A 55,743-nucleotide genomic window follows, 5' to 3' on the forward strand; every position below is an offset into this window, starting at 1 on the left:
ATCTACCTGCCCGTGGACGAACTCGGGATCCCCACCGGAACCAAGCCGGTGGACGGGACGCATTATGACTTGCGCAGCGAGCAGGTCATGGGAGACCGGGAGATCGACGTTGCATACACGGATCTGCATCGCGGCGAAGATGGCCGTGCACGGGTGCGCATGCTGGCGCCGGATCGCGCTGCGGGAGTGGAAATGTGGGTGGACGAGGCGTATCCATATCTGGAAATCTTCACCGGAGACACCCTGCCCCAGCCGGCCCGCCGCCGCACCGGCCTGGGCGTTGAACCGATGACGTGTGCCCCCAACGCCTTCAATTCAGGGGATGGACTCATCACTCTTGAACCGGGCGAGAGCCACACCGCGACATGGGGGATTAACCCGTACCCGGACCTCCAATAACGCGAACGTGCAAACGCCGCTATGGCTGCGGTTTGCTGCCGGCGATGTTCACCAGCCAGCTGACACCGAACCTGTCGGCGCACATACCGAAGATGTCGCCCCAGGGAGAGCTCTCGAGCGGCATCGTGATGTTACCCCCGGCGGAAATTCCCTCCCAATAGCGACGCAGCTCGGCCTCATCCTCGCCGCTGAGCGACACGGAGTAGTTGTCTCCCGGGGTGTAGCTCATGTTTCTGGGAGTATCGGCTCCCATCAGGGTGAGGCCGCTGTCGGTCACGAGCACTGCGTGCATGATCTTGTCCTTTTCGGAGGGCTCTTGGCTCATTTGGAACTCGCCGAATGTGCTCAGCGTGAGTTCCCCGCCGAAGACCGACCGGTAAAATTCCATGGCTTCTTTCGCCGTATCGCGGAAGCTAAGGTATGGGTTCAGTTTGGTGCTCATAGGACGTCTCCTCAGGACATGTGTGTGGCGCTGCAGCAATATATAGGTAAGAATTCCCATTGAACCAGCACAGTCCCGCTATGGCTATGGCCAGTTTCGTTCGCCTGCGACCTCGACCGGGCTAATCTGAGGCAGAGCGGCAGGGCCAGGATCCCGCTCTGCCGTCGACTTCAGGGACTGGGATAGGGTGGTTGTGGCCATGGAAACGGAACGCTTGGCTACGTTCACCACAGGTTCTCGCGCGAGATCCCCGCCCTGAAAGTTACCCTGGCAATGGCCAAACAACCGACAAGCACGCAGCTGTCCCCGGCAGTTCCAACCGTTTTGGCAGCTCTTCGAACACCTAAGCTCCTGAGCAGGGAGGTCTTAGCCGGCATCGTCACCACGTTGGCGCTGGTGCCGGAGGTCATCTCCTTCTCCGTGATTGCCGGAGTGGATCCGATCGTCAGCCTCGTCGCGTCCATCGTTTTGGCCATCACCATGTCATTCCTCGGCGGGAGACCAGGGGTGATCACCGCCGCGGCTGGTTCCGTCGCGCTCGTCGTGGCACCACTGGTCAAGGTTCACGGCGTCGAATACATTCTGCCTGCCGTAATACTGGCGGGAATCGTGCAGGTCCTTTTTGGCCTCTGCGGACTGGCGCGTCTGATGCGCTTCATTCCGAGGTCGGTCATGATCGGCTTCGTCAATGCGTTAGGGATTCTCATCTTCCTCGCCCAGGTACGCCATCTGATCGGTGTTCCGTGGCTCGTCTATCCGTTGTTCGCGCTGACGGTGGGCATCATCTTATTCCTGCCAAAAGTCACGACGGCGGTGCCGGCACCTTTGGTCGCGATCGTCGCGGTAACGGCGATCGTCATCATCGCAGGTCTGAACGTCCCGAACGTTGCCGGCGAAGGCCCGTTGACCGGAGGACTCCCGGGCATCACACTTTTCCTCGTACCATTGAATCTGGAAACCCTGCAGATCGTCTTGCCCACTGCATTGAGCGTCGCCTTTGTCGGTCTGATGGAATCGCTGCTCACCGCCAAACTTGTCGATGACCTGACGGACACTCGCTCGCACAAGGGCCGGGAGTCCTGGGCTCTGGGAGTGTCGAATATCGCTGCCGGTTTCTACGGTGGCATCGCCGGATGCGCGATGATCGGCCAGACTATCGTGAATGTGAAGATCGGCGGGGCCAGGACCCGCATCTCCACCTTCATAGCAGGTGTTTTCCTGCTGGCCCTCGTGACCGGGTTGAGCTCGCTGATGGGACAGATTCCCATGGTGGCACTCGCTGCCGTCATGATGATCGTCGCGATCAGCACCGTCGACTGGCACAGCGTTAAAGCGTCAACGCTTAAGCGCATGCCGCTCCCGGAGACCCTCGTCATGAGCCTGACTGTGATCGTCGTCGTCGTAACCGGAAACCTTGCCATCGGCGTCCTCGTCGGCGTTGTCCTGGCCATGGTGTTGTTCGCACGCCGGATTGCGCATGTAGTCCGGGTTGAACGCGTCCCGGCCGACGACGGCACCTCGGTGAGGTACGACGTCCGTGGACCGCTGTTCTTCGGGAGCAGCAACGATCTCGTAGACCAATTCTGCTATGCGCTCGATCCCGCGGACGTGAGCATCGATTTCACTCACGGACAGATCTGGGATGCGTCCACCGTAGCGGCTCTGGATTCCATCGAGACGAAGTACCGTGGGCACGGGATTGCCGTCACGTTCGCGGGCCTGGATGCGAACAGTCTGAAGTTCCATCGGCGGCTTACGGGGCACTTCGGGACATAGGAACGCCTTGTTTGTATTCGCGATTATCGGAAACTTGTTTTGGGGACGGGAGTGTTTCCGGCCTGAACGCCGCCGGCGCTGCCCCATGGCGCCATTTCCCGACGTAGCCTTCGGCTGGCATCCATCGTCCCAGTATGGCCTCTGTCGTCCTATCCGCGGGGAGCAGCCGCACCCGGTTGCCGGCGCGTAGGCAGATCAGCCCTTTTCTTCTTGGACCCTGCCGTGGGATCATGCTGGCATGAGCAAGGAACAGCATGCGCGGCGGACGGGTAACGGGGTGCGGACGGACACGGAGCAGCATTCGCTGTCCACGGCGGAGATTCGTGCGGTGGCGCGGCGGCGCGAAGCTGCGGAAGAAAAGCTTGAGCGGCACCTGCGGGGGAGCGAGCACAAGGACAAAGAGTCTGACGACGGCGGCGGTACCTAGCGTGAAGGTTAATCCCCGTCTTTCAGCGGGTTAAGGGGACAGCACAGCGGGTGCGAGCACGCTGGGAATTACTTCTGACCCGGAACTGAGCGAGCTTCGGGGGAGCTGGCCTCAACCGCGGGACCAAGAGGCGGCAGGTATTTAAGGACGTACCGGCGGCCTCCAGCCCCAAGGCTGGCCCATCCGAGCACCTCCTCAGCGACGAATAGCCTATATCCGCAGGTTGGATGCGTTCCCCTTGGATACCGGCACCTCATTGACCGCACGAGCCATGCCTCCTGAGCATTCTTCCTTAACCTCTCCGCGACCGATTGGCGGGGACATCAGGCCGTTTGCGGCCGAAACTTAGGGGCTCCTGCGCAGGCCTCGTGCCCCCGCCGGGGCCGCAAGAGAGGATTGAGATGGGACAGGCGAGCGAGAAGGATCGGCCGGAGCCGACGACGGTCGTGGGAAAGCGGGGGCTGCTCTTCAGCGCTGACGGGTCAGTGATCGGCTTCGCCGATCGGCAGTTGTTGGGCGCAGAGGGTCCGGAGCCGCACGGCGAACATGCCCTCTGGCCGGAGACCATAGCGGACCAGGAACGGGATGACCCGGCTGGGCGATCCGCAACACAACTGGTGGCGGGACAACCGGTCACGGCAAAAACCAGCCAGTTCCGGTTTCCAGCCATCCGTGACATGGATCACGACGAACTCCATACTGAGAGCAACAAGTCCTCAACACTGGGTCCTAGGCCACAAAAGGGAAAGTCATGAACATTAACAAGACAAAGTTTGTCATCGTCCCGTCGGCCGCATTGCTGCTGGCCCTGAGCGGCTGCTCGTCCGCGGGGACGGGGACTAGCACTAATGCCACCAGCCCGGCAAGTTCCACGTCCACCGTGTCCATGGCTCCGTCTTCCGGGGCCGCCTCCACGACGGGATCGGCCAGTTCCATGTCCGCGCCGGCCGCGGCGGCGCAGACCATCCACATTCAAAATTTTGCCTACAGCGGTCCCGCCAGCGTGGCTCCGGGATCAACCGTGACCGTGATGAACATGGACAGTACAGCCCACACAGTGACATCCGACGAGGGCTCAGCCTTCGATGTCCCTGTGAAACCCGGGGAAAGCATGACGTTCAAGGCGCCAACAACCCCAGGCACCTATAAGTACCACTGCACCTACCACGGCAATATGCACGGGACGCTGGTCGTGAAGTGAGTTCCGCGAACAGAACCAGACGGGCACGGGCTGCCACGCCGGCAAACCGAAGCGCCCTCGGGATGATCCTGCGGATCCTGGTGGCCGCGGCGCTGGCCGTTGACGCCCTCGTACATATCCGGCTGGCACCCGGTTACCAGCTGGCCGCCCCGGACGGAATAGGGGAGGGCAACCTGTTTTACCTGGAATCCGCGGCCGCCATCGTGGCCGCGCTCTACGTCCTGATCCGCGGAAGCCGACCGGCATTTGGGCTGGCTCTTCTCGTCCTGGCAGCCGGATTGGCCGCTGTGCTCCTGTATCACTACGTCGATGTGCCGGCGATCGGCCCGATACCGGCCATGTACGATCCGCTGTGGTTCCCGGAAAAATCCATCAGCGCCATTGCCCAGGGCTTTGGTGTGGCCTTCGCAGTCGCGGGTTTGGCACGCCTGCGCCGTTAGTCACAGAGCGGGCGACCAGATGGGGTGGCCGTTGGAGCGGTCCTGGAGGGTAGGGAACCGAGCCGTTCGGTGACGACCGGGGCCGGTCTGGGCTAAGTTGGGCCCCATGGCTGAAAAACCCACCGCACACGCCAGACAAAATGTTCGTCTTACCGCCCGCATCACCGGAGCGGTGCAGGGCGTCGGTTTCAGATACCAGACGGCTCACCGGGCAGTGGAACTGGATCTGACGGGGACCGCCACCAACCAGTTTGACGGGTCCGTGGAGGTGATAGCCGAAGGGCCGGCGGAAGCTGTGGCCGACCTCCTGGCCTGGCTGAGGTCCGCCGGCCCCCCGGGAAAAGTGGCGGATGTGGTATCTGCATCCTCCCCTGCAACGGGAGCGTTCGGGAACTTTCGCGCGGTTTAGCGAGCACAGGAAGGGCGACGGCGCGCACCGGCTGCATCTTGACCCCGTCCATCCGGCTCGCATCATGTCCCCCGGCGGTCCCGGAGTTCTGCAGACCAATGGGTTGAGCGGAGGGGGGTGCCCTGAGCACGAGCGGAACCATGCAGGCCCAGATTACAGGCGACGATGAACCTGCCGCAGATGACGAGAACGACGACGGTCCGGCTGGTCTGGGCGCGGTCGGCGCGGCGCGCACCGGCTAAGGGCTACTGTCGCTGACCGCGGAGCTACTGGGTCGGACCGCAACAGCGGCACCGACGTTGCCGTCCAATAACAGGGCGGTGCCCCAGTGGCCCTCATGGGGCAGAGCGTTCCAGCGGGGGGCAGCGCCCATATGCTGGACGAGTGAATACCACACAGCATTCGGCCGGCACCAGTGAACTCGGTGGACGCCGGATCCTTCTGGTGGAGGATGAGGAGATGATCGCCAATGTGGTCCGCGGCTACCTGGTTCAGGCCGGCTTTCTGGTGGACATAGCGGCGGACGGCTTCACAGCGCTGAATCTTGCCACGACGCATTCTCCCGACCTGATCATTCTCGACCGTATGCTGCCAGGTTTGGACGGGGCGGAAGTCTGCCGTCGGATCCGGGAAACCATGGACATGCCGATCATTCTGCTCACCGCGCTGGCGACGGAGGATGACCGCATTCTGGGCCTCGAAATGGGGGCCGATGATTACGTCACCAAGCCGTTCTCGCCTCGGGAGCTAGTCCTGAGGGTCAAGTCCGTCATGCGGCGAAGCATCAAGGAATTCAGCCCGGAGCCGCCGGTGGAACTGGCCGGATTCGCCCTGAATCCAGCGGCGCGGATCATCACCGCCGCCGGCCGGCCGTTGGGGCTGACGGTGCGGGAATTCGATCTGCTGGCATTTTTCCTCCGCCGTCCGAACCAGGTTTTCAGCAGGGAAGAGCTCATCCGCGGGGTCTGGGGCTGGGATTTCGGGGACCTGTCCACGGTGACAGTACACGTCCGCAGGGTCCGCGAGAAGATCGAAAGTGATCCGACAAATCCGAAGCTACTCAAAACAGTATGGGGAGTCGGGTATCGGTTCGACGCCGTCGTGGCTTACTCCTCCACTGCGGCAGCGGGGGCGCCTGATGTCAGCTGACGATCTAGTTATTATTGTGCGTCTGGTTCTCCTGTGGGCCGTCACGATCGGTGCCGTCACGGTGTTCCTCCAGTGGTTATTGCGCCGTGCCTCCATCGTCGTCCAGATTTGTCTGGTGGTGGTGTCCGCTGTAGGCGTCATGGTGGCCGGAATGGTCGGGGCGTTCAATGCAATGTTCATTTCCGCCCAGGACCTTGAGGTGATGTGGTACATCGTGGGTATCGCGTCGGTCGCGGCCGTCGCGGTCGCCGTCGTTCTGGGATTGGGGGTGGCCCGCAATACCCGATCACTGGTCAGCGCAGCGCGGAGCATCGGGCGCGGCGAACCCGTCGCACCGACGCGAAATGTCAGCTCCGAACTGACGGAACTCGCTTCGGAGATGAAATCCACCAGCGAAAAGCTGGAGGAATCCCGGAGCCGGGTCAGGGCCGCCGAGTCCGCGCGCCGGGAACTGGTCGCTTGGGTCTCGCATGACCTCCGCACACCGCTGGCCAGTATGCGGGCCATGACGGAGGCCCTGGAGGACGGAATGGCGCCCGATGTTTCCGCTTACCACCGCAAAATCCTCGCCCAGGTGGACAAAATGACGGAGCTGGTCAACGATCTGTTGGAGCTCTCCAAATTCCAGGCCGGAACAATGGTGGTTACGAGGGAGACCATGGATCTATACGACCTGGTCAGTGACGCCATCGCGGACCTGGCACCGCTGGCCGAACGGCGGCATATCAAGATCAACGGGGACGGTGTCCAGTCCACGCTCGCCGCCGTTGATGGTGCTTCGCTCGGCAGGGCAGTGCGGAACGTGATGATGAATGCCTTGATGTACACCAGGCTTGGCAGCACCGTGCGTATTGCGGTGAACACCGAGCCCGGCTGGGCCACTGTGGTGGTGGAGGACGCCTGCGGCGGGATCCCCGCCGAGGACCTGCCGAAACTTTTCACCACGGGATGGCGAAGGTACAGCGGCCGCAGCAAGAGTGCCTTCAGCGGGGCCGGCGTGGGACTCAGCCTGGTGGCCGGGATAATTCATGCTCATCATGGGACCGTTGAGGTAGCAAACGCTGGCGACGGATGCCGCTTCAGCTTGCGCCTCCCTACCTCTTCCGAATCCGGTGTGGCGACGGCCCAGCAGCTCTATGAAGGGCCGGAGGCTGGAGAAGCCAATCGGTCATAGCTCCAATCCGGGGTGCGAAGGTACGCCGCATATAAGAGGCGAAGACGGCGCTGAACCGGATCAGCGACGAACACAGGCCGCCGCTGAATTTGCCCCGTTTCCGCCCCAAGCCACCAAGAGCTCCCGAACCGCAGGGATCCGAGGCCCTATTCGTCGTGTCCCTGGTCCGTGCTCATTTGGCCCGCAGCCGGCGGTGTTTCGCCGGGAGGAACGCCGCCTCCCGGCTCCAGTCCGGTGATATTGCCGTTGCGCGGGTCCGGATTTGCGGGAGCGGCCTTGTCATTCTTGCTCTTTCCGATCGGCTTTTCGGTGCCCGGTTGGTCCGGATTGGCCGGGTCGTTTTCCGGGTGGTAGCTGCTCATAACGTTCTCCCTCTGATGGCGCTTATCGTTCGGGTATCGTCGGGCTCAGCCCTCGACCGGAGCGAAGCCGGCTTTGTCGACTTGCCGGTGGAAGTGCATCCCCGCCAGCCCGCCCAGCAGAGCTCCGCCCAAACTGACGGCTGCAACAACCACCAACGCGAGGATGCCTGCGCCGGTGAGTTGGCCCTCATCGACGGGGATTCGCGGAAAGCTGTTCAAGTTGGCCAAAATATTGAACTTGCTCCCCGCTACAAGACCAAGGATGGCCACCACGACGGCGATAATGATGGCCCAGATCCAGACCATGAGCCCCTGCTTGGCGCCGTTGAATCTTGCCATCCGCCCGGCCACATATCCGCCGCAGTAGTAGGCCACGAAGAGGATGACAAGCAGAACAATGATGCCCACGACGCCGACCGTTTGCGAGTTCCTCGACGCCTGATCCAATGCCTGCGCGGCGTCGGTGTTATTCGCCACACCGACTGCGGTACCGGCCGCGGCGGCCAAGGCAGTCAGCAGAACCGCCGTGCCCGTGGCCGTCAGCCAACCGAAGAATGCCGAGCCCACCTTGATCCCGCCGTAGCGTTCCTTTTCGCGGGCCACTGTTTCTTCTCGGCTGACCCGGTCTGATCTAATGGCTCGGTCCTGCCGACCGGGCTGCGCTTCCCAATTGGCCGCCTCGGCTCGATCCTCCCGATGGCCCGGTTCCGGTGTGGGCCGATGCGAATCGGTGCTCCCGGGATCGATACTGCTGCTCATGATAGGTGCCGCCCACCGGCGGCGTCCGTACCCGAGTCGTCCGTACCTGAGGCGGTGTCGTAGGCCGGAGTGTCATCGACACCGTCAGCGCTGATCTTCTCCTTGCGGACTTCCTCGTTGACCGTTTCCTCACCCGGAACGCTTTCGGTTGCCAAGCGAACCCGCTCGACGGGGACCGTTTCCTTCTCCACCATGGGCCGCTCCGAGTGCAGCGTCACTTCGAACTCTTCCTCGGTCAAAGCCGTTCCGCTCATGGCGGCGCCGCTATGATCTTCCACGATCGGTTCCCGCTCGATCCTTATTTCTTCGTGGCTGACGGGTATGGTCTTGGTGACATTTTCCGTGACGACGTATTTGCGGAGTCTGACCCTCCCTGTTTCCTGCGATTGTGTATCGACGCGCAGCCGCTCTTCCGAACGAATCATGGCATTGTCGGTAGTCGGCCCCGACATGTCCGCTGGCCGGTCGTCGTCCTTGCCGTCGGTGCCTGTCCCTGTTACGCCAGCATTCCGGCGGCCTGCCTCGGGCGTATCACGCGTTCCTCCGGCCTGCTCGTAGTATCGGTAGAGGTCGTCTTGTTCCTCCTCGGAAAGGTGGCCGTCGGCATCGATCCGCGGCGCGTCCTTGACCTTGTCCTTGCTGAATGGGACCACAATGTCATTGCCTCGGATCGTGGCGTCGTCGAGAGGTACAAAGGATTCTCCCGTGCCGAACAATCCGGTTTTGGCCGTGACCCAATTCGGGCGCCCCGTCTCATCATCAACATATAGCTGTCCGATCGAGCCGATCCTGTCTCCGTTATGAGTCAGGACGTTGCCTCCGCCATCCGCGACGTCAGTCAGATTTTCCGCGCTGATCATGATGTTCCCGCTTTCACTGCTTGAGAAGGATTATCGGCCTGCACCTGGGGAGCACCACTGAGGTACCCCTGGTTCAACCATAGGCCGCAATCACCACCAACTGGCAAGGGTGCTTGCTATTTTTCTTGATGTCTTTTCCTCGCATTAAGGGCCGTGGGGTCGTTCCACTTTCAGTGCTGCGCGTGCCAAAAGGCGCGTATCATATTCCTATCTATTATGCAACAGGGGAGGCGTTGCGGGTATGAAAAGGATCTCGTCATGGTTGGCTGCGGTCATGCTGGCGGTGGGTCTGGGGCTCTTGGTGCCTGGACCCGCGTCGGCAGCCCCTTACTGTGGAATTGTCTGGGGCTCGGTCGCCAAGTCCAGTCCGCTGACGACGGCGGCGCCGGTCGCCAGTGTTCGTGCAGGCCGGCATGATTGCTACGACCGTCTGGTCATTGATATCAGCGGCAAGGGAGCCGGCTTTGACGTAGCCTACGTCGATTCGGTGTATGCACAGGGTTCCGGAAAGAGCGTTCCGCTGAAGAGCGGCGCATTCCTCCGCGTGACGGTAGCGGCGCCGGGCGCAGGCGGTCATGATGTGGCGAATGTTGCCGGATTTCCTACCTTTCGCGAGGTGGCATTTGCCGGCAGCTTTGAGAATCGCACGACTTTCGGACTGGGTGTCCGAACGCGGCTGCCGTTTCAGGTCTTCACCCTGGACGGCCCTGGTGCTGGTTCAAGGCTCGTGATCGATGTGGCACATTTTTGGTAAGGGTTTCGCCCACGGATAGCGATGAATGGCAGACGCCCAGGTCGGGCGCTTGGAGTCCTTGAGCCTACCGTCTGTCGGGGTTTGGCCGATCCGTTCCAGCGTCGGAATCCTCATCCAGGTCTGCAATATCCGGATCGAGGATCTTGGAGAAGTCACCGGCCAGCGAGTCCCGGGCTTCTTCGTCTTCACTTGCAGGTTCCCGATCCTCTGGAGTTTCGCTCATGTTGGCAGCTTAGTCCTGCGGTGCGCAGGGGGGAAGGCGCGCTGGCGCGGGGTTGCGGTGGCCGGGTAAAGTCGAAAGCCGGTGATGGATCCCGCCGGAACCGGGTGCCCGGTTCAAACCGCCAGATGGCTGATGGTTCCTGCCTTGATGAATGTAAGGTGGGTGAGTCGCAGGCATGAATGGCCCCGAACAGCAGCGTCACAGTGGTCATCAGGAAGGTGATCACGAAGGCTGTGTCCACGACGGCAGCGTTCACGAAGCCGGTGTCCACGAAGCCGGTGTCCACGAAGGCAGCGTTCACAAAGACAGAGCACAAGCGCCGGCCGTAATTCCGCTGGGAACCGGCCCCGTGCTGGTTGGGACGATGCCAGGCCAGCCGGCCGTCGTCGTACTCAGCGCCGCGGCCCTGGCCCGGCGCCTTGGAACCGACCTGTTGTGTGCGTACGTGGATGTGGCCGCTTACCCTGTCGCCGCCCGCAGCGGAGCGCCCGGAAGCTCGCGGCCCATCGACCCCGATGCTGTTGACGATGGTGAGGAACTAAAGGCGGCCCTCACCGCCCGGCTGGAGCATCTGCTCACGCCTAGCCCCGTGGCTTGGGCGCTCCGATCGCTTGCTGGCGATCCGGCGCGTGCACTCGGTGCCCTGGCGTCGAGCGTTGGGGCAACCATGATCGTGGTCGGAACGCGGGAACGGGGGATTGGCGCCCGTCTGGAGGACATCCTGACAGGTTCGGTAGCGGTGCATCTGACGCACCGGCAGGAATGTCCTGTGCTAGTGATCCCGTTGCCGCCCGGCCGGGCCGGGTCCAACGGCGGGCAGCAGCGATGACATGGGTGGGTGGATCCCGTTCTCGCGCTGCTGGTGCCTTGCCGGATGATCCGGATCCCGGGCTGGAGCGCCGGAGGCCGCGAAAAGTCCACCTGCATCCCGGCTTCATTGTCCTGGTGATCACCGGCGGTGCCGTCGGGACTCTGGCGCGCTACGCCCTGACCACGCTCATTCCAGCTCCGCTCGGCTGGCCGCTGCCGACGCTACTGGTCAATGTCGCCGGAGCTTTCCTGCTGGGCCTGCTCCTGGAGTCATTGGTCCGCCATGGCGCCGACGCGGGGAAACTGCGGATCGTGCGATTGCTCGTCGGAACGGGCTTCATGGGAGCTTTTACCACCTATAGTTCGCTGGCCCTGGATGCGCATGTGCTGCTGGCGCACGGCAGGATCTTTGGGGCAGCAGGCTACCTCGGAGCGAGTTTGGTGGGCGGTTTCGGAGCAACCATCGCTGGCATCGGAGCCGGTGCGTGGCGGCACCGACAGCGGTCCGCGGCAGGGGTGCCATGACGGTGTTGCTGCTCGCATTGGCTGGCGGGGTTGGTGCAGGCACCCGGTTTTTGCTTGACGGTCTGATCCGCTCGTGGTTCCGCACGTCGCTGCCTTTGGGGACGATTGCCATTAACCTCACGGGTTCGCTGGCCTTGGGCTTCGTTGCCGGCCTGGTCCTGACGCAGCACGTCGGATCGGATTTTCAGCTCGTGACCGGCACCGGCTTTCTGGGCGGCTATACGACGTTCAGCACCGCCAGCTTCGAAACTGTCCGGCTGATTCAGGCGGGCAGGACGTGGTACGCCGTCATTAATGGATTGGGCACCATGGTGCTGGCCGTTGCCGCGGCAGGTGCAGGGGTCGCGCTGGCGGATCTGCTCTAGTGGACAGGTGATCGTGCTGTGCTCCCGGTGTTTTCGCACTGCCGGTGGCAAGGAATGAAGGAAAGGAGCACCTTGCTTAAACTCAACAACCTGCGGGTACCTCTGCTGGCGGCACCGATGGCCGGCGGACCATCCACACCGGCTCTGGTAGCCGCCGCTGCTCGGGCCGGGGGACTCGGAATGCTGGCCGCCGGCTATAAGACTGCTGCGGCGATGGCGAACGAAATTGAGGTCGGCCGTGAACTGACAGGTAATCGACTGGGGGTTAACGTTTTTGTACCGGCGGCCATGGCTGGATCATCCCCTCCGCCCGGCGGTTCCGGCGCGGCGGGCGATGCCGGCGAGGCCGACCGCGCCGACGAGGCCGCCCGCGCCGCCCGCGTGGCCGACTACGCGCACGTCCTCGAAGCGGAGGCGCAAAGGTATACGGTGACGTTTCCGGCACCAAACCCGGCTGACACCGACGGCTACGCCGAGAAGATCGACTACCTTCTCCGGCATCCGCTGCCGCTGGTCAGCTTCACCTTCGGGCTCCCGGAGCCGGAGATCGTCGAACGACTGCACGACGCCGGAACGCACCTGACGCTGACTGTGACCAACGCTGCCGAGGCGCGCGCCGCCGTCGCCCGCGGAGCGGACAGTCTGTGTGTGCAGGGGCCGGACGCCGGCGGTCACCGTGGAACCCACGAGGAGGGAAGCCCACCCGGCAGTCGGTCCCTGACCGCGCTTCTGGCGGAATTGGCGCACGTCACCGGGCTGCCGCTGATCGCCGCCGGCGGGGTCGGGACCGGTGCCGATGTCAGGATGCTCGTGGCTGCCGGCGCGAGCGCTGTGCAACTGGGGACCCTGCTGCTGCGCTCTCCCGAGTCCGGGGCGCAGCAAGCGCACAAGGACGCCCTGGCCTCGGGCCGGTACACCGGCACGAGCGTGACCCGGGCGTTCTCCGGCCGCCTTGCGCGCGGTCTGACCAACCGGTTCATCCGTGAGCACGATGGTCAGGCTCCCGCGGCATACCCGGAGGTCAATCAACTCACCCGGCCGCTTCGTGCTGCCGCGGCACTGGCCGGCGATCCCGATGGCCTGGCACTGTGGGCAGGAACGGGATTTATGCATAGCCGCGCAGAGCCGGCGGAAAAAATCATGGCCGACCTGTGGCGGGCTGCCTGCCGTCAGCAGACCGCCGATTAGCGCAGTAACTCCCGCTGGGGCTCATTGTGGCGGCCCGGGCTCTCAGCGCCGCGGGCCTCCGGAAAGCTCCTCCTCCAGCACCCTGCTCTGTGCCGGTACATCGAGGCGGTTGTTGGTCATGCCGTCAATTTCCAGTGATTCCGGCAGGATATCGCGTTCGATCGTAGTGGCCAATGGGATTTCCCTGACGAAGCAGAGCAGGACGACGGCGACAAGGACCAGCGGGACCATGTACAGGAACACCGGTGTCAGGGCATCGTTGTAAGCACCGATGATGACATTGCGGGCCGCGGACGGCAGCTCCCGGACGATGGCAGGGGTGAAGGAGTTGCTGGCATCTGCTGCGCCGGCGCCGGGAGCGGGCATGCGTTCGGTCAGCAAAGTGGTCAATCTGGCAACAAACAGGCTTCCCACGATGGCGGAGCCCAAGGACGCACCGATCTGCCGGAAGTAATTGTTAGACGCGGTTGCCGTCCCGACCTGGGAGATCGGGAACGAGTTCTGCACGATCAAAATGAGAATCTGCATGCTCATCCCGAGCCCGACGCCCATGACTGCCAGATAGCTGCACAGTACCCAAATAGCGAGTGCGGGAGTCATCGTGGAGAGCAGGACCAACGCGACGGCAACGATGACAGTTCCCACCAGTGGCAGCCATTTGTAGCGCCCGGTCTTGCTCACCAGCTGGCCGGAGATGATCGAGGTGGCCAGCAGGCCCACCATCATTGGAATCATCAGGAACCCCGCCTCTGTGGCATTGGCCCCCGTGACCATCTGCAGGTAGGTCGGCAGGTACGCGAGGGCGCCGAACATCGCGATCCCGATGATCAGACCCGCCCCAGTAGTGAGGTTGAAGTTTCGGTCCTTGAACAGATGCAGCGGCATGATCGGTTCGGCGGCGCGTTGCTCCACGAGCACAAAGGCTGTCCCTGCAATGACAGTGCCGACGATCAGGGCGATGATGGTCGCGGAGTTCCAGTCGTAGGTGGTCCCGCCCCACGTGGTGACCAGGACGAGGCAGGTCGAAGCGATCGCCAGCAGGCCGATGCCGGCGGCATCCAGGCGCGGCTTCCTTTTGGCAACCTCGGGCAGGCGGAGGAAGAACATCGCCGAGGCGATGGCCAGGATCCCCAGCGGGATGTTCATCCAGAATGCCCAGCGCCAGCCGATGCCTTCGGTGAACCAGCCGCCCAGCAGGGGGCCGGCAACTGAGGACAGAGCGAACACGCCGCCCATGATGCCCATGTACTTACCGCGCTCCCGCGCCGGAACAACGTCGGCAATGATGGCTTGAGAGAGGATCATCAGACCGCCGCCACCAAGGCCCTGGACCGCGCGCCCGATAATGAGCCAGGTCATGTTTTGGGCAAGACCGCCGACTACGGAACCGACGATGAACAGTGCAATGGCACCGATGAACAGGCCCTTGCGTCCGACCAGGTCGCCAAGCTTGCCGTAGACGGGCAGCATGATGGTGGATGCCAGGATGTAGGCCGTGGTGACCCAGAGCATGTGGTTCACGCCGTGCAATTCGCCGACGATGGTCGGCAGGGCGGTGCTGAAAATTGTCTGGTCTAACGATGCCAACAGCATCGTGACCATCAGCCCGGCGAAAACGAGCAGAATGTTGCGCTTATTCGCTGCCGCCACGGATCGCGGAACTGTCGGTAACTCGGTCATCGGGTTCTTTCTTCTCCTGTGAGTTGCTGGCATTGCGGTGGGGCTAGAATTGTGTCGGCCTTACCGCTCGGTTAGTATCGTACTTACCGACCGGTCAGTTAGCAAGTTGGTCTACCAACCTAAAAAACAAGGGAGGGTCACAATGGGCGCTGCGGCAGCACGCAAAATGGGCGGCACCCGGGCACAGATCCAAACGGTGGCGCTGCGGCTATTTGCCGACCACGGCTACGAAGCGACCTCCATGCGGGCGATCGCGGAGCAGCTTAGTATCACCAAAGCTGCTTTGTATTATCACTTCGCCAGCAAGGAAGACATTGTCCGCGCCCTGATCGCGGCGATGCTGGTCCGCACCGCAGAACTCGTCCAGTGGGCCGAGGAGCAGGAACCGGGCCCGGCGCTGCGCCGGGAAGTGCTCTCCAGATGGGCCGACATTATGCAGGACCAGGGATTGCGGATGTTTCGTTTTCTCAGTGCCAATCAGGTGGCGATGCGGGAAATTACCCCGGACAAATCGGGCATGGCAGCGCAGCTGAAACGGCTCTTTGCCATTCTTACTCCACCCAATGCCAGTGTGGCAGACCAGCTGCGGGCCCGGCTGTCCTTGGCCGTCATCAATATGGTGGGGATGACTGCCTCAGACCTGGATGCCAGCGAGGACGAAATCCTCGCCGCTGCCCGACTGATCTCCGCCGAACTCCTTCCCAAGCAGTCCTAGCGGCACATCGCGTAGAGTCACGAGATCCGCTACCGGAAGGATTTTTCATGACGAAGGCCCAGGACAAGACGGTCGCCGTGCTGCTGGAACGCCATGGACGAACCTACGCGCAGGAAGCCGGGATCACCGTCAAGGACACTCCGGCCCCGTTGTACCAGCTGCTGGTGTTGTGCACGCTGTTGTCGGCAAGAATTAGTGCATCCGTGGCGGTCGCTGCGGCGCACGAGCTGTTCGCCGCCGGGTACCGCACGCCGCGGGCGATGAGCGCGGCCAGCAGGCAGCAGCGTGTTGACGCGTTGGGACGGGGTCACTACCGCCGCTACGACGAGCGGACAGCGACCATGCTGGGCGAGGGGGCTGAGCTCTTGACGGCGAAATACCGCGGCGACCTGCGCCGGCTCCACGATGCAACGGACAGTACGCCGGAGCTGATCAGGGGTCTGCAGGAATTTCCCGGCATTGGACCCGTGGGTGCGGCTATTTTTTGCCGCGAGGTCCAAGCCGTCTGGATGGATGTGGCGCCGTTTCTGGATCAAAAGGTGGCCGACGGTGCCTCCCGGCTTGGGCTGCCAGCCGCTGAACGGGCGCTGGCCGGGCTGGTCAGCCCCGCGGACCTTCCGAGGCTGGCAGCTGCCTGCGTCCGGGCGGCCTTGGAGAAGGGTGTTGCCGACGAGGTTATGGCCCATGTCGTTGACCACTCCACGAGCGCCGGGCAAGGCTGAGTGCAGCACTCATCCCGGCACGGCTGGGCACCGCTGAACGTGCAGGTTTCAGCCTGCCTGCGCCGCGCCGCACGCGCAGGCCAGTGTGCGGAACCAGCTGGATAATTGAGTCTTCACAAATTTGTGAAACAAGCGTAGCTTGAGCTTATGAGCGGCATGAGCGGCGTAAATGAGGCAGGCACTACGTCCGGCGATTTGATCATCGACGTACGCGGACTCGGCAAACGGTTTGGGCGGGTGCGGGCGCTGGACGGGCTGGACCTGAGTGTATCCGCCGGCGAAGTGCATGGTTTCCTGGGGCCCAATGGGGCGGGTAAATCCACCACCCTCCGGGTGCTGCTTGGGCTGGCCCGTGCCAGTTTCGGCTCCGTGACGGTCTTCGGCCAAGACCCATGGAAGGATGCCGCGAAACTTCATCGGCGCCTTGCCTATGTCCCCGGAGATGTCAGCCTGTGGCCAAACCTTTCCGGCGGAGAGGCCATTGATCTGATCAGCCGGCTGCGCGGCGGAACAGCAGACCGCGCTGCCTACGCCCGCGCCAAGGACAGGCTAACGCGGACCTTCGCTTTGGATCCGGGCAAAAAGGGCCGGACCTATTCAAAGGGAAACCGGCAAAAGGTCGCCCTCGTTGCTGCTTTCGCTACGCCGGCGGAACTCTATATCTTAGACGAACCCTCCAGCGGTCTAGACCCGCTGATGGAGGCAGTTTTCGGTCAAGAAATCCAGCGCGTGTCGGCGGCGGGAGCTACCGTGCTTCTGTCCAGTCATATCCTTTCGGAAGTGGAACATCTGTGCAGCCGGGTGAGCATTATCCGCGCAGGCAAAACCGTGGAGACCGGCACACTTGCCCAAATGCGACACCTGACGCGGACCGGGATTTCTTTCGCCGCCGAAGGCCTTGGCCAGGAACAACTCGGCCGCATTCCAGGGGCCCACGAGCTTACCGTTAGCGGCGGGCGGGTCAGCTTCACGACCGACACGGATGAAGTCAGCGCCGTTCTGCCGATGCTGGCTGCGCTAAAGGTCCAGGGACTGACCGTGCAGCCCCCGTCTCTGGAAGAGCTTTTCCTGCGGCACTATGGCGATGAAGCCGAAGGCCCCAAAGGCCGCCGGGCAGCAGAGGCCGCGGCGCGATGAGCACGCTATCAGCACTCCTGCGCCAGCGTGCACGCCGCGACCGGTGGCAGTTAATCATCTGGATTGCCGGTACCGGGCTTCTGGCCCTGGTTTCGGCCTCGGCGGTCGCGCAGACGTACGGCGATTATGCGGGGCGGGTCAGCATCCTGCGCCTCGCCATCGCCAATCCCGCCATTTTGATGTTGCGGGGGACCCCGCGGGGGGCCGGGCTCGATGCCTTTGTCTTCTTCGAAATTTTCACGTTCCTGGCGCTACTGGCCGGCTTGATGAGCACTTTCCTGGCCGTCCGGCACTCCCGGGCCGAGGAAGAATCGGGGCGTGCCGAAATGGTTTCCGCGACACCGGCGGCCAGGCTGACGCCGACCGTGGCGACGCTCATTCACGGTGTCCTGGCAAATGTGCTGCTCGGGATCGTCGTGGCCCTTGCCTTTATCGTCGGGAATCTCGAACCCTATGGATCGTTCGTCACCGGGGCCGCCGTCGCAGCGACCGGTGTGGCCTTCCTCGCTGTCGGCCTGCTCGCTGCCCAGTTTATGCGCACCTCACGTGGTGCAAACGGGACCGCGGCAGCCGTCGTTGGCATTGCCTACGTACTGCGCGGTCTCGGCGACGCGCTGGGTACTGCGGGCGCGGACGGGATACAGATGAGCCCGGCGTGGCCAAGCTGGCTCTCCCCGATTGGCTGGGGGCAGCAGTCGGCTGCGTACACAGCGAACAACGCCGCGCCGATGCTGCTGAACATTGTCCTCGCTGCCGTGTGCCTGCTGGCCGTGTTCGGTTTGCAGGCTCATCGGGACAGCGGCGCAAGCCTGCTGGCAGGCACGACCGGGCGGATCAACGCCCGTTCCGTGCTGTCGGGCCCGTTGGCGCTGGGCTGGCGGCTGCAGCTGCCGTCGATCATCGGCTGGTGTCTGGGAGGAGCGTTCACCGGCCTGTTCGCCGGCACGTTGTCCAAGCTTGTCGAGCAGGCGGCCAGCGCAAATCCTACCGTCAGCGCGGTGCTGCATGACATGGTGCAGGGGGGTGGCTCAATGGACCAAATCCTGATCTCGGTCATGTTCTCCCTGATTGGCATCCTCGCCGCCGCCTGCGCGGCCCAGACCATTATCCGGATGCGCCAGGAGGAAACAGCAGGTACAGCCGAGCTTATTCTGGCGTCGCCGGTTTCCCGGACGCGTTGGTTTCGGGACTATTTGCTGCTGGGACTGTCAGCGATTGTCTTGGTGCTGCTCTCGGGGGCGGTCGTGTCGGGATTAAGTGCCCTTGCCGTGGGCAGCGATCCTGCGGGGATCGGCGATTCGTTCACCGCCGCGGCCGCCCAGCTGCCGGCAGCGCTGGTCTATCTCGGGGTACTCGCCCTGCTCTTCGTCGTCCTGCCCCGTTTAACCATTAGCCTGGCGTGGAGCAGCATTGGAATCGGCGTCTTCCTCGGCTTTTTCGGCGGACTGATCGGCGTGCCGCAATGGGCGCGGGACATCTCCCCCTTTACGCACACTCCTGTTCCTTCCAGCGGCGCGGACTACAGCGGGGCAGTGTGGATGCTGGTCGTCGCGGTGGCCGTTACTGCTTGTGCAGTGGTGGCCATGCGCCGCCGCGAGTTTCAAACCACCTGATGAAGAAACCGCAACCCGAGGACTAGGACACCAGTACAGATGGCACGAGATGAACAAGCGTTGCGGACCGCAGTCGAGCAATCGGCGGCGGTACTCACCTCGGCAGGGTTGCCCAAAATGCCGGCCCGGGTACTAATGGCACTCATGGTGTCCGACGACGGCGCCCTGACTGCGGCGGAGCTTGCCGGGCAGTTGGGTGCCAGCCCCGCGGCCGTTTCCGGTGCCGTCAGATATCTGCAGACCATAGGAATACTGCGGCGCGTTGCGCAGTCCGGGAGCCGCCGGGACCGCTACGAACTTCCGGATGACCCCTGGTATACCGCGGCGGCCAGTGAGAGTCCTGTCTATGGCGCTTTGGCTTCACTGGCGGATAAGGCCGTCGAGGCGTTGGCGGATCCAACGTCCCCGGTGACGAAGCGGGTGCACGAAATGGCGCGCTTCTACCGTTTCCTAGCTGCCAGGCTGCCGGGACTCATGGCCGAATGGGCCAGCATCCGCGGGCAGGATTAGCCTTGGTCCGGGCTGGCCGTCCCGGGACCCTGCGGTCCGGTCCTCCTCACACGCGTGGTGCGCAGCCCCGTGCTCATTTCCCTGCCCTGTTCATTGAGTTCGACGGGCACCTGCACCTGGCCATGCGGCAACGCGTGAGAGTCTGGACCAATGACTCATTCAGCATCCCCGGCGGCCGGTGCCCAGCCGCATCCAATGGGCCCGCGTGACCTGGGGGATGCCTGGGTGGAGGGCGAGCGCGGCAGATTCTGGGGACGGTTCGGTGCGGCCGGCCTGTTGGTGCACGATGCTGATCGAGGTGTTCTGCTGCAGCACCGCGCGCTGTGGAGCGACCACGGCGGGACATGGGGCCTGCCGGGCGGAGCTCTGCACCTGGATGAGGATCCCGTGGCCGGGGCTCTGCGCGAAGCGCACGAAGAAGCCGCGGTTCCCGCAGCCGCGCTGCAGATCCTTGCCACCTCCGTCCTGGATCTGGGCTACTGGCGGTACACCACCGTCATCGCTCGGGTCTGCGCGCCGTTCGAGCCGGTCGTTTCGGATCCGGAGAGCATCGAGCTGTGCTGGGTTGCGGTGGACGCCGTCGCTGGCCTGCCGCTGCATCCCGGGTTGGCTAAAGCCTGGCCGGTACTGGCAAAGTGGATTCAGTGACAGAAACGACCGAACGCTCGAGTACCTGCACCGATACCATCCACAGCCGAATCGCCGCTGAACTCGGGGTAAAAACCTGGCAGGTCAAGGCGGCAGTTGAACTGCTCGACGGCGGCGCTACCGTCCCGTTTGTGGCCCGCTACCGCAAGGAAGCCACGGGCACCTTGAACGATACGCAGCTGCGCGAACTCGACGAACGGCTGCGCTACCTCCGGGAACTGCAGGAGCGTCGGCGGGCAGTCCTGGAGGCCATCGACGGTCAAGGAAAACTGACCGATCAACTCAGGGCCGCCGTCGCCACCGCCGGGACCAAGTCCGCACTGGAAGATCTGTACCTCCCGTTCAAATCCAAGCGACAGACCAAGGCGCAGATCGCCCGTGCTGCGGGACTGGAGCCGCTGGCTAACGCGCTGTTGCGGAACCCGCTGCTGGATCCGCAGCGGGAAGCGGCCAAATACCTAAGCACGGAGTATCACGTCAGCGATCCGGCCGCTGCCCTGGCCGGCGCCCGGGCTATCCTGACTGAGCGGGCCGGCCAGGACGTCAAGCTCGTGACGGGGCTGCGCGAGCGGCTCTGGCAGCAGGGCCGGCTGCGCGCACAGGTCAAGCCCGGCCGGGAAACTGCGGGCGCGAAGTTCAAAGACTATTTCGACTTCGTCCAACCGCTGCGGTCGCTGCCCTCGCACCGGGTGCTCGCTCTTTTGCGCGGTGAAAAGGAAGGCGTGCTCACCCTGGACGTGACGGAGGGGGATCCCCGAGATCCCGAGGGCCTGGCCGCCTCCCGTGCGCGCTATGAAAGCGCCGTCGCGCGGTCCTTTCGCATTGACGAGCGCGTTTTACGCAGCGATCACCGGCCCGCGGATGCCTGGTTGGCCCAGACCGTCCGGGTGACCTGGCGGTCCCGGCTGCTCGCCCGGTTTGCCGGCGATCTGCGGACCCGGCTGTTTCTGGCTGCGGAGGAAGCAGCCCTACGGGTCTTCGCGGCAAACCTGCGTGACGTGCTGCTGGCCGCACCGGCGGGAAACCGATGCACTCTGGGCCTGGACCCGGGGCTTCGGACGGGCGTCAAGGTCGCCGTGGTGGACGGCACCGGGAAGGTAGTGGCCACGGATACCATCTATCCGCACGCGCCGGCCCGGAAATGGGCTGACGCTTTGGCGACCCTGACGCGCCTGGCCCGGGACCACGCCATCGAGCTGATTGCCATCGGTAACGGGACGGCATCGCGGGAAACGGACAAACTTGCCGAAGAGCTAATCACCGAACTCAACGGGCAAAATCCCGCCAGAACGGTGGCCAGGCTGGTGGTCTCCGAAGCGGGAGCCTCGGTGTATTCTGCGTCCGCGCTGGCCTCCGCGGAGCTGCCGGACCTGGACGTTTCGCTGCGCGGCGCCGTCTCTATTGCCCGCAGACTGCAGGACCCGTTGGCCGAATTGGTCAAGATCGAGCCGAAGTCCATCGGGGTGGGCCAATACCAGCACGACCTGACGCCGATACTGCTGGAACGGTCGCTGGATGCGGTGGTGGAGGACTGCGTGAACGCCGTCGGTGTGGACGCGAACACCGCCTCGCCCGCGCTGTTGGCCCGTGTGGCCGGCGTCGGGACGCTACTCAGCGGGAACATCGTGGCGCATCGCAACGTCCACGGACCGTTCACCAAGCGCTCCGATCTGCTGAAAGTGCCCAGGCTCGGCCCGAAGGCCTATGAACAGTGTGCCGGTTTCCTGCGCATCAACGGGGGAACGGAGCCGCTGGATTGCACCAGCATCCATCCCGAGGCCTACGGCGCGGCCCGGAAGGTCCTTGCTGCTGCCGGCGCTGCAATGAACGACGTCGTAGCCGGCGTGGGCGCGGTCGCCGCCTTGGAGCCGCAGGACTTCACGGACGAGGCATTCGGACTGCCCACAGTCCGGGACATCATGACCGAGCTGGTCAAACCTGGCCGTGACCCGCGCCCGGAGTTCGCGACGGCCGCCTTTGCCGAGGGCATCGAAAAGATCGGCGATCTGGACGTTGGCATGGTTCTGGAGGGAACGGTCAGCAACGTTGCAGCCTTCGGCGCGTTCGTTGACATCGGCGTGCACCAGGACGGACTGATCCACGTCTCCGCGATGGCCAACCGCTTCGTCTCCGATCCGCACGAGGTGGTGAAGTCCGGGCAGGTGGTCCGCGTCAGGGTGCTCGAAGTCGATCCGGTCCGAAAGCGGATTTCGCTGACGCTGCGACTGGACCAGGAACGCGGTTAGTGCTTGCCGGCGGATTCGACGCTGCGCCGGAACGCCTCCCGCGGATGTTCGGTCGCACTCATCGGGGATAGATCCCGCTTGGCAAAGGCGTGCGTGATCCAGGTGGAGAAAATGTGCCACTTTCGGTTGTAGGTCGGCGTGGCCAGGCCATGGTAAATACGGTCCACGTACCAGGCCGCCCGGTTCTTCAGTTCCACCCCCAGGATGATCGCAGCACCCCGTCCCACACCATAGGAAGCAACCGCACCGAGCGACTTGTACCGGTACTCTGCGACGGGTTTACCGTATATATCGGCAGCGATGTTCTTGGCGAGCAGCTTGGCCTGCCGGACGGCGTTCTGGGCATTCGGCGGATAATAGGCCGGCTGGTTCTCGGCGGTAAGGTCGGGGATCTGGGCGTTATCGCCGGCTGCCCACGCCCCGGGAACTGGCGTGCCGTCGTCGTCAATCACCTGCAGCCGTGCGCTGGCATTGACATGTCCCTTTGGGCCGCGCGGGACGTTGGTCCCGTCAAGTGCGGGATTGGGCTTCACTCCGGCGGTCCACACGATCGTATTGGCATGGAACGAATCCCCGTCGCTGAGGACTACCTCGGCGTCGATGCAGGACTTCATGGTGGTTTTGAGCCGTACGTCAATGCCGCGCTGGCGGAGCAGGCCCAGTGTCCAGCCGGAGAGCCGCACACCGACCTCCGGGGCAACTCTGTCCAGCGCCTCGATCAGCACCCATCGCAGATCGGATCTTTGCAGCGATGGGTATTGATCGATGGCAAGTTTTGATAGATCGCTCAGTTCGGACAGGGCCTCCACACCGGTGTACCCGGCGCCGACAAAGACGAACGTCAGCGCGCTGGCACGCTCGGCCGGATCATCGGTGGCCGCAGCCAGGGCTACATTCTGCAGCACCAGATCACGGAGGTACACGGCCTCTTCGAGCGTCTTGAAGCCCACAGCGTTCTCGCCGAGGCCTGGCGTAGGGAAGGTTCTGGTGACCGCACCAATAGCGAACACCACATGGTCATAAGCCATGCTGACGGCGGCACCCGTGATGGATATAAGGACAGCGTTTTTTGTGTGCACATCCAGGGAGGTCAACCGGCCCCGAAACAGGTCCACGTTCTTCAGGGCACTGGCCAGATCAACGGCGACGCTGCGCGCATCCAGCTCCCCGCCTGCCACTTCCGGAAGCAGGGGCTGGTAGGTCATATACGCGTTCGGCTCGACGACGGTGATCTTCAGCTGCGCCGCCGTGAACTCTTTACGCAGCCCCCATGCCGTGTAAAGGCCAACATAGCCGCCGCCGAGAATAAGGACATGTGGTGTCTTTGTCGGTGACATGTGCGCTCCCTGCTGCTGGGGGTTCGATTACCTGGATCTGCCCTGTGCCTGAAATCAGCATTGTCTTCATTCCTCCGCGCGTCAACCGTTGACAGCGGGCCCGCACCTTTGGCTAATGGAAAGAAACGCCGAAAGGACCGTTGTGATGATTCGTTGGCCCGGGCATGCAGTGGCATCTCCCGCCCGGCAGCCCGCACGGGAGACCATCCCGCCAGTCCCGGTGGAGCGGACGGTGCTGGTGGTTGCCATCCTCGCCTCTTTCGTGGCATTCCTCGACGGCGCCATTGTGACTGTTGCACTGCCGGCCATCACGGCCGATCTGGGCGGCGGCCTCGTGCTGCAGCAGTGGGTGGTTGACGCCTATCTGCTCTCGCTGGGTGCGCTGATTCTGATTGCCGGCGCCGTCTCCGACGCTTTCGGCCGGGCCCGGATCCTCCGGTCGGGACTGATCTTATTCGGGATCGCATCTGTGGGGTGCGCACTCGCCCCGGGAGGTGAGCTGCTGGTCGCTTCCCGTGCTGTGCAGGGAGCCGGCGCCGCCATGCTGGTTCCCAGTTCCCTTGCCATGATCACCGAAACCTTCAGCGGAGCGGAACGGGCCCGGGCGATCGGAACCTGGACCGGGTGGACCGGCACGGCGTTCATCGCGGGCCCGTTGGTGGGCGGCCTGCTGGTAGATTCGGTGAGCTGGCGGCTGATCTTTGCTATCAACGTCATTCCCATCGGGGCCACGCTTGTGCTCCTGCAGCGCATCAAAAGCGCGGGCCCGGTGGGGCGGCGGCCCCGGATCGACTTTGTTGGCGCGCTACTGGCCGCAGCAGGCCTTGGCGGCCCGGTCTTTGCACTCATCGAACAACTCCAGCTGGGTTGGCTCAACCCGACCGTCCTCGTCCCGTTCATCCTCGGCGTATTCTGCTTCGGTGGTTTCCTGTGGTGGGAACATCGGACACCGCAGCCAATGATGCCGCTGGGGCTGTTTGGGACCCGGAACTTCGGTATCGGGAACCTGGCCACAGCATTCATCTACGCCGGCGTGTCGCTGGGCCAGCTGGTGGTGGTGCTCTTTCTGCAGGAAGTTGCGGGGCTCTCCGCTTTTTGGACGGGGCTGGCCATGATCCCGGTGGCGCTGCTGTCCCTGCTGCTCGCAGGGGTCTTCGGTGGCCTGGCAGGCAAACACGGACCCCGCTTGTTCATGACCGCAGGGCCGCTGGTGGCCGGGTCCGGATACCTGCTGATGCTCACCGCGCACCTGCCGTTCAGTTTCTGGTCACAGGTGCTGCCTGGTCTGATCCTTTTCGGACTGGGACTGGCCATCACGGTTGCCCCGCTGACAGCGGCCATTCTGGGCGCGGTGCCGCCCGGACAGAGCGGCATCGGCTCGGCGGTCAATAACGCGGTCTCCCGAGTGGCCGGGCTGGTTGCCGTCGCCTTTGCAGGAGTCATCATCAACGGCACGCTCGACGTCGGCGGTTTCCATCGCGTGCTGACTGTCACATCGGTGCTTTTCGCCGTCGGCGGCATCATTTCCGCGCTGGGCATCAGCAACCATAGTAGTGTGCCGCCTGTGGCAGAGCGACGGTTTGCTGAGGAAGGCTGAACCCCCGGCAGCTCCATTGCGGCTTGGATTTGGACCTGTCACTGAACGAGACAGGTCTGTTGGGTTGTGGACGGTTTTACAAGAGCAGCGGGGACACCGGATGGGTAGAGTGCACAGCCGACGACGGTGGGGCTGCAGGCCGCTGTGCTCCTGCCGGATCGCTGCGGGGTTGGGGGTTGGATGCGTGGCAGCGGCAGGAGGCTGCGGCATCGATGACGGCGGAACCAAGGCAACCCAACGCTGAAGGCCGCCGGCGCTCATCACCCGCGGCTGGAATGTCCGAGGCCACAGCGCAAAAGACCAGTGGCTGGTATTGCGCATTCGTTGACACGGCGATTCCTGCGCGACGCCTCCTCCCGATGGCGCAGGGCATAGGCTTTCCCTATGCATCAGGAATCGTTATGGCAGGCGCAAAAGCGCACAAATCCCGGGCACTCCGCCTGGTACATCCAGCGGTTCGAGCAAATGCGGGCTGACGGTGCCGATCTGAACGGTGAGGCGAGACTGATAGACGCCATTGCGCCGCGGGGAAGCCGGATTTTGGATGCCGGCTGCGGCCCCGGGCGGGTAGGCGGGGAACTGAGCCGGCGGGGGCACCTGGCGCTGGGTATTGATGCCGATACCGAGCTGATTGCCGCCGCACGCAAGGACTTCCCTGATGTTCCCTGGCTGGTGGGGGATCTGGCCGACCTGGAGCTGCCCGCAACCGGTAGTGCTGAACCGTTCGATGTCATCGTCTGCGCGGGAAACGTCCTGACCTTCCTTGCTCCAGGAACGGCACCGGCAGTGCTCCGCAACTTCGCCAGGCATCTCGCGCCCGGGGGTAGGGTCGTGACGGGGTTTGGCGCGGGGCGGGGGTATGCTTTCGACGATTTTTTCGCCGATGCGCAGGAAGCTGGGCTTTCCTGTCAGAGCCGGTTTGCCACCTGGGATCTGAAACCGTGGACGCCGTCGGCTGATTTTTTGGTAGCCATCTTCACTATCGATTAACGGCCTTAACCACTAACAGCTGTACGGGTCGGCATTCACGCAAAACAACATCCGGGGCGCAGACGCGATGGGTCGCTCAGCGGGTTCATCGGGCAGCGGGTTCCGCCGGCGTCTGGTTCTCTGTGGTCTGGGCTGGTGGCTCCGCGGGGTGGAGTGCGTCCCGGATCCGCTGGAGCACGGCCGTCGTCGACTGTTCTGGAACGTAGTCCAGAATGCGTACTTGGCCGCCATACGCCTGGACAGTTGCTGTTTCCTCCAGCATGTCAGGGGTGTAATCGCCGCCTTTCGCATAGATATCCGGCTGCAGGGCAGCGAGGAGGGGGATCGGCGTCGGCGAGTCAAAGACGGTGACGTAGTCCACGCAGCTCAGCGCTGCGATGACGGCGGCCCTGTCGCCCACGGCGTTGATCGGCCGGTCCGCACCTTTGAGGCGTCGCACGGAGTCATCGCTGTTCAGCGCGACGATGAGGATATCTCCGAGCTGCTTGGCCTGGTTGAGGTAACGGGTGTGTCCGCGGTGCAGCACATCGAAGCATCCGTTGGTCAGCACGATCCGGCGCCCCTGGGCCCGCTCGGCGGTGATCCTGGCCGCCAGTTCAACTGCCTCCAGCGCAGTGTCCGCGAACCCGGCCAGATGCTGTGTCAGGTCATCGGTGCTGCAGACCGACGTTCCTTGCCGTAGCACGACGACGTCGGCAGCGGCCTGCGCCAGGTCGACGCAGGTGCTCATCGGCAGTCCGGCAGCCCGCGCAAGGGTCAGCGCCGCGACGAAGGTATCGCCCGCTCCGGAGGCCTGTTTTTCGGCGGCGGGCCGGGCCCACGTGCGGTGGAAGGGTCCGTCCCGGGTGAGCAGCACAGTACCTTCCCGATCAAGGGTGACGACGGCCGCGTTAGTGCCGGTTACGGTAAGCAGTTGCTGTTGATGCCCGACGAAAAGGTCCACCCTGGCATGGCCGGCTGTCATTGAATGGCCGATCACCCGGGCGGCTTCGGCGGCATTCGGTGTGATGAGATCCGGCTCCAGCCCGGCCCAGAGACGAGGATCGTGTGCGTCCACAAGCACCAGCGGCCGTGCGGATTCGGCCGGTTCTGCCGGTTTCGCCAGCTGGGTGAACACGGCCCCAGCCACGGCCCCGGTGAGTGCTCCGAGGCCGTAGTCGCAGATCACTGCGGCGTCGGCCCCGGCCAGGAGTTCGGGGAGCTGCTGGGCCAGCAGGTCCAGGGCCTCCGGATCGGGACTTCTGAGCGGCTCATCCAGGCGCAGCATCACCTGTCCGGCGCTGACCACGCGGTACTTGGTTGTGGTGACGAGACCCGGATAGGGCAACAGCCCCGAGACGTCCACGCCCGCATCCCGCAGCAGCGCCGTGAGCGTGTCTCCCGCCTGGTCCTTACCGACCAGGCCCACCAGCCGCACTTTGGCACCGAGCGCTGCAAGGTTCATGGCGGTGTTAGCGGCGCCGCCCGGAGCGAACTGGCGGTGCTGAATTTGTACCACCGGTGCCGGGGCCTCGCGGCATAGCCTTTCAACGGTGCCGTTCCACCAGCCGTCCAGGATGACATCGCCGATCACGGTGACGCTTGGACCCAGCTCAGCCAGCTGGCGGGGGACCGATTCGGTGAGCCCCCGCTGATCCCGCAAGGGCTTCACTACGGCTCCTGGCCCGGAGCACGCCGGGGAGTTCCCACCCGCGCAATGCTGACATGGACCACCTTGACGCGGGTGAATTCGTCCAACAACTCCGGCCCGTACCCGAAGCCGTCGCCGCTGGCCCCCCGTGGCTGGGCGGAACCTCCGGGTGCGCCGCCGAAGACGGCATTGACTTTAACCGTCCCAACCGGCAGGACAGCCGCTGCCCGGTGGGCGTGCTCGATGCTGGTGGTCAGGACGGTGGCAGCCAGGCCGTAGCGTCCGGCCGAAGCGAGCCGAAGACCTTCCTCGAAATCGGCGACCACTTGCACCGGTGCCACTGGCCCAAACGTTTCCTCGGTCATGATCTCCATCTGTTCGGTGCAGTCGAGCAGTACGGTGGCCGGGTAGTAGGCTCCCGGACCGGACGGAACGATCCCGCCAGACGTAGCGTGTGCACCGAGCGCAATTGCCTGGGTGACTTGTGCATGGACCACGTCCCGCAGCCGGGTATCCACCAGCGGAGCCAGCGGCTGCTCCGTATTGCGCCGGCGTGCCTCTTGGGTCAAAGCGGAGCAGAAGCGATCGGCAATGTCCTGGTGAACGTATATCCGTTCCACCGCAGTGCAGATTTGCCCGCTGTTGCTGAAGGCTCCAACCGCTGCTTGCTCCGCGGCCCATCCGGGGTCGACATCGGCATCCACCAGAAGGGGATCATTGCCACCGTTTTCGCGGACGACGTGCGCCCCGGTCAGCACCGCTGCCCTGGCTATCCGCAGCCCCGACGCGGTGGAGCCAACGTGGGCCACAACATCAGCGTCGGCGCTGGTCAGCATGGCCCCTACTTCCGGCCCCCCGGTTACGGTCAGTAGTACGCCGGGCTCAAACACGTCGCTGAGCAGTTCGCCGAGCAGCAGACCCAGATGCGGGCAGCGTTCGCTCGGCTTATGGATCACGGTGTTGCCCGTGACCAAGGCTGCACCGATCAACCCCGCAGCGACGGCCACCGGATCATTCCAAGGGGTCAGCAGCACGGCGACGCCGCGCGGCTCGGCGACGGTGTAGTCGGCCGCTAAGGCGCTGCCGCGCAGACTGTGTCCGCGGTGTACCGGACCCAACTGGGCGTATTGCTCAAGCGTTGACACCGCAGCCGCAATACCGGCGAGCGCTTCGTCAACGGGACGGCCAGTTTCCCGACTGTTCATTTCCGCCAACTCCGCTGCGCCATCCGCCAAAGCACGGGCAGCCGCCACCAACAACGCGCCGCGCTGCTGGGGGTCAGTGCCAGCCCAGCCGGGCAGGGCCGTCCTGGCGGCGGAGAACGCCAACGCCATGTCCTCGCGGGTGTCCGCCGCGAGCGTTCCGACGAGGGACCCGGACCGTGGGTCGTAAACAGTCAGGCCACGCGCTGCGGCCGAAATGGCGGGTTCGATCAACGATGTCATGGCATCCTCACGATTCGCTCCGGTCAACACTGTTTTCGCGGCCAAGGGTTCTGTGGACTTCGTACCCGCTCCGTCAACACTTTAGACACGTGCTGCCGAAGTGTTTTCCGGTGGCGGGAAGTCGGGGCAACGGCCTAAGGTAAGCGGAAGAATCGATGGCGGGAGAGTAGATGATTCACGAGCCGATGGCAGATTTTGCTGCCGGAGCGATCCGGGGAATTGGTATCGGTCCACTGCTGGAGCGGTTTCCGGACGTCCGCAAAATCGCGGTCCTGCGGGGCGGCGGGCTGGGGGATTTGATGTTCGCGCTCCCGGCGCTGCAGTCGCTGGCTGTCTGCTATCCAAAGGCCGAGGTGGTGCTGCTTGGTACGCCGGTGCACGCGGCGCTGCTGGCCCAGACACACAGCCCGGTGCATCGGGTTCATGTGGTGCCCTTCGCCCAGGGAGTGCGTCCGGGACCGGAAGATCCGGCGGCGCAGACGGGCTTTTTCGCTCGAATGCGGGCAGAGAACTTTGACCTGGCCGTCCAGCTGCATGGCGGTGGGCGCTATTCCAACCCATTTCTCCTGCGCCTCGGTGCCCGGCACACCGTCGGGATGCGGACCCCGGACGCAGCCCGGCTGGACCGGACAATTCCTTATGTTTATTATCAACACGAGCCTCTGCGGGCACTGGAAGTCGCCGGGCTTGCCGGTGCCGTTCCCGTGGACCTGGAGGCCAGGCTGCGCCCCCGGGAGGAGATCCGGAACGCCGTCGGAGAGCTGCTGGGCGCGAATGAAACGAGCTGGCGCGCACTGGTGGCTATTCACCCGGGGGCGACGGATCCGCGGCGTCGCTGGCCGGCGGAATCGTTCGCCCAGGTGGCCGCGTCCGCAGCTGCGGACGGCAGCCGAGTGCTGATCGTCGGGGATGCGGCCGATAAAGCACTGGCGGAGGACATCGTCGCCCTGGCGGACTCGGGCGATGGCGCGGTCAGCTCCATGGCCGGTCGGCTCTCTCTCGGTGAGCTGACCGCCCTTCTGGCCGCCAGCGATGTCATGGTCGGCAACGACAGCGGGCCACGGCACCTTGCGCAGGCCGTGGGGACGCCGACGGTAGGGATTTATTGGGTCGGCAACGCCCTGAGTGCAGGCCCGCTTGGGCGGACCCTGCACCGGCTTCATCTATCCTGGGTGACGAACTGCAGCGTATGCGGCGTGGACTTAACACAGGTGGGCTGGACGGCGCAGCGCTGCGTACACGACGAGTCCCTTGTTGCCCAGGTTAGGCCCGAGGAAGTTTACGCGGATGTGCAGGACCTCACGGCCATGAGCCTTCTTCTTCGTGACAAATGAGCATCTCCCGTATCTCGCAACCGACGGGCTGGGACAGCGCAAAGAGGATCGCTTGTGCCACCCTCGCCGGATCATTGAGCCGCGAGTCATCCTGCGGCTTATATTGCTCATCCCGATCGTCAAAGAAGTGCGTGTTCATGCCGCCCGGAATGATGGTGGTCACGCCCATCCGGCCGCCGGTTTCCGCTGCTAACGCCTGGCTGAATCCGAGCACGCCGAACTTTGAGGCACAGTAGGCCGTCGCGTCGGAAACGCCGCGCTTGGCCAGGGTGGAAGCGATGGTGATCACCCGGCCGTGAGAGGCCAGCAGAAAGGGCATCGCTGCGCGTACCACGGAGACCGTACCGAGCAGATTGACGCCGATCACCTTTTCCCACTCGTCCGCCGGAACGTCGTCGAGCCTACCGCAACGGTCCGTTCCGGCTGCCGTGACGACGGCGTCAAGACCACCAAGGGTCTTGGCGGCCTCTTCAACTGCCACAGTGACCGCGGCCCTGTCCGAAACGTCCACCTCGAAGGCTTTGACTCCGCTCACCTGTGAAATATCCCGGTCCAGTACCACCGGCGTCCCTCCGGCTTCCAGTACAGCGCTGACGACGGCGGCACCGAGTCCCGACGCGCCGCCGGTCACCACTATCCGCCCGCCGTTGGCGAGACTAATTGTCTTTGCGTTCATCTGATTCCTCACTTTTGGTCTGTGTACTTAGTTCCTGAGAAGGCGTTACCCGGTTGCGGAAAGCGCAGCCGCGAGTTTGCTGGTGGAATGGTCTGGATAGAAAGGGACGGTGACGGTTTGGCCGCCCCAGGAGCGGACCAGGTCGGCTTCCGGCAGTTCTTCGGTGTCGTAGTCGGCACCCTTGACCCAAAGATCCGGGCGCAAGCGGTCCAGAGCGACAACCGGGGAATCCTCGTCGAAGACGAGTACCGCGTCGACACATTCGAGCGAAAGCAGCAGTTCCGCGCGATCGCGCTGACCTACGATTGGGCGTTGGTTCCCTTTGAGCCGCCGGACCGAGGCATCGGAATTCAGGCAGACGATCAGGCAATCGCCCAGTCCCCGGGCGGCCGTAAGGCTGCGCGAGTGGCCCGCATGCAGGAGGTCAAAGCAACCTCCGGTCGCCACCACGGTTCCTCCCTTATCGCGGGTTTCTTGGACCACCCGAAGTGCATCGACGCCGTCCGAATGTATCTGCACCGGCGGAGCCTGCTGTTCAAGTGTTTGCACGCCACCGCAAGCCAGGAAGGCGGCTGCCTCACGCACGGCGATCTGTGCCGCCGCCGCCAGGTCCGTCCCGTTTCCCAGCTGTACTGCCAAACTGGCAGCGAACCGGTCGCCCGCCCCGCAGGGATCCGTGACGGCGATGTTGGGTGCCGGCACAAGGTGCCCGACGGCGCCATCACCGGTCAGCAGCAAGGCACCCTCGGCACCAAGGGTGACCAGCACGGACCTGCTTTGCCACTGGGCCAGCAGTGCGGACCCGGCCCTGGCGGCGGCCACGAGAGATCCGACTGCGAGGGATCCGGCCGCGGCACGGTCGGCTGGTCCGGCAGCAGCGGCCGCGGCCTTTCCGGCCTCCGCAAGGTTCGGGGTGACAACCGCGACACCTGGTACGGGATCGGCACCGGACGGATGCGGATCCCAAACCACCGGAATTTCGCGGGCCCGGCGACGTATCAGCTCACGGAGGGACGCGTTAGCGGTCAGGCCCCTTCCGTAATCGGACACCAGCAGGATGTCCGCGGCATCGACAGCTGCCAGCATCGACTCCGTCACCTCGGGGACGGTCGCGCTGCCGCAGCCTTCATCGAATCTGACAACGGGCTGGCCCTGTGCACGGACACGGGTTTTGACCGGCGTCGCGACGCGGGATGGGCCGGCAACGACATCCAGTCCGGTGAGCGTTCCGAGCGCCCCGCGCAGTTCCTCCGCCGCCCGGTCATCGGAGAGCACGGTCACAAGAGTGACCCGGTGGCCGTCCCGGACGAGGATGGCCGCGACCAAACCGGCACCGCCGGGCCTGCGCCCTACCTGCTCTACATCGACCACCGGAACGGGAGCATCTGGACACAACCTGGTGGCCGGGCCGTTCATGTCGACGTCGAGCAAGACGTCTCCCAGTACTACGATGTTCATCGGATTTTCCTTGCGTCGTCCGGCACTGGCATCGTCGAGGACAAAGGCTGCGCTGCCATCGAAACGATTGAGGGAACCGACCGGGCACGGAGGACTTCGCAGTCGAAGGCACGGCATAGCGCGTGCAGGGCGATCAGATGCCCCTCCTGGGCATTCGCGGGGAGGGCATCAACCGCAATGGAATCGTCACAGCTGCGGGTCAGCGGATTCGGACCGCGTCCGGTCAGGGCCCAGCTGGTCACTCCTATTGCTCGGGCCGCTTGCACCGCTTCCAGCAGATTCGGGCTCCGACCGCTGGTGGAGATCAAAATCAGCACATCACCGCTCCTCCCATGCGCCCGGACCTGCCGGGCAAAGACCTGGTCATATCCATAGTCATTGCCGATGGCAGTCAAGGCGGAAGATTCCGCGTGCAGGGCGATCGCCGAAAAGGGTTCACGCTCGGCATCGAACCGGCCTACTAGTTCTGCGCTCAAGTGCTGTGCCTCGGCCGCGGACCCACCGTTGCCAGCGGTCAGTAGCCGCTGCCCACTCATGAGCTGCCGGGCCAATTCGGTTCCCCAGTGGGATAGGTGCCGAGCCTCCTTCCGCAGCGACTCCAGTGCCGGCGCGACGCTGTCCAAGTGCTGCAGGACGGTGGTCAGAGCGGCATGTACCGGCGCATCCGCCACAACGTCGGCAGGAAGGAAGGATCTTGGCTCAACAGCTGCCGTGAGCCGAGACCGTTGGGCAGCCAGGGGTTCCGGGCTCATAGCGCCGTACCTTCCATTCTTTGTAAATACCCTTGGGGTAAATATCTCTGGGGTAAATAGTCCGGGGTCAGGTATTCCCCGGCCAGGCCTGCCGACGGTGAGTCGCCACGGGCAAGCATGGAGTTGAGCGTCGTTTGATAGAACTTTTCCGTCTCGGCCGCAATACGGTCCCAGGAGTATCGTGACCGTACCCGTAGCTGGCCGGCCCGCCCCAGCCGTATCCGCAGCTGCGGATCCCGGAGAAGTTCCCCTACAGCGGCGGCGATGGCGTCCGGATCCATCGGCGGGACGTGCAGTCCGGTGGAACGATCCACCACGGTGTCGATGAGACCGCCGACGGCGGCGGCGACCACCGGAACGCCACAGGCCATGGCCTCCAGCGGGACAATGCCGAACGGTTCGTACCATGGCGCGCAGACGATGGCATCGGCACTACGCAGCAGCGCCGGCATGTTTTCCCGGGGGACCTGTCCCCGCAAGCTCACCCGATCGGCTACGCCAAGTTCGGCGGCTAAGGCCAGCAGCCGTCGGGCCTCCAGATCGGAATCCAGGGCATCCGAGGCACCGGCCCCGCCGACGACAATGAGCTCGACGTCGTCGAACCCTGCGGCCCGGAGCAGGGGAAGCGAGCGAATAACCAGATCCACGCCCTTACGGGGAACCAGCCTCCCCACACTGACGATCCGGTGCCGCCGTGTCCTTTCGTCCGCCGGCCCTTCGGCGCGGAATAGGTCCAGATCCACCCCGCAGGGTGCAATCGAGACCTTTGAACCGGAGACGCCCATCGCCTTGAGTTCGAAGAGTTCGTCAGAACAGGTTGCTATGACCCGGTCGACTGCCCGTCCCACCGAGGCCTCCAGCCACTGCCGCTCGACCGGGCTGGTGTCCTGCACACCCTGATGGCGCCGTTTGACGGTACCTAAGGCGTGGAAAGTCTGAACCACCGGGACCGGGTATCCGCCGCCCGAATAGCGCCTGGCCGCGTCCAGCGCCGCGACGCCGGACATCCAGAAGTGCGCATGCACCACGCCGGGCGGATAATTTCCCCAATCCTCGACGATGCCATCAGCCAGTGCCCCCATAAACGGCAGCAGGCCATCCTTGGGAAGATGATCCGCCGGGCCGGCGTCGAGATGGACCACGTCCAACCCTTGGCGCACATGCACGCGATGGGCCAGGTCCGGATTGTCCCGACGGGTATAGACGGTGACTCGGTGCCCGCGTTCGGCCAGGGCTATGGATAACGCGGCCACATGGACGTTCTGTCCGCCGGCGTCCACACCGCCCAAGGCGGCCAGTGGACTTGCATGTTCGGAAACCATGGCTATTTTCACAACGTGGTCCTTTCACCTGGCGAAGCGAGTCCTGGCGAGGCCTGTTTTGCCGAAGCGAGCCCTGCCGGAGCGATTATGGCCTCAGTTATTCCGGCCGTGGATGGCCCGGGTGCCTCTGCCACAGTGCCGGTAGGGGCGCGGCGGCGTCCCGGGCCCCGTGTGGTGACGTCGCCCAGCACCCGGTCCCAGGCAGCGAGGAACCCTGCCAGGCTGTAACGGTCCAAGGCTGCCTCCCTGGCAATCCTGCCGCGGCGGCGCGCTTCTTCCGTGTCGAGGATCAACGTCGAGGCGGCTCGATGAAGATCATGAACATTGGTGGACACGGCGCCGGCTTCGGGCGGGACTGCCCGGGCCGCCTCGGTGCTGGCCAGCGCCAGCACCGGCATGCCCAGATGCATCGCTTCCAGCAGTGCAAGACCCAGTGAAGTCCAGCGCAGCGGGTGGAGATACACCCGGCAGCCGCTGAGTTCCCGGTGCAGCCGGGCTGTCGGGAGGTCGCCCCGGATCGTCAGGTCGGCCGGCCCAAGCCCGAGGGGCCCGGACAGGGCTTCGGTGCCCATGCCGAAGACCTCCAGTGGGGCGATGCCGGCAAAGGAAGGAAGTAGATCCGTTCCGGTAACACGCCACCTGCGCACGGGTTCGTTGATCACCACGCCGAGGTGGGGGCGCTCGCCGGTATAGAGATAACCGGGGTCAACGATGCCGTGCTCAATCACCACAGTTGCGGCGTTGCCGGTATCCCAGAAGAGATCATTGAAGTGCGTCACATGCACCACGGGAATGTCGGAACGGTCTGCCAGCGGATGCAGCGACGCTGGTACATTGCCCTTGGGCGTATTGTGCTCCAGATAGACGGCCGGAATATCCCTGCCGGGGTGCCGGCCCAGAAGCTCCCCACACACAGGGATTTCTTCGGGACGCTGCAAAACGACGACGTCCACCTCGGCCTGTCGAAGGCTGCCCGGATCCACGTCCCGGACATTGGCAGGCCAGTTCCGGCCGCCGCGCCCCAACCCCCATGGGGCCCCCTCGGACGTAGCCGGCAGCAGATAGTCATGGGCGCCTTGCACGAACGCGTCGGTCCAACCTCCGTGCACATGCCACAAGAGAACTTTCACCGTTGCCTCACTTCCCTTCGTGTCCGCAGCGAAGAAACTCCGTTGAGCAGTCTTTCAACGGCGTCGACGACGTCATCGGGGGAAACCGACGACAGACACGGGTGGCCAGGCACCGGGCATTCGCGCGCCCTGCTGAGCCGGCAGGGTGCGGTTTGATCGCCGAGGAGTTCCAACGGGACACCGTATGGGGCCCAGCGGACTGCGGGGACCACCGGTGAGAACAGCGAAACTACCGGCGTGCCCACCGCTGCTGCCAAATGCGCAGGTCCGGTATTACCAGTGATCAGCACGCAAGCTCCGGAAACTACACCGGCAAGTGTTGCCAGATCCGTCTGGCCGCCCAAGTCCAGCCCGGCAACTCCTGCCACCGTTGCCGTTAAATGAGCCTCGGCAGCGGAACCGGTCACCACGACGCGATATCCGCTCCCGGTCAGTAACTCCACCACGGCCGCGTGGTGCAAGGCCGGCCACCGGCGCGAAGGCACCGCGGCACCGGGATGGATGGCTATATAGGGCGCGGCGCCAACAAGGGCACTGACATCGGGTGAATCCTTTACCCTTAGCTTTCCATCATCGCCGGCACCCAGTTGGTAACCGGCAGCACAGGCGATAGTCAGTGCCCGTTCCGGCTCCGGCTGGTCCTCAGGAAAGTCCTCGCCCGGGCGGAGCCGGACATCGAGCAATGAGCCGGCATAATCCGTGGAGGCAGCCGTGATGAACGGGACGCCAGCCAGACGCAGTGCCAAGGCCAGGGGCAGGGGCGATTGATGGAAAGAGGTCAGAATGATGGCTTCGTCCAGGGCTGCTCCGCGGATAAAGTCGCCCAGCTTTTGCATCCGTGCCGTATTCGCTGCCGGTGCGGGGGAGCTGATCCAAGGGCACTCCCAGGTGAACTGAGCGGCAACTCCCGGCAACAGTGAACCCGCCGCTTCGCCCTGCGGTCCGTTGAGAAGTATCACCTCCGTCGGCTCTGCGCCATGGCGGGCACCCGCTCCACCGGCGATGGCACGCACCGCGGGGCCGGCCAGCAGCACGTCGCCGGCGCTGTCCAAACGGGCAACCAGAACGCGCCGGGTCATCGGGTACTTCCCGATGATGCCCCGAGTAGAAGCTGGAGCGCTGCAGCGAGGTCCTTGGCGACCAACGCGGCCTGCACTACCTCTTCGGGCCGAGTCACCGCTGTGGGCACGAGGACCCCGGTGGCTCCAGCGGCATGGGCGGCGCCCATATCCGAGCCGATGTCCCCGATGTATGCGGTTCGAAATGGCGATATCCCCAAGGTGCTGCAGGCATCCAAAATCATGCCGGGGGCTGGCTTTCGGCAGCGGCAACCGGCGGCTGGCCCGTGTGGACAGATTTTCCACACGTCAAAGGGGCCAAATATATCGTCCACGCGGCGGTTGACGGCGCGCACCTGCACTGCAGTGAGGAGTCCACGGGCGATTCCGGATTGGTTAGTGAGGACGCCGGTGTGCAGACCCGCCCGGCGTGCCGCGGCGACAGCAGCAACCGCACCGGGAACCGGAATGACCAGCTCCGGATCGGCGTTGTAGGGCTGATCCAGTACCAGTGTTCCGTCACGATCGAAGAAAATGGCGTCAAAAAGTGCCGTGTCGAAAACTGCGGAGGGACTTTCAGTCAACGGATCGCCAGCCGCGGCAGCCGACGGCCAAGTGCTGGCTGTGGGGACCTTCGCGCCCTCGTCGATATTCGGCATATAAGGACTGTTCCCCAATGGACGCTGTGCCAAACCAAGGCCGCAGGAATTCTTTTCCCCCGTCCACCTTTTTAAGACCTGCCCCGGTCAATATGTGCACCTCTAAGTACGTGCGCACGAGCTGCGGCCGGAATGAAGTCCGGCGCAGTAAAGTGTGGCCATAAGACTGTAGGCGTTTTGCAGATTTTGCTCCGAACGAGTGAGTAAAGGAGCGGCATGGAGAGTCTTCCTTCTGACGGCAGACCCGAGGTACTCGCTCTTCGCGCACTTAAATTGGGGGATTTGTTGGTGGCAGTTCCGGCGCTGCACGCCCTACGACGGGCATATCCTAGGCATCGGCTTATTTATGCCGCGCAGCCCTGGCTTGCCCCGGCACTCGCACTTGTTGGCGGAGTTGACACGCTCTTGGCGACACCGGGCCTCGACGACCCGCTGACGCTGTCCGCGGGCCGTGTCGAGGTGGCCGTCAATCTGCACGGAAGCGGACCCGAAAGTACGCGCCGCCTGGACGAACTGGCTCCAAAACAGCGGATCGGGCACCTCGGCCCGGGCTGGGACGGACCTCACTGGCGGGACGGTCTACATGAACGCGAACGCTGGGCGGAGTTGCTGCAGTGGCACGGAATTCCAGCCGACCCGCTGGACTACCGTCTGCAACCGCCCAAAGTGCGGAACCCGTTACCCGGCGCGGCCGTGATCCATGTGGGCGCCGCCTACGGCAGCAGGCTCTGGCCCCAGGAGCGGTTTGCGGCGGTGGCCTGCGCACTTGAGTCCGCCGGACACGTCGTTGCGTTTACCGGCAGCGAGGGGGAGCGTCCGCGGGCCCTGCGGGTTGCGGCTCTGGCCCGTCTGCCGCGCGAGCGGGTGGTCGCTGGCACCCTCGGCCTGGACGAATTCGCCGCCGCTATCGCAGGCGCCAAGCTCGTTGTGTCAGCGGATACCGGCGCAGCGCACCTGGCATCGGCGTATGGGCGCCGGTCCATCGTCATTTTTGGCCCTGCTCCGGTTTCCGAATGGGGCCCGCCGCCGGGTCCGCACATAGTCCTCACCAAAGCGGAACTTCGTCGGGGTGATACTTTCTCGGCCATCCCTGACCCTGCCCTGCTGGCCGTATCCGCAGCAGACGTGCTGGCCGCTGCCCGCGAGCTCGGCTGCCTTTAGCCGCATCGAGGCTGGCAGCAGCATGATGGAATTGCCTCGGCGACAACGGGGTCAGCGTGGCGCAGGGCAAGGACGTAATATTTACGGCCGACATGGGCATGTGCGACGTCTGGACTGCACGGTACATCGATCCGTTGGGGGACCAGGCTTCTGCTCGGTTCCTTTCTGCACGGGTCGATGGCTAATGCCTTACCGCGGGCGATCGGTGCGCAGCTTGCCTACCCTAAACGTCGGGTCATTTCGGTCTCGGGGGAGGGGAAGCCTGTCCATGCTGCTGGACTACCAATCCGGCGGGTCTTCGGCTCTGTCACTGCCACGTCCAAGGTTGTCCTGAACAAGGACGCTGGAGGGGTGGTCAGCAAGAGTGGGAGCAACCCGCGCAACGTGCCGAGGCGTTAGTGCCCGGGAGCGGAGGTGCTGATCGGCCCGGGCACTCGAATTCATCGGCCCGCCGGGCTACGCTGGCGGGAAGACCAGCAAACAGTTCGGTTCGGCTCAGTTCAGGGCAGGCCAGCAATCTGGTTCGATTCGGTTCAAGGAGCGTGACGCGATGAGCTTATTGGAGCTGGTGGACAGGGGCATGCGGGTGGTTGACGCGAGCGGCAAGATGATCGGAAAGGTCGATCACGTCAAGGGGCCGAATCCGAAGGCCGCGGCGTTCGAAGAGGTGTATTCCACGGCGGCGCAGAACGTACTCTTTGTGGGACTGAACTCGCTGGTGGGAACCGAACCCAGAGTTCCTGAGGAGATGGCGCGCAGGCTCTTCCAGACGGGCTACGTCAAAATCGACGGCAAGGGTTTCCTTGCGCGAAACTCTTACGTGGCCGCGGATGAACTCGAACGCATTGAGGACGGGAAACTATATTTACGCCTGAGCCAGCACGAACTCCCGCTCCAGGAATAACGGGGCCTGGGCTACAGCAGGGGACGTAACGGTGCGAGGATCGATTCGCTGAACCGGGCTGCCACTCGGCGGCCCTCCCATTCCTCCAGGGTCAGGATACGGCTGTTGGCGCTGTCGATGGCGAAAATGGTCTCCAGATCGGCCGCGAGGTTGGCATCGTAGATTTCCATGTTGATTTCGTAGTTGCCGGTCAGGCTGAGCCGGTCAATATTCGCTGTGCCAACGGTGGACCATTGGCCGTCAACCGTGGCGGTTTTCGCGTGGACCATAGCATTTTGGTACAGCAGTATCGTGACACCGTCGCGTAAGAGTGCCGTGTAAAAGCCACGGGAGAGCCAGTCGGAAAGGATGTGATTGGACTCTTCGGGAAGGATAACCCGCACATCGACCCCCCGCCTGCTGGCGCTGAGCAGCGAATCGAGAATCTGCTGGTCAGGAATGAAGTAGGCCATGGTGATGTAAATGTGATGGCTGGCCCGATCGATGGCATCGAGATAGACGCCTCGAATGGGAAATACCAGGCTGGACGGAATGTTGTTGACGGCCCGGACACGTGGTTCCCAGAAGTTTGCGTTAGTCTCACGCAGCTCTGGAAGATTCTTGCGGTAGTGATTCCAGACCGTGGCGAACGCCTGTCGCAGTTCCCATACGGACGGTCCGGAGATCTTCAGGTGCGTGTCCCGCCATTGGGTGGCGTAGAGCGATCCGATGTTGTAGCCGCCGACGAAACCGATCTCGTCGTCCACGATCAGGAGCTTGCGGTGGTCCAGTCCAGTGCCGCGAACATTGGTGAAGACAATGGAGGGCCGAAGAACGGGAAAAGGCAATACATGGATCGCCGGATGGAAACGGAAAAACGATCGTGGTACCACCAAATTAGCGAACACATCGTAAATTACGAAGATTTCCACGCCGCGTTCCGCCGCTTCGGCCAGGGCGGCTTTGAATTCCTGGCCGACCTTGTCGTCCTTCCAGATGTAGGTTTCCATGAGGATCCGCTTCTTGGCCTGCCGGATCTGCGCCAGCATCTCCTTATACAGGTCCTCACCAAAGGTATAGATCGTGGTGCTGGAACCGGCCACCTCGCTTTTGAACGTGCCCGGACGCGGAAAGCCGACACGCTTGCTTCGGCCGTGCTTGCGAAGGGTGTCCATGATGACCAGTGCTGCGATGACTGCGCCTTGGAGCGCGAGAAAGCCCAGTGCCGTGCGTTGGACGGTGCGTTTGAGGATCCCGGATGCGCTCTTGAGTTGGTGCAGTCTCATGAAGAAACCTTAGCAAGCCCGCAGGCGCATCCGGCGACGGTGCTCTGGCAGACGACGGACACCACTACCGGTCGGCTGTTACCGGACCGGCGTCCATGCCGCGGCTTTCCATCCGGGGCCGGTGGAACGCGTTTGTGGGAAGCATCCTGTCCTTGCGCCCGGGGCGATGCTAGCGTTAAAGCGAGCGGGCATGCGGGCCTCTTTTAGCGGGTCGGCTGCGCGGCCGTCCTGCGGAAAGGGAGCAATGCCATGAGCCAGCACGTGTTCGGCATCATTGAATGGATTTTCTGGATTGTAGCAATCGGGAGCGCGTGTCTGGCCTTGTTCCGCGCGGAGGTCGTATCGGCCGGAAGCTCACCGGGAGTACGCCAGCGCAACGGTCTCCTCATGGGCTTGTGGATCCTGGCAGCAGTGACCGGACTGCTCGGTCTGGTCACCGCTGCTCTGGCCATGCGCGCCTCTCTCTAGTCCCCGGCCGGCCGGGGACGGGCCTACGCGGTGCCCCCGGCGGCCAGCAGGCCGCCGTCGAGGTTCAACACCTGACCGGTGATCCAGGCGGCATCGCTGCTGGCCAGAAACGCGACGGCGGCTGCAACGTCCTCCGGCGTCCCCAGCCGGCCGAGCGGATAGTGTGCGGCAACGGCGGCCTCGCGCCCGACGTAGAGCGCCCGCGCGAACTGTGTCTTGACCACGGCAGGAGCGACCGCGTTGACCCGGACCCTCGGTCCCATCTCGGCAGCAAGGGAACGTGTCAGGTGTTCTATCGCGGCCTTACTGACGCCGTAAAAGCCGAGGCCAGAGGCGGGCGTCTGCCCGGAGACAGAGGATATATTGATCACGGAACCGCCGCGTGCGGCGAAGTCGAGTTCCGGATGATGATAGGCATCCTGCACCCAGGCCAAGGCACCAAAAATATTGACCTCGGCGATCTTTCTGGCGGCGGCAAGGTCCAACTCCATCAGTGTTCCGTAGACCGGATTAATGCCGGCGTTGTTGACCAGAATGTCCAGCCGGCTAAAACTACGGGCGACGGCGTCCAGCACCTCACATCGATGCCGCGGATCATCGGCTGCTCCGGCGAGAGCGAGTACCGACCCTTCGGGGAATTGTGCGGCCGCCGCCGCGAGCGGTTCCGGTGTCCGTGCCGTGATGCAGACCCGGGCACCCTCGGCTACCAGCCGATGCGCCACCGCCAGCCCGATGCCCCGGCTCGCCCCCGTGACGATCGCTGTCAGTCCGCTGAGTCGGTGCGAATCGGTGGCGCTCATGGTCTGCTCTTTCGGGGGTCGGTCGGCCAGCGTTGTCAGTCTAATCCGGCACTGACGGGGTTGCGCTGTGGGAAGTGTGCTGACCCGCTAAGCGGTCGCGACCCACGCTTAAGGCAAATCACCGCCCGAAGGCTGATGCCAGCCGTGGGTCAGCGGCTACGCAGCGGGAGCGTGGTTCCGGACCGTGGCTAGAGCGTTTGCTTGCTGCTTATTTTCATCTGTGGCTGACTGCGTCTGGCGGCTGTGGTCCAGCACCAGGCCCGTCCCGCCGATTTCGCGAAGCACGTCTATGCCGCGCACCGCCGCTTCCTTGCTGGGGTATGAAACAGAGACCGCCAGGAGAGAACCGCTGCCGGTCAGCATCTTGATCCGATACCCGCCGTCGGACGCGTCAACTAATTCGAAACAGCCTGCCATGTTGGGCTCCAAACCTCAGCGAGGAAACATTATCTTGCTAACAATAAGCATACTTGCTACCTTGGCACGAATCGTGAGCGGCTGGCCGCACGCCCGTGCTCAGCCACATGTGCCCAGCCAAATATGCCCAGCCCAATGTGCCCAGCCCAATGTGCCCAGCCACACACGTGACGCCACAAACGTCAGGCATACCCAAGCAGGACAGCGGCGAGGCCGCCGGCAATCAAGGCTTCCGCTAGCCCTTGTGGCTTAGCCACCGGCCGTGCCGAGGTGTCCTGCCGCGGTGTGGCAAAGCTGGCAAGGAGCCAGATGACCGCTGCGATCACCAAAAGCACCGCGCCGTAAACAGACAGCAGGATAGAACCGAGAAGGTGGGTAGCTGGGCCGGGATTGCCGGGGCCAGGGGCTGCCGACGTGAGAATCCAAAAGCTCAAGGCCAGCTGGACGGCGCGGTAAATCAACCAGGCGCGGTGCTGGTGATTAGCCCATTGGGGACGCCGGGGGAGAACCTGCATCAGAAACCAGGCGGCCGCGACCAGCATGATGGAGCCGGCTGCCGTCTCGACGCCGCCGGGCATCAGGTGGAGTGCAACCAGTGCCAGTGCTAACGCCATCAGCGCGGTCAGCAATTGGTTGATCCGGGCAGCCCAGGGATGCGGAGGAACCATGCTGGCCACGGAATGCAGTGCAGACAGAAGGAAGGCCACGGCCACAATGGACCAAGAATCGAAGCTGAACTGCACTAAAGGCGTCCTTTACGCACGGGCCCCAGACGCACCGGCTCAGGCGCGAACACCGGCAGGTGTTAAGAGCGTCCTACTGTTATAGCCGAATAAGATATGAATCTGCTGGCAGTGGCGCGGGCCACTGAAAGGAGGCGTCAATGGCCCAGGTGCTCGGTGTTACTGGCGTGGTAGCGGGAAAGGTGTCGGACATGTCCTCTAACCCCGCCAACGCCCTCGGGTACGCTATGGCCAAGCCCGTGCCCAGGTTATGGCGGAATTTCCGAAACGGCGAGGGCGCCGAACCTGTAGTCGCCGTCGTTGGCATTTGGACGGTTCGCCGCGTGCGGTCTGTCGGAAGGGACGGTCGTCTGTATGGCCGGTGAGCAGGCACAGGCGAACGACGACGAGGCGCTGGCAGAGCACACCGCGCGGCTCTATGGCTTACCGGCTTCGGATTTTACGGCCGCCCGCAATGCTGACGCTGCTGCGGTGCGCTCCGCCGGGAGGACGACGTTGGCCCGGCGGATCGGCGCCCTGGCGAAACCTTCGGCGGCGGCCTGGCTGGTGAACATGCTGGTCATCCATCGGGCGCAGGAAGTCGAGGGACTTCTGCAAGTGGGTGAAGAGCTCCGGAGGGCCCAGTCGGAGCTGGATCAGGAGAAGATGCGCAGCCTGAGCCGGGAGCGCCGCGAGCTGCTCGCCAAGCTGTTGAAGTCCGGCCGGGAGTTGGCCGCTGACCTGGGCTCGAAGGCAAGTGATGCCGTACTCCGGGACATTGAACAGACGCTGCGGGCCGCCACGGCTGATGCGTGGGCCGCCGCCGCTGTCCGGACCGCAACGCTGACCCGCGCTCTATCGGCAGACGGTTGGGGCGCGGTGGACCTTTCGGGAGCCGTGGCGGCGCAGAGGCACCTGGCAGGAAAGGCTGCATCCGGTAAAAAAGAGGACGAATCTGCAGGCGGAGAATCTGCAGGTGCACAGTTGACGGGCAGGATGCGGGAAGCGGCGCAACGAAAGGCCGAAGCAGCCGAGCGCACCGCAGAGAAAGCGGAAAGGACCGCGGAGGGCCTGCGGCAACAGAACTGCGAACTAACAGCAACGCGCACGGCTTTGATCACCCGGCTCGGTGAGCTGACGGACTTGGCCGAAGAAGCCAAGCGCAAAATTGCCGCCGCGGACCGGGAAGTGGACCGTCTGCGGCGCCAGCAGGAACTGGCGGTGCGCGCCGCAGCCACGGCCCGTAGCGCCGCCGATCGCGCGGCGGACCGCCTGAGGGGGCACTAAACAGCACCGGCGTAGGGAAGGCGTGTGGAAGGAACGGGTGCCAGGGGAGCCGGGCGGATGGAACGTGTGCCAGGGGAGCCGGGCGGATGGAACGTGTGCCAGGGGAGCCGGGCGGATGGAACGTGTGCCAGTTGGCAGTTTTGGACGCCGGGGCACGCAAAGCCCGGGTGTGAAAAGATTGAGCATGCCCCAGATGCAATATTCCAGCAAACTCCGAGACGTCCGGTATGAACTCCGCGGCCCCATTCTTCAGGCGGCAAAAGAAATGGAGGCGCAGGGGCACCGGATTCTGCGCATGAACCTCGGTGACCCGGCACCTTTTGGTCTGGAAGCGCCGGAATCGATCGTGGTGGACATGATTCATCACTTACGCAGGTCCCAGGGATACAGCGATTCCAAGGGCATTTTCTCCGCGCGGACCGCGATCTCGCAGTACTACCAAACACAGGGCCTGATGCAGATCGGCGTCGAGGATATCTTTATCGGCAACGGCGTGAGCGAACTGATCTCGATGACCCTCCAGGCCTTCTTGGAGAATGGCGACGAAATCCTGATCCCTGCTCCCGACTACCCGCTCTGGACGGCTGCAGTGACGCTGACCGGCGGCCACCCGGTGCATTACCTGTGCGATGAAGCCAATCATTGGTGGCCGGACATGGCAGATGTCGAGGCCAAAATCACCGGTCGGACCAAGGGCATTGTCATCATCAATCCCAATAATCCAACCGGAGCCGTTTATCCGCGGCACATCCTGGAGCAGTTTGCCGCCCTGGCCCGCAAGCATGACCTAGTGCTGTTTTCCGACGAAATCTACGAGAAGATCCGTTACGAGGACGCCGTGCACGTGCACACCGCCTCGGTGGCCACCGACGTGTGCACATTGACATTCAGCGGATTGTCCAAGGCCTACCGGATGCCGGGTTACCGGTCCGGCTGGGTAGCCCTGAACGGCCCGCGCGCTGCCATGTCTGCGTACCGCGAAGCGCTGGAGTTGCTCGCTTCGCTGCGGCTGTGCGCCAATGTCCCGGCCCAGCACGCCATTCAGACGTCCTTGGGTGGCTACCAAACAATCGATGATCTGGTTGCTCCGGGCGGCAGACTGCGCCAGCAGCGAGACCGTGCCCACGAATTACTCACAGCGATTCCTGGTGTCAGCGCCGTCCCTGCCGCTGGGGCGATGTACCTGTTCGCGCGACTGGACCCGCAGCTTTACCCGATCGAGAACGACGAGCAGTTCGTTATTGACCTGCTTCAGGAACAAAAAATCCTCATCTCGCACGGGACGGCGTTTAACTGGCCGACGCCGGACCACTTCCGCTTCGTGATTCTGCCGGCCTTGGAGGACATTGAAGAAGCGGTCCGCCGGATTTCTGCCTTCCTTGGCTCCTACCGGCGCTCGTCGGCGGCGCGTCTCAGCGGACGGTCCGGGACCATCCAGAGCAGCGCGACGACGGTATAGGCGGCCAGGTCCAGCAGCGGCTGGGTCCAGCCTTCTCTTGTTCATTGGCTCACTAGTTCCGGCGGTCAGTGAGTATTCCGGGGCTATGGAAATTGCCAAGCGGCAGAGACAGCAGCAAGAGCGGGCGCTGTCAGGCTCAAATGAGGAATTACAACGGCGAGGGCCAGGGTGTCGGGGATGCTGACCATCGTGATTGCGTTTGGCGCCAACCTTTTGGTCGCCGTGGCGAAATCGGTGGCCGCCGCGCTCACTGGCCCGGCGTCGATGACGGCCGAAGCGGCCCACTCCTGGGCGGATACCAGCAATGAGGTCTTCCTGATCATTGCGGACAAAAGGGGGGTCGCTTCAGGAAGCGGAAAAATCGACTCTTCTATGTCTGTCAAGCGGCGTTTTGGTGGTTTTTGTTCTTTGCTGAGGCGTTCAGGATCCGGAAGACTCGGCGGGCCATGTAGCGTTTGATACAGCGGCGGATTTCTTTGTCGGTTTTGCCTTGAGCGCGGCGTTTCTCGATGTACTCCCGAGTTTCCTCGTGGTGGGTGGCTCGGCTGATCGCAGCCATATGCAGTGCGCTGTTCAATGCCCTGTCACCGCCCCGGTTGAGCCTGTGCCTGGTCGTGTTACCCGATGATGCGGGGATGGGGTTCACGCCAGCTAAACAGGCGAAAGCTGCTTCGCTACGGACCCGCCCCTCGTGCGACCACGCCACCAAGCACTTCGCAGCCGTCACGGCCCCGAAACCCTTCTTCTGGAGCAGCGGTGCTGCCTCGCTGACCTTGACCAGTTCATCGAGCTTTTTGTCATTGGAATCAAGCTGCTCGTGAGCTAGTCAGCAAGGCTACCGCAATGACAAAAACTTTTACACCGTGCTTACTCTGGCCGGCGGCCTGCTGATGCTCCTGGGACTTGTCCTTAAGACTGTGAGCATCCTTAGGACACCCCGCAAGCAATTCCAACGGGCCCCGCGGCTGATGAAGCCCACGAGGACCCTCAAATGACGACTCGTCAGCGCGTAGTACGTCTTTCAATGCTCGCACTTGGGTTGGTCTTGATCGCGTGGATCGGCTCAGTTGCCTGGAGCGCCATAGATGAAGGGGCGTTCCATCCGACCCGGCTTTCCGCGCTATTCCGCCACCCAGCGAAGCGGGGAAATTTCCGAGGGGTGTGGTTCAGGAGGCTGTTGGCGGGAAATGGTTGTGGAAATCAAACCGCCGCAGACGGCACCATCGCTTGCTGCCGAGATGGGGCTGGCATCGGAACGTTGCGAGCCCCTGAACCTATGGACGTTGCGAAAGACCTGCACTGGGATCTCTAATGACCGCGAGGAGCTCAAGATCTACTTGCGGTATTCCTTGTTAATTTCCTAGTACTAGAGTGCGCCGCTCGGGCCGCCTCTTGCACTTAAGACGATGGGTTATCGTTCTTCTGTCGTCCCGGAGGAGTCGAGCGACTTCAGATACTCGGCGTTCCCACGCATGGCCGCCTTGTACCGGTCGAGCTTGTCTGAGTGCACGTGATCTGCAAGCAAAGCCAAGAGGCTCCCGAGGGCGGTATTGACCCGGCCGGCCGCGTGCAGAGTCAGGGACTCGAACGCGCCGAGGGCAACCGAGTCGGGGAACTCCTCACGAGCGCGGACAAAGACGGCCACCGATTCGTCAAGACGGCCAAGATTGCGAAGAGTGCTGCAGGTAGCACCGGCGACGCACATCACCTTCAAGCCCCGCAGTCATGGCTCGTTCGTAGAAGCCGAGTGCGGTGGCTTCTTCGCCGGCAGTGTCGTACGCGCCGCCGACTTCGTAGATCACCCGCGGCTCCTCCGAGTGCTGCTCGTAGAGGGGCAGGAGGGCGGCGATGGTCGGGGCCATGTTGTTCCGATCGCGGGCCGCATAGATTCGGTCAAGCTCGGCGTGCAGTGCTGCGCTCATGGTGAGTGTCTCCTAGGTTTGCGTGCTCGGGCTCCCCCGCCTGTTGTACGGTACCGACCGCTAGTCGTCTCGCTGGCCGATCGGCTTCCGACACGTCCGGATTTGCCGATGGGCCGCTGCGGATCGTCCGCATCGCGTGGGGAATGTCCCTCAATCTCTTTGGTCGTCAGCTCATTTCGGTGACGAGCCGGAACCGCTGGAGGACTAGCGGGGTTGCGTCATTAGCTGTGAAGGCGGGATCGCCGAGCTCTGCGCAGACCCGGAAATGAGAACTCAAAGATCGGAAGCGTCTTTCCCGGATCCTAACAGGGAGCACACCACTCGTCGGGCATCGCGGTGGTCAAGTCCGGGAGCGCGCGAGCGGCACCGTCTTTGCCCACCCCGCGTGAGTGCGCAGATCTGTCGCGATAGCCGAACCCCTACGCGACGATTGAGTCCGGTCCTGAGCATTCAGTGAAATCAAGGCTAGCTCCTGACTGAATTGCACTGCCCGGCGCCGCTCACATGAATGGGCCTTATATATACGTACCCCTTTCACATGCACAAGGATGGTCCTATGACTATCAGTTCGCCGCTTACATCCCAATTCCCTGGCACCTTCCCAGTGGCCTTCCGGTCCCCGCTAAACTTGCGCCAGCTTGGTTCTCCTCGCAGCTGTCTTGGTGGTCACAATCCTGACGTTCGGTGTAGCCGTGCTTGCCATTCTTCTGATACCGGGCGCAAAAGGAGTCGGTCTTGCAGTACTTGGAGTGACTCTTCCCGTTCAAGCTGCGCTGTTACTGATCACTATCCACTGGCGGCTGCGACGAGAAGACACTGGATGGCGGCAATTGGGCTTCACACGTCCAACGGCGTGCATCCTTCATCTGCTCTAACAGATTCCTTTGATTTTCGTCGCACTCCTGACTACGCAATTGCTCGCATTTGCCATCACTGGAAATCAACCCGTGCCAGCGAGTAACACAGTTGATTCGCTGGCTGCTGGAACAGAACCGGTGGTCACACTCATGCTGTTCATTGGCGTTGCCCTCCTGACCCCGATCTGGGAGGAGGCGATCTTTCGCGGCGTCATTGTTCCACCAGACCCTTTGGGCACCCGCCATCATGCACGTCACCCTAAACAGCCTTGTCACCGGCGCCTTGGTCATATCACTTCTGACCTGATTCGGAGTGTGGTCCCTTGCTACGTAACTTCGATTTCATCGAGGCAGAGAAAACCTGATCCATTTCGCGCTAGTCACTTTCAGAAGTCGTCTGCACGAATTAGAGTATTTCTCCGCACTGCATGTCCGTGTGCGTAGGGGAACGTTCAGCGGCCGATATTTCGCTCTGCAGCGAGATCGTGATCGAGAAGCTCATGCCGCAATATCGTCTCGAATCCGCCGAAAGGTTAAAGGGCGCAATTCAACCAGTGGCTGGATTACTGGGATTTGGCGAAGAGGCGCTCCAGTTGAGGTGGGGCAGTACCGCCCAACAGGGATCGTACGTCGTGTTGCAGGACTGGCAGTTCGCTGTGCCGGGAAGCGATTGAGTGCGGGGCGAGTGCCAGACGCCCGAGCTCGCCATCCAACTGGCGGGCCCAATATCGCGTAGCGAACCAGACCGGCATCGTCTGGAAGATGACCCGCAACGCAGCCGGGGTAATCGAAACGCCGCGGCTGTCCAGTGCGGTAAACCCCTCACGTACTGCAAGCACAAGTTTACGCACGGCAACGCTGTCTGATGCGAGAGCATGCGCATCACCCGACACGGCCGCAAGCGCCGACTCGAACGCCGAAACAAAGACTGCGTGGGTTTTCAGCCAAGCATCCATATCTTTCGTAGTTGCCACCGGAAACCCGGCGGACTTCAAGACGGAAACAACCATGTCGCCGGCTCTCCCCCAACCGACGGCAGTAGGTTGTTGACTCACCTGGACGTAATGTACTGTTCCTTGGTTCCCGAGTCGGCCCGCGACGCCGGGGAACACGGCCACGAACCTATCCGCGCCAATCGCTTGCAGCAACCGGTCTGTGCCCAGAGGAAGGTTGATGAAGCTTGCGACTACATCGGCATCCAACGCACCAAGTGAGACGAGTGCGGCATCAACCTGGTCAAGGCGTATGGCTACGAATACAAGATCAGCGTGCCCCGCATCTCCCAAGGTCTCGACGACGCGAGGGAACCCCTGAAGGTCATTAACACCCTCACGCACCAGACGGATTCCGTTGGTTCGGAGGTCATCCGTAGCCGCTCCACGGCTGAGTATCGAAACCTCGTGCCCGGCTGAGAGCAGTCGAACTGCGTAAATACGGCCGATCACTCCCGCACCGAAAATTAGTATCCGCACGCGAGTCCTTCGGTTCGGGCAGACGATACGCCAGGCGTCGGCGCCTTATATCAGCCTGCTATGGGCCACACGCAACACATCGTATATCGCATCCGATGGGGATGCCAGAAGCGCCCGCACCGGGAACCACAAGCGGGCATGATTTCGGTTGCTCGAAAACGGTGAACTGGACTGTTTACTTCAGTACCGCTCCGCCGGCGATGTCGAGGATGATGCCGGTAACCCATTCCGCTTGATCACTTGCCAGGTAGACGGCGGCGCGCGCGACATCCTGTGGAGAACCAAGTCGTCGAAGTGGGTGGGTTTGGGCGAGACGTTCCTGCACCTCGGCGGGGATCATTTGCTCGTTGCGTTCGGTCATTATTGTTTCCGGGGCGATGCAGTTTACGCGCACTCCCGATGGCCCCGCCTCCGCCGCCAACCATTTGGTCAGCACCTCGATACCGGCCTTCGCCGCCGCATACGCAACCGGGGACTGTGGAGTTGGGCGGCGAGATGCAGCCGAGGACAACGTCACGATCGACCCACGACCGCGTTGCTTCATCCCGGGCAGGATGGCCGCGATTGTGACGAACGTGGCCGTGAGGTTCGCATCAACTGCGGCGCGCCATTCATCCAGACTCATCCGCTCGAGCGGCCCTGGCCTCGTCGGGTTGCCGCCGGCGTTAGCCACCAGCACGTCCAATGGCCCGAGGGCGGACCCGATCTCCGTACTAATGCGATCGACAACTTCCGGGGAGGTCACGTCGCCGAGGACCATCACCGCGCGGCCGCCCGCCGCGATGATGCGATCCCGGACCGCTGCGGTAGCGGCCTCATCACGACCATGCACCGCAACGGCTGCACCTTCTGCTGCGAACTCCGTAGCGATCGCGGATCCGATTCCCCGCGAGCTTCCGGTCACCAAGGCGACCCGTCCCATCAGCACGCCCATGGCTGGTCCTTTCCGAGCCTCTCAAACTCATAATGCCATCGAGCGGAGAGAGTTCGAACCTCCCGTCGGTGTCACTTGGCTACATCGGCGGGAGTACCTGCCACCGCGAAACCACGCTCCCTCGCGGCGGCATGCCGCGCACGAACACAAGTGAACCCGCCCTGAAGCGGAACCGCCAACGACGCGGTTCGAGCTGTTGGGTTTGGCGCACGTCGCCTCGGCAAGCTCTCGCCGCCGCGAGAATCGCGAGCAAGAGGGCCAGATCACAGTGGTCTCTGGGGTACAGCACGATGGCAAGGAGTGCACTACTCCCTGCCCATCTAAAACTATTGCAGGAGGGGGGGCTTGTCGCAAGACCCCCCTGTGCAGGCAGAATGGTCGATCGCGGCGGCGTACGCGGACATTCGGGACGCTCGCGCCCCGGATATCACGGGCGTTGATTGCCGTGAAGCATGCCAAGCGAATGGCGTGCGGTCTCCAGTTCTTTCGGCAACGCCCACTTCGACGTCTACGTCAACCGGGCGGCCGCGAAAGCCGCCCGTCCCGAATCCTTCAGCGGTTCACAGCCTACCCGCCTCTACGAAATGCACCCACGCAAATGAACTGACGCCTTGAAGTAGGGAGCTCCTGGCATGCAAGGTCGCGTCCACAATGCTTGGCAGGGCCACCACCTCGCAAGTGCCCGCAAGCGGGTCCTCCACCGAACACGTCATCCGTTGACCTGCTGCTTTGTAAATGCTGGCTCATGAAGTGTCCGTATGGGGCGTTCGGTGATAAGTCCGGTGAAGGGGCCGCGGGCGCTATACGGGACACTATTTGAGGCCTATCTCGGCTGGTGTAGCTGCAGTCGTCAAGCGTCGAGCATATGCGGAACGCCGTTCCGAACGTTTTATTGTACGATTTATTCCGTTTTCTGTGGCGACCCCAAGAGATCAAAAAAGAAGGGCGACCGGGCCCACCCCTATGGCTAAAGCCGTGAGGCGTACTTCTGGTCGATGCTCGCTGCGTGCGGGCTCTTCACCGCCGGTGCCGTCGTGTCCATCATGCACGGGGTCCAGCAGCTTTTCGCACCGGAACCGGCCTCGGATTTCCTGATTGCCTATCTCGTCCTGGCGGTTTCGTTTGTGCTGGAGGGTACCTCCTTTCTACAGGCCCTGCGCCAGGCCAGGAAGCTCGCGGCGCGGCACCAGCGGGGCCTTCTCGAGGACGTTGTGCTCGGCTCCGATCCCACCTTGCGGGCCGTGTTTGCCGAGGATTTGGCTGCCTTGGTTGGCATAGCCATGGCTTCCGCGGGGATCTTCCTGCACCAAGTGACTGGATCGCCGGTCCCAGACGCGCTGGGGTCGATCCTGGTTGGCCTCCTGCTGGCCGTCGTCGCCGTCGTCCTCATCGACAGGAACCGCCGCTTCCTGGTTGGGCAGGCTGTTACTCCCGAGCTTGAGCGATCCGCCCTCCGGATGATGCTGGAGCATGAGGACATAGAGCGCGTCACCTATATTCACCTTGAGTTTGTGGGCCCTAACCGGCTGTACCTGGTGGCCGCTGTGGACATGGCGGGCAACTGTCCGGAGAGCAGCGTCGCTCTTGCGCTTCGCCGGGTGGCAAAAGAAGTTCAGGCCAATGATCTGGTCGAAGAGGCCGTCCTGACACTGGCGACCGGCGAAGAGATCTCGCTTTAGGAGGATGCGCTGTAGCCAGCCCGGACGGGGCTGAGTAGGGTGGCTGAAAGGAAACAGCAGCAGCCATCGGAAAGGTTGAAGTATGAGCGAAGATAACATTCCCGACGGACAGGTTCACGAAATGGGACTGAACATATTCAGCGATACCTCTGACATGCCGGATGCCGCTGGTCCCGGAACAGCAGACCCGGCAGCGGACGATGATCCGTCAACGCCCGGGGCGAACGGCCTCGATCCGCTCAGCGGGCGCGGCCCGGATGATTATCCCGGCGCAGCCGAAAACAACCCTGATCGCTGGCGCGACGATCCGCTGATCCAAGGCGATACCCTGTCGGCGGATTACTTTAGTTCCGAGCAGTATCTTCAGGATCAGACGGATGAAGCCCGTTATGAATCAGGCGAAGAGCAGATCCCATCCGACGAACCGACAATCGGTGAGGCATCCGCAGACATTGACTTTGGTGAAACTCCCACGGGAGATGAAGCCGATGGCAGTGACGACGAGGCAAACTTCGGCGGCTCAGGGTTGGGTCGTTTCGGAGCAGAGATCCCGGATCCGGATGATCTTCAGGCGTAATCCTGCGGACCGGGGCGCAGCGCGGAAAGGGGCGCCTTTGGTGCGAAGCTGCCCGCGACATAAGATCATTACTGTTTGGTGAAATCCCGGCCGGCACGATCCGCGGGTAAGGACATCCAGACAGTTTGACAGTCCGCAGTTGACCTCTCAGATTGGATCACGGGTGGATCTCACCTTCATGGTCGTGCTTGTCATAGCGCTGGCTCTCTTTTTCGATTTTACGAACGGGTTTCACGACACGGCCAATGCCATGGCCACGCCCATCGCCACCGGAGCCATTAAACCGAAAACGGCAGTGGCGCTGGCAGCGGTGCTCAACCTGATCGGCGCCTTCCTCTCCACCGAGGTGGCCAAGACCATATCCGGCGGTCTAATCCGGGAGGGCAGCGAAGGAGTGCACATAACGCCTGTGCTGATTTTTGCCGGCCTGATGGGGGCGGTGTTGTGGAACCTTGTCACTTGGCTGTTCGGATTGCCTTCCAGTTCCTCGCATGCCCTCTTTGGCGGCCTCATCGGTGCAGCCGTCGTGGGGATCGGCTTGCACGCGGTGGACCTCAGCGTGCTGCTTTCCAAGATCATCCTGCCCGCCGTAGTGGCCCCGCTGATTGCCGGGGGTGTTGCGTATCTATGTACCCGGCTCGCTTACGGCATTACTCGACGGACGGACCCGGACTCCGGGGACAAGCTGGTGCAAAAGCGCGGCGGATTCCGCTATGCCCAGGTCTTCTCCTCCTCGTTGGTGGCGCTGGCACACGGCACCAACGATGCGCAGAAGACCATGGGCGTCATTACCCTTGTGCTGATTTCCGCGAACATGCAAAAGGTGGGATCGGGTCCGGAGCTCTGGGTGGTCGGCGCCTGCGCTCTGGCCATCGCTTTGGGAACCTACACGGGAGGCTGGCGGATCATCCGCACTCTCGGCAGCGGTCTGACAGACGTTAAGCCGGCCCAGGGCTTTGCCGCGGAAACCAGTACCGCCGCAGCCATTCTGGCCTCATCGCACCTCGGCTTTGCGCTGTCCACCACCCATGTGGCTTCGGGGTCAGTGATCGGTTCCGGTCTCGGACGGACGGGTTCCACCGTGCGGTGGGGGGCCATCGGGAAGATTGCACTGGGCTGGCTTTTTACCCTTCCGGCTGCGGCCATTGTGGGTGCGCTGGCCGCGCTTATTGCGAGCCTGGGGACGACCGGGGTGCTGATTGACGCCGTCGTCGGACTTGGCGCTATTCTCTTTATCTTCTTTCGGTCCCAGCGTGGCCGCGTGGACCATGCGAACGCCATCAGCGACGTCGACGCCGTCGGCGAGACGGTCCACATCCCGAGTAAGAAAGAGCGCGACAGGCTTGCGGCCAAGGCCCGTCTCGCCGAACGGGCGGCGGAAAAGGCCGCTGCCAAGGCAGTGGAGAAAGCGGCGGCCAAGGTCGCGGCACAAGAAGCGGCAGAGCGTGCCGCAAGAGCCGCAGACGGTGCGTATGCGACCGGGAACGTGGCACCGGCGCGGGTGACGCCGAAAGTTCCGAAGGCGCCGCAGCCCGATCAATCCGCCGCCAAGCAGGAAGGTACACCATGATCAATTGGGGAGCTTTTCTCGTCGTGGCCGTGACCACGCTGATTTCAGCCGTGTTCGTGGTTGGCGTGTACGCAACAGGCGTACGGCTCTACGCGGTGAGCGTGGACGGTCAGGTGCCCAGCACCAAGGTGGCACGAGCAGCGGCGTATCTTTGCTTCGTCGTTTGCATCGCGGCGGTACTGCTCGGGGTCGCCCTCGTCGTGCCGGCACTATCCGGACCGATTTTGCAGTTCTTTGGTTTTCCGGCCTGACGGTGCCCGGACTGCATTAGCCAAACTGGCCTGCTAACGGCCGCGGGTGGGGGGCAAAGCCCGACGGCTGCGGGCG

General features: G+C 63.3%; 55 protein-coding genes, 4 pseudogenes and 1 riboswitch (1 of these 60 cut by a window edge). Of the genes and pseudogenes, 35 read left to right on the forward strand and 24 right to left on the reverse strand.

Features of this window, described 5'->3' with window-relative positions; all coding sequences use genetic code 11:
• Positions 1-399: the 3' portion of an aldose 1-epimerase family protein gene (locus OS914_RS09725; protein WP_267545864.1), read on the forward strand. It extends 564 nt beyond the left edge of the window; only the last 399 of its 963 coding nucleotides appear in the window; the start codon falls outside the window, past its left edge; the stop codon is at positions 397-399.
• Between the two features lie 19 nt (positions 400-418).
• Here OS914_RS09725 and OS914_RS09730 read toward each other — a convergent pair whose 3' ends face one another.
• Positions 419-841 (reverse strand): VOC family protein, encoded by a 423-nt coding sequence (locus OS914_RS09730; protein WP_267545865.1) that lies wholly within the window; start codon positions 839-841, stop codon positions 419-421.
• A 273-nt stretch (positions 842-1,114) separates the two neighbouring features.
• Here OS914_RS09730 and OS914_RS09735 point away from each other — a divergent pair, with 273 nt between their 5' ends.
• From OS914_RS09735 to OS914_RS09770, 8 genes are all read left to right on the forward strand, one after another.
• Positions 1,115-2,617 (forward strand): SulP family inorganic anion transporter, encoded by a 1,503-nt coding sequence (locus OS914_RS09735; RefSeq protein WP_267545866.1) that lies wholly within the window; start codon positions 1,115-1,117, stop codon positions 2,615-2,617.
• A gap of 238 nt (positions 2,618-2,855) precedes the next feature.
• Complete coding sequence (locus OS914_RS09740) at positions 2,856-3,044, forward strand: hypothetical protein (protein WP_267545867.1); 189 nt, start codon at positions 2,856-2,858, stop codon at positions 3,042-3,044.
• Positions 3,045-3,445: 401 nt separating this feature from the next.
• The gene (locus OS914_RS09745; RefSeq protein ID WP_267545868.1) at positions 3,446-3,799 is read left to right on the forward strand and encodes a hypothetical protein; all 354 of its coding nucleotides are present in this window, start codon (positions 3,446-3,448) and stop codon (positions 3,797-3,799) included.
• Positions 3,796-4,245 carry a cupredoxin domain-containing protein gene (locus OS914_RS09750; RefSeq protein ID WP_267545869.1) on the forward strand — a complete coding sequence of 150 codons (450 nt, stop codon included), beginning with the start codon at positions 3,796-3,798 and terminating at the stop codon, positions 4,243-4,245. The genes OS914_RS09745 and OS914_RS09750 overlap by 4 nt, the downstream gene beginning before the upstream one ends.
• A 62-nt stretch (positions 4,246-4,307) precedes the next feature.
• Positions 4,308-4,685 (forward strand): hypothetical protein, encoded by a 378-nt coding sequence (locus OS914_RS09755; protein ID WP_267545870.1) that lies wholly within the window; start codon positions 4,308-4,310, stop codon positions 4,683-4,685.
• A gap of 106 nt (positions 4,686-4,791) precedes the next feature.
• Entirely contained in the window at positions 4,792-5,094 is a 303-nt protein-coding gene (locus OS914_RS09760; RefSeq protein WP_267545871.1) for an acylphosphatase, read from the forward strand.
• Between the two features lie 384 nt (positions 5,095-5,478).
• On the forward strand, positions 5,479-6,243 hold the full coding sequence (locus OS914_RS09765; RefSeq protein ID WP_267545872.1) for a response regulator transcription factor: 765 nt from the start codon (positions 5,479-5,481) through the stop codon (positions 6,241-6,243).
• Positions 6,233-7,417: a sensor histidine kinase gene (locus tag OS914_RS09770; RefSeq protein WP_267545873.1), complete on the forward strand. Its 1,185-nt coding sequence runs from the start codon at positions 6,233-6,235 to the stop codon at positions 7,415-7,417. The genes OS914_RS09765 and OS914_RS09770 overlap by 11 nt, the downstream gene beginning before the upstream one ends.
• A gap of 146 nt (positions 7,418-7,563) precedes the next feature.
• Here OS914_RS09770 and OS914_RS09775 read toward each other — a convergent pair whose 3' ends face one another.
• The 3 genes from OS914_RS09775 to OS914_RS09785 are packed head-to-tail and all read right to left on the reverse strand — an operon-like array spanning position 7,564 to position 9,398.
• Positions 7,564-7,779 (reverse strand): DUF6480 family protein, encoded by a 216-nt coding sequence (locus OS914_RS09775; protein ID WP_267545874.1) that lies wholly within the window; start codon positions 7,777-7,779, stop codon positions 7,564-7,566.
• Positions 7,780-7,824: 45 nt separating this feature from the next.
• Positions 7,825-8,538, reverse strand: coding sequence for a hypothetical protein (locus tag OS914_RS09780; RefSeq protein ID WP_267545875.1), 714 nt, complete (start codon positions 8,536-8,538; stop codon positions 7,825-7,827).
• Entirely contained in the window at positions 8,535-9,398 is an 864-nt protein-coding gene (locus OS914_RS09785; RefSeq protein WP_267545876.1) for a PRC and DUF2382 domain-containing protein, read from the reverse strand. Before OS914_RS09785 ends, OS914_RS09780 begins: the two co-directional genes overlap by 4 nt.
• Positions 9,399-9,639: 241 nt before the next feature.
• On the opposite strand from OS914_RS09785, the gene OS914_RS09790 reads away from it, so the two are divergent.
• A complete protein-coding gene (locus OS914_RS09790; protein ID WP_267545877.1) occupies positions 9,640-10,152 on the forward strand; it encodes an AMIN-like domain-containing (lipo)protein in 513 nt (170 codons plus the stop codon).
• A 64-nt stretch (positions 10,153-10,216) separates the two neighbouring features.
• Here the strand turns inward: OS914_RS09790 and OS914_RS09795 are convergent, their stop codons facing one another.
• Positions 10,217-10,375: a hypothetical protein gene (locus tag OS914_RS09795; protein ID WP_267545878.1), complete on the reverse strand. Its 159-nt coding sequence runs from the start codon at positions 10,373-10,375 to the stop codon at positions 10,217-10,219.
• 71 nt (positions 10,376-10,446) lie between these two features.
• Positions 10,447-10,524, forward strand: a riboswitch (Fluoride riboswitch).
• Between the two features lie 26 nt (positions 10,525-10,550).
• Between OS914_RS09795 and OS914_RS09800 the strand changes: the two genes are divergently transcribed.
• From OS914_RS09800 to OS914_RS09815, 4 genes are read left to right on the forward strand one after another with little or no spacing between them, the layout of a single operon-like run.
• Positions 10,551-11,204: a universal stress protein gene (locus OS914_RS09800; protein WP_267545879.1), complete on the forward strand. Its 654-nt coding sequence runs from the start codon at positions 10,551-10,553 to the stop codon at positions 11,202-11,204.
• A 38-nt stretch (positions 11,205-11,242) separates the two neighbouring features.
• Positions 11,243-11,710, forward strand: coding sequence for a fluoride efflux transporter FluC (locus OS914_RS09805; protein ID WP_267545880.1), 468 nt, complete (start codon positions 11,243-11,245; stop codon positions 11,708-11,710).
• Positions 11,707-12,075: a fluoride efflux transporter CrcB gene (crcB, locus tag OS914_RS09810; RefSeq protein WP_267545881.1), complete on the forward strand. Its 369-nt coding sequence runs from the start codon at positions 11,707-11,709 to the stop codon at positions 12,073-12,075. The genes OS914_RS09805 and crcB overlap by 4 nt, the downstream gene beginning before the upstream one ends.
• Positions 12,076-12,102: 27 nt before the next feature.
• Positions 12,103-13,263 (forward strand): nitronate monooxygenase, encoded by a 1,161-nt coding sequence (locus tag OS914_RS09815; RefSeq protein WP_324290647.1) that lies wholly within the window; start codon positions 12,103-12,105, stop codon positions 13,261-13,263.
• Positions 13,264-13,305: 42 nt separating this feature from the next.
• On the opposite strand, the gene OS914_RS09820 is transcribed toward OS914_RS09815, so the two are convergent.
• Positions 13,306-14,943, reverse strand: a complete 1,638-nt coding sequence (locus OS914_RS09820; RefSeq protein WP_267545883.1) for an MDR family MFS transporter — start codon at positions 14,941-14,943, stop codon at positions 13,306-13,308.
• A gap of 142 nt (positions 14,944-15,085) precedes the next feature.
• Between OS914_RS09820 and OS914_RS09825 the strand changes: the two genes are divergently transcribed.
• The 7 genes from OS914_RS09825 (at position 15,086) to OS914_RS09855 (ending at position 22,534) form a co-directional block, all read left to right on the forward strand.
• Complete coding sequence (locus tag OS914_RS09825; RefSeq protein ID WP_267545884.1) at positions 15,086-15,658, forward strand: TetR/AcrR family transcriptional regulator; 573 nt, start codon at positions 15,086-15,088, stop codon at positions 15,656-15,658.
• Between the two features lie 47 nt (positions 15,659-15,705).
• Complete coding sequence (locus OS914_RS09830) at positions 15,706-16,380, forward strand: HhH-GDP family DNA glycosylase (RefSeq protein ID WP_267545885.1); 675 nt, start codon at positions 15,706-15,708, stop codon at positions 16,378-16,380.
• Between the two features lie 147 nt (positions 16,381-16,527).
• Positions 16,528-17,517: an ABC transporter ATP-binding protein gene (locus OS914_RS09835; RefSeq protein ID WP_420713921.1), complete on the forward strand. Its 990-nt coding sequence runs from the start codon at positions 16,528-16,530 to the stop codon at positions 17,515-17,517.
• Positions 17,514-19,130, forward strand: a complete 1,617-nt coding sequence (locus OS914_RS09840) for an ABC transporter permease (RefSeq protein WP_267545886.1) — start codon at positions 17,514-17,516, stop codon at positions 19,128-19,130. Before OS914_RS09835 ends, OS914_RS09840 begins: the two co-directional genes overlap by 4 nt.
• Before the next feature lie 39 nt (positions 19,131-19,169).
• Complete coding sequence (locus tag OS914_RS09845; RefSeq protein WP_267545887.1) at positions 19,170-19,640, forward strand: GbsR/MarR family transcriptional regulator; 471 nt, start codon at positions 19,170-19,172, stop codon at positions 19,638-19,640.
• Between the two features lie 150 nt (positions 19,641-19,790).
• The gene (locus OS914_RS09850; RefSeq protein ID WP_267545888.1) at positions 19,791-20,288 is read left to right on the forward strand and encodes an NUDIX domain-containing protein; all 498 of its coding nucleotides are present in this window, start codon (positions 19,791-19,793) and stop codon (positions 20,286-20,288) included.
• Positions 20,285-22,534 (forward strand): Tex family protein, encoded by a 2,250-nt coding sequence (locus OS914_RS09855; protein ID WP_267545889.1) that lies wholly within the window; start codon positions 20,285-20,287, stop codon positions 22,532-22,534. Before OS914_RS09850 ends, OS914_RS09855 begins: the two co-directional genes overlap by 4 nt.
• Here the strand turns inward: OS914_RS09855 and OS914_RS09860 are convergent.
• Positions 22,531-23,871 carry an NAD(P)/FAD-dependent oxidoreductase gene (locus OS914_RS09860; protein ID WP_267545890.1) on the reverse strand — a complete coding sequence of 447 codons (1,341 nt, stop codon included), beginning with the start codon at positions 23,869-23,871 and terminating at the stop codon, positions 22,531-22,533. The two genes, OS914_RS09855 and OS914_RS09860, sit on opposite strands and share 4 nt — an antisense overlap.
• Before the next feature lie 145 nt (positions 23,872-24,016).
• Here OS914_RS09860 and OS914_RS09865 point away from each other — a divergent pair, with 145 nt between their 5' ends.
• Together OS914_RS09865 and OS914_RS09870 are read left to right on the forward strand one after the other, a co-directional pair.
• The gene (locus OS914_RS09865; RefSeq protein ID WP_267545891.1) at positions 24,017-25,468 is read left to right on the forward strand and encodes an MFS transporter; all 1,452 of its coding nucleotides are present in this window, start codon (positions 24,017-24,019) and stop codon (positions 25,466-25,468) included.
• A gap of 384 nt (positions 25,469-25,852) precedes the next feature.
• Positions 25,853-26,458 (forward strand): class I SAM-dependent methyltransferase, encoded by a 606-nt coding sequence (locus OS914_RS09870; protein ID WP_267545892.1) that lies wholly within the window; start codon positions 25,853-25,855, stop codon positions 26,456-26,458.
• 85 nt (positions 26,459-26,543) lie between these two features.
• Here OS914_RS09870 and rfaE2 read toward each other — a convergent pair whose 3' ends face one another.
• A complete protein-coding gene (gene rfaE2 / locus OS914_RS09875; RefSeq protein WP_267545893.1) occupies positions 26,544-28,109 on the reverse strand; it encodes a D-glycero-beta-D-manno-heptose 1-phosphate adenylyltransferase in 1,566 nt (521 codons plus the stop codon).
• Positions 28,109-29,533 carry an aldehyde dehydrogenase family protein gene (locus OS914_RS09880; protein ID WP_267545894.1) on the reverse strand — a complete coding sequence of 475 codons (1,425 nt, stop codon included), beginning with the start codon at positions 29,531-29,533 and terminating at the stop codon, positions 28,109-28,111. Before OS914_RS09880 ends, rfaE2 begins: the two co-directional genes overlap by 1 nt.
• A 170-nt stretch (positions 29,534-29,703) precedes the next feature.
• Here OS914_RS09880 and OS914_RS09885 point away from each other — a divergent pair, with 170 nt between their 5' ends.
• Entirely contained in the window at positions 29,704-30,867 is a 1,164-nt protein-coding gene (locus OS914_RS09885; protein ID WP_267545895.1) for a glycosyltransferase family 9 protein, read from the forward strand.
• Here OS914_RS09885 and OS914_RS09890 read toward each other — a convergent pair.
• From OS914_RS09890 to OS914_RS09920, 7 genes are read right to left on the reverse strand one after another with little or no spacing between them, the layout of a single operon-like run.
• A complete protein-coding gene (locus tag OS914_RS09890; protein WP_267545896.1) occupies positions 30,833-31,543 on the reverse strand; it encodes an SDR family oxidoreductase in 711 nt (236 codons plus the stop codon). The genes OS914_RS09885 and OS914_RS09890 overlap by 35 nt on opposite strands.
• 45 nt (positions 31,544-31,588) lie before the next feature.
• Positions 31,589-33,001: a PfkB family carbohydrate kinase gene (locus OS914_RS09895; RefSeq protein WP_267545897.1), complete on the reverse strand. Its 1,413-nt coding sequence runs from the start codon at positions 32,999-33,001 to the stop codon at positions 31,589-31,591.
• A complete protein-coding gene (locus OS914_RS09900) occupies positions 32,998-33,753 on the reverse strand; it encodes a D-sedoheptulose-7-phosphate isomerase (protein WP_267545898.1) in 756 nt (251 codons plus the stop codon). The genes OS914_RS09895 and OS914_RS09900 overlap by 4 nt, the downstream gene beginning before the upstream one ends.
• The gene (locus OS914_RS09905) at positions 33,750-35,087 is read right to left on the reverse strand and encodes a glycosyltransferase (RefSeq protein WP_267545899.1); all 1,338 of its coding nucleotides are present in this window, start codon (positions 35,085-35,087) and stop codon (positions 33,750-33,752) included. Before OS914_RS09905 ends, OS914_RS09900 begins: the two co-directional genes overlap by 4 nt.
• A complete protein-coding gene (locus tag OS914_RS09910; RefSeq protein ID WP_267545900.1) occupies positions 35,084-36,205 on the reverse strand; it encodes a glycosyltransferase in 1,122 nt (373 codons plus the stop codon). The genes OS914_RS09905 and OS914_RS09910 overlap by 4 nt, the downstream gene beginning before the upstream one ends.
• The gene (locus OS914_RS09915) at positions 36,202-37,284 is read right to left on the reverse strand and encodes a glycosyltransferase family 9 protein (RefSeq protein WP_267545901.1); all 1,083 of its coding nucleotides are present in this window, start codon (positions 37,282-37,284) and stop codon (positions 36,202-36,204) included. The genes OS914_RS09910 and OS914_RS09915 overlap by 4 nt, the downstream gene beginning before the upstream one ends.
• Positions 37,281-37,922, reverse strand: a complete 642-nt coding sequence (locus OS914_RS09920) for an HAD-IIIA family hydrolase (RefSeq protein ID WP_267545902.1) — start codon at positions 37,920-37,922, stop codon at positions 37,281-37,283. Before OS914_RS09920 ends, OS914_RS09915 begins: the two co-directional genes overlap by 4 nt.
• Before the next feature lie 216 nt (positions 37,923-38,138).
• Here OS914_RS09920 and OS914_RS09925 point away from each other — a divergent pair, with 216 nt between their 5' ends.
• From OS914_RS09925 to OS914_RS09935, 3 genes and pseudogenes are all read left to right on the forward strand, one after another.
• The gene (locus tag OS914_RS09925; RefSeq protein WP_267545903.1) at positions 38,139-39,083 is read left to right on the forward strand and encodes a glycosyltransferase family 9 protein; all 945 of its coding nucleotides are present in this window, start codon (positions 38,139-38,141) and stop codon (positions 39,081-39,083) included.
• Between the two features lie 68 nt (positions 39,084-39,151).
• A pseudogene (locus OS914_RS18215) lies at positions 39,152-39,341 on the forward strand (thiamine pyrophosphate-dependent enzyme); the annotation flags it as partial.
• A 292-nt stretch (positions 39,342-39,633) separates the two neighbouring features.
• Entirely contained in the window at positions 39,634-39,987 is a 354-nt protein-coding gene (locus OS914_RS09935; RefSeq protein ID WP_267545904.1) for a hypothetical protein, read from the forward strand.
• 11 nt (positions 39,988-39,998) lie between these two features.
• On the opposite strand, the gene OS914_RS09940 is transcribed toward OS914_RS09935, so the two are convergent.
• On the reverse strand, positions 39,999-41,252 hold the full coding sequence (locus OS914_RS09940) for a phospholipase D-like domain-containing protein (RefSeq protein WP_267545905.1): 1,254 nt from the start codon (positions 41,250-41,252) through the stop codon (positions 39,999-40,001).
• 249 nt (positions 41,253-41,501) lie between these two features.
• Between OS914_RS09940 and OS914_RS09945 the strand changes: the two genes are divergently transcribed.
• Complete coding sequence (locus OS914_RS09945; RefSeq protein ID WP_267545906.1) at positions 41,502-41,720, forward strand: hypothetical protein; 219 nt, start codon at positions 41,502-41,504, stop codon at positions 41,718-41,720.
• A 23-nt stretch (positions 41,721-41,743) separates the two neighbouring features.
• Here OS914_RS09945 and OS914_RS09950 read toward each other — a convergent pair whose 3' ends face one another.
• The 3 genes from OS914_RS09950 to OS914_RS09960 form a co-directional block, all read right to left on the reverse strand.
• Complete coding sequence (locus OS914_RS09950; RefSeq protein WP_267545907.1) at positions 41,744-42,520, reverse strand: SDR family oxidoreductase; 777 nt, start codon at positions 42,518-42,520, stop codon at positions 41,744-41,746.
• A gap of 156 nt (positions 42,521-42,676) precedes the next feature.
• The gene (locus tag OS914_RS09955; protein WP_267545908.1) at positions 42,677-42,937 is read right to left on the reverse strand and encodes a YegP family protein; all 261 of its coding nucleotides are present in this window, start codon (positions 42,935-42,937) and stop codon (positions 42,677-42,679) included.
• Between the two features lie 182 nt (positions 42,938-43,119).
• Positions 43,120-43,680, reverse strand: coding sequence for a hypothetical protein (locus tag OS914_RS09960; protein ID WP_267545909.1), 561 nt, complete (start codon positions 43,678-43,680; stop codon positions 43,120-43,122).
• Between the two features lie 354 nt (positions 43,681-44,034).
• Here OS914_RS09960 and OS914_RS09965 point away from each other — a divergent pair, with 354 nt between their 5' ends.
• The 3 genes from OS914_RS09965 to OS914_RS18090 all read left to right on the forward strand — a co-directional run bounded on the left by OS914_RS09965 (position 44,035) and on the right by OS914_RS18090 (position 46,864).
• Positions 44,035-44,946, forward strand: coding sequence for a hypothetical protein (locus OS914_RS09965; RefSeq protein WP_267545910.1), 912 nt, complete (start codon positions 44,035-44,037; stop codon positions 44,944-44,946).
• A gap of 184 nt (positions 44,947-45,130) precedes the next feature.
• Complete coding sequence (locus OS914_RS09970; protein WP_267545911.1) at positions 45,131-46,405, forward strand: pyridoxal phosphate-dependent aminotransferase; 1,275 nt, start codon at positions 45,131-45,133, stop codon at positions 46,403-46,405.
• Between the two features lie 177 nt (positions 46,406-46,582).
• Positions 46,583-46,864 (forward strand): cation efflux transmembrane domain-containing protein, encoded by a 282-nt coding sequence (locus tag OS914_RS18090; protein WP_324290645.1) that lies wholly within the window; start codon positions 46,583-46,585, stop codon positions 46,862-46,864.
• Here the strand turns inward: OS914_RS18090 and OS914_RS09980 are convergent.
• From OS914_RS09980 to OS914_RS10000, 4 genes and pseudogenes are all read right to left on the reverse strand, one after another.
• Positions 46,785-47,216, reverse strand: a pseudogene (locus OS914_RS09980) (transposase); the annotation flags it as partial. The gene OS914_RS18090 and the pseudogene OS914_RS09980 overlap by 80 nt on opposite strands.
• Before the next feature lie 600 nt (positions 47,217-47,816).
• A pseudogene (locus tag OS914_RS18220) lies at positions 47,817-48,327 on the reverse strand (tetratricopeptide repeat protein).
• Positions 48,328-49,747: 1,420 nt separating this feature from the next.
• Complete coding sequence (locus tag OS914_RS09995) at positions 49,748-50,656, reverse strand: ketopantoate reductase family protein (RefSeq protein ID WP_267545913.1); 909 nt, start codon at positions 50,654-50,656, stop codon at positions 49,748-49,750.
• A 175-nt stretch (positions 50,657-50,831) separates the two neighbouring features.
• On the reverse strand, positions 50,832-51,590 hold the full coding sequence (locus OS914_RS10000; protein ID WP_267545914.1) for an SDR family NAD(P)-dependent oxidoreductase: 759 nt from the start codon (positions 51,588-51,590) through the stop codon (positions 50,832-50,834).
• Positions 51,591-52,576: 986 nt separating this feature from the next.
• Here OS914_RS10000 and OS914_RS10005 point away from each other — a divergent pair.
• The 4 genes and pseudogenes from OS914_RS10005 to OS914_RS10020 form a co-directional block, all read left to right on the forward strand.
• Positions 52,577-53,269, forward strand: a pseudogene (locus OS914_RS10005) (cation diffusion facilitator family transporter); the annotation flags it as partial.
• A gap of 82 nt (positions 53,270-53,351) precedes the next feature.
• Positions 53,352-53,846 (forward strand): hypothetical protein, encoded by a 495-nt coding sequence (locus OS914_RS10010; protein ID WP_267545916.1) that lies wholly within the window; start codon positions 53,352-53,354, stop codon positions 53,844-53,846.
• 163 nt (positions 53,847-54,009) lie between these two features.
• Positions 54,010-55,416: an inorganic phosphate transporter gene (locus OS914_RS10015; RefSeq protein ID WP_267545967.1), complete on the forward strand. Its 1,407-nt coding sequence runs from the start codon at positions 54,010-54,012 to the stop codon at positions 55,414-55,416.
• Positions 55,413-55,667: a hypothetical protein gene (locus tag OS914_RS10020; protein ID WP_267545917.1), complete on the forward strand. Its 255-nt coding sequence runs from the start codon at positions 55,413-55,415 to the stop codon at positions 55,665-55,667. The genes OS914_RS10015 and OS914_RS10020 overlap by 4 nt, the downstream gene beginning before the upstream one ends.
• The last annotated feature ends 76 nt before the right edge of the window (positions 55,668-55,743 follow it).

Origin of the sequence: Arthrobacter endolithicus, assembly GCF_026627425.1 — a bacterium.
Classification (GTDB): Bacteria; Actinomycetota; Actinomycetes; order Actinomycetales; family Micrococcaceae; genus Arthrobacter_M.

What these genes read in the sequence shown, in the direction of transcription:
- OS914_RS09730 (WP_267545865.1), bottom strand. Translation starts at nt 841, where the DNA reads ATGAGCACCAAACTGAACCCATACCTTAGCTTCCGCGATACGGCGAAA.
- OS914_RS09735 (WP_267545866.1), top strand. Translation starts at nt 1,115, where the DNA reads ATGGCCAAACAACCGACAAGCACGCAGCTGTCCCCGGCAGTTCCAACC.
- OS914_RS09740 (WP_267545867.1), top strand. Translation starts at nt 2,856, where the DNA reads ATGAGCAAGGAACAGCATGCGCGGCGGACGGGTAACGGGGTGCGGACG.
- OS914_RS09745 (WP_267545868.1), top strand. Translation starts at nt 3,446, where the DNA reads ATGGGACAGGCGAGCGAGAAGGATCGGCCGGAGCCGACGACGGTCGTG.
- OS914_RS09750 (WP_267545869.1), top strand. Translation starts at nt 3,796, where the DNA reads ATGAACATTAACAAGACAAAGTTTGTCATCGTCCCGTCGGCCGCATTG.
- OS914_RS09755 (WP_267545870.1), top strand. Translation starts at nt 4,308, where the DNA reads ATGATCCTGCGGATCCTGGTGGCCGCGGCGCTGGCCGTTGACGCCCTC.
- OS914_RS09760 (WP_267545871.1), top strand. Translation starts at nt 4,792, where the DNA reads ATGGCTGAAAAACCCACCGCACACGCCAGACAAAATGTTCGTCTTACC.
- OS914_RS09770 (WP_267545873.1), top strand. Translation starts at nt 6,233, where the DNA reads ATGTCAGCTGACGATCTAGTTATTATTGTGCGTCTGGTTCTCCTGTGG.
- OS914_RS09775 (WP_267545874.1), bottom strand. Translation starts at nt 7,779, where the DNA reads ATGAGCAGCTACCACCCGGAAAACGACCCGGCCAATCCGGACCAACCG.
- OS914_RS09780 (WP_267545875.1), bottom strand. Translation starts at nt 8,538, where the DNA reads ATGAGCAGCAGTATCGATCCCGGGAGCACCGATTCGCATCGGCCCACA.
- OS914_RS09785 (WP_267545876.1), bottom strand. Translation starts at nt 9,398, where the DNA reads ATGATCAGCGCGGAAAATCTGACTGACGTCGCGGATGGCGGAGGCAAC.
- OS914_RS09790 (WP_267545877.1), top strand. Translation starts at nt 9,640, where the DNA reads ATGAAAAGGATCTCGTCATGGTTGGCTGCGGTCATGCTGGCGGTGGGT.
- OS914_RS09795 (WP_267545878.1), bottom strand. Translation starts at nt 10,375, where the DNA reads ATGAGCGAAACTCCAGAGGATCGGGAACCTGCAAGTGAAGACGAAGAA.
- OS914_RS09800 (WP_267545879.1), top strand. Translation starts at nt 10,551, where the DNA reads ATGAATGGCCCCGAACAGCAGCGTCACAGTGGTCATCAGGAAGGTGAT.
- crcB (WP_267545881.1), top strand. Translation starts at nt 11,707, where the DNA reads ATGACGGTGTTGCTGCTCGCATTGGCTGGCGGGGTTGGTGCAGGCACC.
- OS914_RS09820 (WP_267545883.1), bottom strand. Translation starts at nt 14,943, where the DNA reads ATGACCGAGTTACCGACAGTTCCGCGATCCGTGGCGGCAGCGAATAAG.
- OS914_RS09825 (WP_267545884.1), top strand. Translation starts at nt 15,086, where the DNA reads ATGGGCGCTGCGGCAGCACGCAAAATGGGCGGCACCCGGGCACAGATC.
- OS914_RS09830 (WP_267545885.1), top strand. Translation starts at nt 15,706, where the DNA reads ATGACGAAGGCCCAGGACAAGACGGTCGCCGTGCTGCTGGAACGCCAT.
- OS914_RS09835 (WP_420713921.1), top strand. Translation starts at nt 16,528, where the DNA reads ATGAGCGGCATGAGCGGCGTAAATGAGGCAGGCACTACGTCCGGCGAT.
- OS914_RS09840 (WP_267545886.1), top strand. Translation starts at nt 17,514, where the DNA reads ATGAGCACGCTATCAGCACTCCTGCGCCAGCGTGCACGCCGCGACCGG.
- OS914_RS09845 (WP_267545887.1), top strand. Translation starts at nt 19,170, where the DNA reads ATGGCACGAGATGAACAAGCGTTGCGGACCGCAGTCGAGCAATCGGCG.
- OS914_RS09850 (WP_267545888.1), top strand. Translation starts at nt 19,791, where the DNA reads ATGACTCATTCAGCATCCCCGGCGGCCGGTGCCCAGCCGCATCCAATG.
- OS914_RS09860 (WP_267545890.1), bottom strand. Translation starts at nt 23,871, where the DNA reads ATGTCACCGACAAAGACACCACATGTCCTTATTCTCGGCGGCGGCTAT.
- OS914_RS09865 (WP_267545891.1), top strand. Translation starts at nt 24,017, where the DNA reads ATGATTCGTTGGCCCGGGCATGCAGTGGCATCTCCCGCCCGGCAGCCC.
- OS914_RS09870 (WP_267545892.1), top strand. Translation starts at nt 25,853, where the DNA reads ATGCATCAGGAATCGTTATGGCAGGCGCAAAAGCGCACAAATCCCGGG.
- OS914_RS09880 (WP_267545894.1), bottom strand. Translation starts at nt 29,533, where the DNA reads ATGACATCGTTGATCGAACCCGCCATTTCGGCCGCAGCGCGTGGCCTG.
- OS914_RS09885 (WP_267545895.1), top strand. Translation starts at nt 29,704, where the DNA reads ATGATTCACGAGCCGATGGCAGATTTTGCTGCCGGAGCGATCCGGGGA.
- OS914_RS09890 (WP_267545896.1), bottom strand. Translation starts at nt 31,543, where the DNA reads ATGAACGCAAAGACAATTAGTCTCGCCAACGGCGGGCGGATAGTGGTG.
- OS914_RS09895 (WP_267545897.1), bottom strand. Translation starts at nt 33,001, where the DNA reads ATGAACATCGTAGTACTGGGAGACGTCTTGCTCGACGTCGACATGAAC.
- OS914_RS09900 (WP_267545898.1), bottom strand. Translation starts at nt 33,753, where the DNA reads ATGAGCCCGGAACCCCTGGCTGCCCAACGGTCTCGGCTCACGGCAGCT.
- OS914_RS09915 (WP_267545901.1), bottom strand. Translation starts at nt 37,284, where the DNA reads ATGACCCGGCGCGTTCTGGTTGCCCGTTTGGACAGCGCCGGCGACGTG.
- OS914_RS09920 (WP_267545902.1), bottom strand. Translation starts at nt 37,922, where the DNA reads ATGCCGAATATCGACGAGGGCGCGAAGGTCCCCACAGCCAGCACTTGG.
- OS914_RS09925 (WP_267545903.1), top strand. Translation starts at nt 38,139, where the DNA reads ATGGAGAGTCTTCCTTCTGACGGCAGACCCGAGGTACTCGCTCTTCGC.
- OS914_RS09935 (WP_267545904.1), top strand. Translation starts at nt 39,634, where the DNA reads ATGAGCTTATTGGAGCTGGTGGACAGGGGCATGCGGGTGGTTGACGCG.
- OS914_RS09940 (WP_267545905.1), bottom strand. Translation starts at nt 41,252, where the DNA reads ATGAGACTGCACCAACTCAAGAGCGCATCCGGGATCCTCAAACGCACC.
- OS914_RS09945 (WP_267545906.1), top strand. Translation starts at nt 41,502, where the DNA reads ATGAGCCAGCACGTGTTCGGCATCATTGAATGGATTTTCTGGATTGTA.
- OS914_RS09950 (WP_267545907.1), bottom strand. Translation starts at nt 42,520, where the DNA reads ATGAGCGCCACCGATTCGCACCGACTCAGCGGACTGACAGCGATCGTC.
- OS914_RS09955 (WP_267545908.1), bottom strand. Translation starts at nt 42,937, where the DNA reads ATGGCAGGCTGTTTCGAATTAGTTGACGCGTCCGACGGCGGGTATCGG.
- OS914_RS09965 (WP_267545910.1), top strand. Translation starts at nt 44,035, where the DNA reads ATGGCCGGTGAGCAGGCACAGGCGAACGACGACGAGGCGCTGGCAGAG.
- OS914_RS09970 (WP_267545911.1), top strand. Translation starts at nt 45,131, where the DNA reads ATGCCCCAGATGCAATATTCCAGCAAACTCCGAGACGTCCGGTATGAA.
- OS914_RS18090 (WP_324290645.1), top strand. Translation starts at nt 46,583, where the DNA reads ATGCTGACCATCGTGATTGCGTTTGGCGCCAACCTTTTGGTCGCCGTG.
- OS914_RS10000 (WP_267545914.1), bottom strand. Translation starts at nt 51,590, where the DNA reads ATGGGCGTGCTGATGGGACGGGTCGCCTTGGTGACCGGAAGCTCGCGG.
- OS914_RS10010 (WP_267545916.1), top strand. Translation starts at nt 53,352, where the DNA reads ATGAGCGAAGATAACATTCCCGACGGACAGGTTCACGAAATGGGACTG.
- OS914_RS10020 (WP_267545917.1), top strand. Translation starts at nt 55,413, where the DNA reads ATGATCAATTGGGGAGCTTTTCTCGTCGTGGCCGTGACCACGCTGATT.